The organism is Ignavibacteriales bacterium, from assembly GCA_016709765.1.
In the GTDB taxonomy this organism is placed as follows: Bacteria; Bacteroidota; Ignavibacteria; order Ignavibacteriales; family Ignavibacteriaceae; genus IGN3.
On record JADJMD010000008.1, the window covers coordinates 346,030 to 403,700 of the forward strand.

Genomic DNA, 57,671 nt, shown 5'->3' on the forward strand with positions numbered 1-57,671 from the left:
TTAACAAAGATTGATTGACCAATTTCTACGACTGCTGAAATTCTTTTAAGAAATAATTCAAAAAATATTTTAGCATCCGTATCCGGAACGCCAACATTCTTTGCAACTTTTTTTATTAATTCTGCTTTGGTCATTTTAATTTTTAATCAAATTTTATAAACGATAGTTAACACCGATAATTACATTTAATGGAACTTCTTTATAACCATTCCACAAATAATTTTTCTGATTGAGCAAATTATTTATGTCTAAAGTTAAATCCAGATTCGGCTGAAATGAATATATAAATGATAATCCTAAATCAAAATAATCACCAACAGAAATTTCATTTTTAATATCTGCAAACCTTTTAGATTGGTAATCCATTCGGGCAATTGAAGTTAATCCATTTTTAAACTTGTAACTATAAGACGCATTAAGATTAAATATCGGTTGATAAGGAATTTGTTTTCCATCCGTATCACGTATGTCAGATAATTCTACTGAACTATAAAATTCACCGTAAGGTCCAAGATAAAATAAAAAGTTTGCGTATGGACTAATATTTTTCATATCCGCATAATGCAAATCAAATTTTCCAGAATCCGAGGATGATGCAAAATATGGAAATGCATCAGATGTATAATATTTTAGCCCCCCGTCTATCTGAAAATACTTATCAAACTCATACTTAATTGAAGCTGTTAATGCATTACTTTTTTCCCAGTAGATACTTCCGATACTGTCTACATTAAAATAATTGTTTTTAACTACAAAATTTCCGGGACTTATAAATTCCGCAGTTGGAGCAAACTCACCGAATAATGTAATATTCTTATCAAGCTTTAATGCAACAGAAGCGTAAATTGCATTGTAAGTTTCTTCGGCGCCCCGAGAAAATGTCCAGCCAAAAGTTCCCTTAATTAATTTAGTAAAAAACAATCCGGCAGTAGGTCTGATTAAAAGAAAATCTTTTCCGGAATTGTCACCTAGAAGATTTCTGATTGAATGATTTCGATAATCAATAGCTGCGCCAACATTAACTACAGAGAGTTTCAGGAGAGCATCGGCCTTTAATCTTAAATAATTTTCTTTAAACTCTTCCTGAGAAATGTTAGTTACTTTGTCTGTTAAGTTTACCCTAAAAAGAAAATTTTTAATAAAATCATTTTTTACATCAACTGCAATCTTACCATAATTTATGCTTCTTCTTTCTTCAGGATTATTGGATGCAAAAAACTTAAAACTTGTGGTTCCATAGTCTCCGTTAACATTAAATTGTGTTCCCGGAAAAACTTCACCATCAATATCAGACCAGTACGTAAAGTTAAAACCAAGTCTTGTGCGATAACGATCACTGTTATCTTCATAAGCTCGAATGAAATCGCCGCTAAACATTCCCTCTAAAATCCCGTTTGTAAACGGGTACGCATAGTTAGCACTTAGCGTGGGGATGGTATATAATCCAACCCCGGCAGCAATGTTGCCTTTGTAGAAACTTACATCATTCAAAAAACTCATATCACTTTTTAATGGGTTGGAAAATTCCCCTATCTCAAGTTCTTCAGGTGAGTAATTTGGTTTAATAAAATCTTCGTTCACTGATGAAACAAAATCGGGTTTAATTTTATCTACTTTTTTGATGTTTAACTGACTTTTACCTGTAATAACAAAATCAGGCAGTTCAACATTTGGATTTTTAGATTTATCATCTTGAGCAACAATAACAGCAAATGAAAAAACAAATAATAAAAATAATTTTAATTTCATTGAACCTTCCTCAATTTTTGAAGTGCTTCATCACCAATTGGAGTTCCACTGTATTTAGTTACAACAGCACGATACATTTCTGCAGCATTCCTTTTATCATTTAACTTAACATAGCTATCACCCAGCAACAGGTAAGATCGCATTAACCATTCTTCATATCGCGAGTAAACAGTTCTAACCCTAACTAGTGAAGTTATCGCTTCCTTATATTTTCCCTGATCATACAAAGATTGACCAAGATAAAATTGTGATTTGGCACCTAATTCATCAGACCTATTTTCTGAAAGCGCAGTTAAATATTCATCAGCATTTGCAAATCTTTTTGCAGCAATATCAATTAATGCTAATTCAAATTTTGATTTATCACCAAACACTGTTCCTGGATAGTAAACTACCACGTCTTCAAAAATTGAATATGCTTCCTGAAAATTATTTTTTTCCAATAATGTCATTCCTTTGTTATACTGAAATTCAGGAACTTTTGGAGATTTTTTCAGTTCATTGATTCCACGATTAAAAGTATTAATTGCCGCGTCATAATTTTTTGCTGAACGATAAATTGTTCCCATTTCAAGTATCACCGCAGAAGCTAGGTCTGAATCCTTGTATCCATTTAACACTTTTTCATAGTTAAAAATTGCTTCATCATCTTGTTTAAGATTTTGTGCACACTTGCCTATCCAATAATATGAATCAGCAACCAGTTTGCTGTTTGGATATGCTGATGTAAAACTTTTGTATTCTGCTTTAGCTTTATCATACTGTCTTAGACTATAATAGATTTCACCTTTTTTAAACAACAACTGATCTGCATAACTTAAACCAGGATTTTTGGAAACAAACTCGCCAAGAAATGAAACTGCTCGTTCAGAATTTCCTCTTGCAACATAGCTGTACTGAATCCCAGTTACTGCATCAAAAACATATTCCGAATTAGGAAATTGTGCCAACACTTTTTCATAATTAACAATCGCGGAATCATATTTTTCCATGTTGAATTGCGCATCTCCAATGGAATAATAAATTATCGGCTCTAATTTTGTTTTTGGATATTTAGATATCACAATATTGTATTGTGCAATGGATTGTGCATATTCTTTTTTCTGAAAATATATCCAGCCAATTGTGTAAAGCGAAACCTCTGCGTATTCTGATGTTGGAAAATTTTGCTGGATTAAGGTGAATTCAGATATTGCATCATTTGTTTTACCTGATTTATAAAGTGCCTGAGCATACTGATATCTTGCATAAGGATCGGTGCTAAGTTTAACATCGGATGAAAAAAGCTCTTGATAAACTTTGCTAGCAGCCGAAAAGTTTTTGCTTCCGAAATAGCTGTCTGCCAATCTTAATTTTGCGTCACTAAGTCTTTTATTTGTGGGATACTTTTTAATATAGTCCGCAAACTTGTAAGCAGCATTTTCATAATCGCCGGTATTAAAATAACAGTATGCCAATCCGTAAAGGGCTTGTGAATTTATTTCCTGGTCAGAACCGGAAACACTTTGATAATTGTTGATGGCGGTTTTAAAGTTACCTGCGGTAAAATAATTTTCTGCTAAAAAGAAATTTAATTTTTGAGATTCAAAACCCGGATCAGCACTTTCTAACTCATTTAAATATTTGAGAGCCGATTTATTATCATTTAAATGAAATAATGAAATTCCCAAACCAAGCAAAGCTCTGTTATGAACATCTTTTTCAGCACCTTTATTTGCAAGGGCAATATCAAAATAATTTTTTGCAGACTTAAAATTGCCTTTGTTTAATTCAATCTCGCCAAGCATAGCAAAAGATTTACCTTTAATTACATCATCATCAGATGCATTGGCTGATATTAAATATCTTGTTGCAAGATCTGTATTGTTTATATTAAAATATACTACACCAAGCTGATATTGAACTTCCTGTACTAAAGGATCGTTGGGATACTGTTCTAAAAACTCCTTATAGATTGCACTGGCCTCATCATTTTTTCCGAGATAGCGTTTACATTCCCCTTTCCAGTATAATGATTTTACACCAAGCGAATCAGATTCGTTTGAAAGCTCATCAAAACTGATGAAGGCTTCATCATATTTTTTTTGTTGAAAGTACGTCCACGCCAACCCGTACTTAGCTTCACGAGTGTTCTTTACATCTGGAAATTTTTGAAGAACTTCTAAATAACTTTTTTCGGCATCGCCATATTCACCAACTCGATAGTATGATGTTGCAAGTAAATAGATACTTTCAGAATACATATCATCAGAAAGATTTGTAAGCCTTGGGCTTTTAAGCTCCACAATAGAAGATTGGTAATCTTTAAGTTTAAAGTAACAAATCCCGATTCTGATTTGAGATGATGTAGCAAGAGTTGAATTTTTATGATAAGTTAAAAGCTGATCATAGTATTTAACAGCATTGTTATAATCACCAACTTTTTCATAAGCATTTGCTAATGTATATAAAGTGTAATCAGCATACTTTTTGTTTCGCTTATCAGCAACAGCTTCTTCTAAAAATTGGATAGCTTCTTTGGGTTTATTTTCTGCTGAAAAAGATTCGCCAACCCAATAAAGGCAGTTTCCATAAAAATCGCTTTCCGGATAATCAGTTAATAAAAGTTTGAATCTTTTGCGGGCTAATTCGTATTTGCTGGAATTGTAATAAATCAAACCAAGATTGTATAGAGCTTTATCACGATAGTTTGACCAGTTGTAGGTTTTTGTTAGATATTCAAGTCCAATCGCAGCTTCATCTTTTCTGCCAAGTTTTAATAATGATTCTGCTGAATAATATTTTGCAGTAGCAAAAACTTCATCAACAATTTTATATTCATTAAAAAATTCTTCAAACAATCTATTTGATTGAGCATATTGCTGATTATGATATGCGACCATCGCATCATCAAATTTTTGAGATATTGTTTGAGAATATATCTGTGGAAAAAATGTAATTAGAATAACTAACGAAAAGAATTTTAGCATACACAATCCTCAACAAAGATTTGGGTGGAAACTTGTAATGATAACTTCCTGTTCAAAAATGCTTAGAATCTGTTATAAATCGCCTAATCTTAATAAACTTCAAAAATCTAAATCAAATATAATCTTCCAGATTTCATAAAGTCAAGCCACTTAACAAAATATAGCGATCTTCTAAAGAAAAGTATTAAAAAAAACTTTACAAATTTTAACTTTAATTAGGACAAAGGAGTATAAGGATTGTTCTTTTTTCAGGATTTTAAAGTAACGTTGGAATGAAACTATTGAGTTCGATTCTTTGCCAGTAGATATTTAGTTAAAACTGCTAACCCAAATTTGGCAGAGGATTTTGCAGATATTAATTCAAGGTTGGAAATCGTTTTCTTTATTAACTCAAAATCTGCTTTTACTCGAATAGCACCATTTATATGAGAATAAAGTTGATCTTTAAATTTTAATGCTGAAAGTATGGAAACAATACAAACCTCCCTTTCCATTAGTGATAACCCTTTTCTGCCCAAAACTTTGCCGTAACCTTCAACTATTAGCCATTCTGCCAATTCTGGAGAAAATGATTTTACGTTTGAAATAAGTTTATCATATTTATTTCCATAAATAGTTCTGCAATTCTTTTCACCGCGAGTTTGATATATTTTAATATCATATCGAACATATACCGAATTATTTGCAACATTTTTGTTGATTTTTTTTAGTGAAATAAGCGCACTTGGAAATCCTGCAAATAAATAAGTTTGTAAAATGGTTTCATAAATTTTTTTTTCTGAATAATTTTCACTCAACATTTTTTCCAGAATTATATCAAAACTCTTCTTTTTACGCAACACTGAAGCGGCACTCAAAAGAGCTAATAATTCAATTTCAGATAATTTATTTAACTTCAAAGTGATACCAATAGATAAAAAAAACCCCTCGAATTTACGAGGGTTTTTAAGAATTCTACAATTTTATTTTAATGAACTAAGTTCGTAATCAGCAGTTTTTTTATACGTTGGATCTGCAGAAGCTAATTTAAAATTTTCTTTAGCTTTTATGTTATCGCCTTTACCTTTATATGAAATACCAATGTAATAGTAAGGTCCACCTTTGGTAATTTTTGAACGATACTTTAAAGCATTTTGTGCTGCAGTAATCGCATCATCGTATTTACCTGTTTCAGTATAAACTTTTGCAAGAGATAAATATGCGGCATCATAGTTGTCGTTTTCGACAGATTTTTTTAGATATTCAATTCCTTTGTTAGAATCCCCACTCGATAAAGACTCATTACCAAGCTTTGCATAAGCAAGAGAAATATTCTTTTTTACTTTCGTCTTTACTGAACTGCTTGCATTTGAATTCAGGATTTTTTCAAAATTACTTATGGCAGCAGAATAATTTCCCATAGAAAAATAAACGCCTCCCAAAGCATTTAGTGCACCTTCATAACCACTATTAAGTTTTAAACATTCCTCAAAAGCAAGTCTAGATTCTTCCAAATTGCCAGCTTTTTTTAGAGCTACACCTTTTTGATAATAAATTCTGTAGTCTTTTTCAATTTGCAATGCAGCACTATATTTTTCAATCGCACCAGAAAAGTTACCACTCTTTAAAAATGCATTACCTTCGTTGTAGAGTTTTCCTGCTTCCGGTTTCATATCCTGAGCAATTCCAAAGATGGATACGCTTAAAAAGATCAAAGCAGTAAAAAATAAGCTGTTTCTCGTCATAGTGTTATTCCTATTTTGGTTAAATAAATGAATCACATTGTGCGGGAGGCGGGACTTGAACCCGCACGCCAATTAAGGCACTACCCCCTCAAGATAGCGTGTCTACCAATTTCACCACTTCCGCGAATTTGAGGTGTCAAATTATAGCTATCAGTTAAGAAAATCAACACTTTATGAGTACTCAGGAAAAATATTATAGGTAGAAATTAATGACGTTTCTTATCTAAAAGAACTTTTCTTATTTCATCTCTAAATTTCTTTTCGAAAACAACTAACTTAGCAATTTGTTTAGTTGTTAAAATATCATCAAGTGATTTGATAAACTGATTCCTCATTTGATCAGATAAATCTTTGGTTTTTAAAAATTCTGAGACTAATTGTTTTTGTTTCGCTTCAATATTCCTATCATTTGAGTTGAAAGTATCTTCAATTTCAACCAGTAAATCGTCAGCTTTATCTTCTAATGCTGCAATTTCGTTTCTGGATTCATTTCTACGGGAAAAGAATCTAACAGCAGCATCTTCACTTAAATCCAATGACTCTATCAATTTTACTTTTTCTAATTGCTCAAGTTTGTTTTTATTCTGCCTTATTTTTTCTTTCATTTTTTGCGGATATGTAAATGCTGCCAAAAATAAAATCATTAACAAGCTTATAACTATTTTTTTCATATTTATCTCCTATAAAATTTCTTTATCAATTAATTGAGCATAGATTTCATCAATATCATTATCAGAAAGATATTCATCTACATTACTGACATTATTAATATTTAGAATATCAGCCATTTTGTTTTTACTAATGGATTCGATTAATCCTGCCGAAAAATTAGCATTATAAATTGAATCCAAAACGTTAGCATCGTATTCAGTAATATTACTTTCTGAGTTTGATGAAAAATGATAATTATTACTAAATGAGTCCAATTCAGCTTCCGAATAATCAGAAACGAGAGATTGAATATTCTGGGGTGTTTCTTTATCAAAGGATGAAATTAAAAAGTATCCCACAACGGCAACGACCAAAGTTTCAAATGCATATTTGATTATTGGCGATTTTCTTTTTGTATTTTTTGAGTTAAGACTATTACGGAAGTTTGTGATTAAAGATTCTGTGTAATCATTATTTAACCTAACATCTTTTACTTCATCAATAAAGTTCTGCACATTTTTATACTTAATAAACTCAGCATTCAGATCGCTTGATTGATTTAAATCGTTTTCAAATCTAATTTTCTCATCGGGATTCATCTTCCCACTTAAATATGAATAAAATTTTTCTTCATTGTTAATCATACTTCACCAAATCCTTAATTTTATTTAAAGCGTGAAAGTAATTTGCTTTTAAAGTACCAACACTTTTATTTGTAATTTGAGAAATCTCCTCATAGCTAAGCTCATCAAAATTTCTCATAATAAATACTTCTCTTTGTTTAACAGGAAGTTTTTGCAACGCATTTTCAATTTTTTCAACCTTTTGCTTTGATTCCAAGTCATCAATTACATCTTTCTGATCAAATTTATTATTCGATATTTCGTCAAGACTAAAAAAACTTTTTAATTTTTTTTTCTTTAAATAATTTATGCTGCGTGAATTTGTAATGGTGTAAATCCAAGTATATAAAGAAGATTTAAATTCAAAAGTTTTCAATTTACTATAAAGAACTAGTAGCACCTCCTGTACAATCTCATCAGCATCAAGATGATTTCCTGTCATTCTTCGTGCATGCCAGTAAATTTTTTCCTGGTATTTAACTGCAAGCCGATTAAAAGCCGATTCATCGCCATCTGTAAAGTTTTTAATTAGTTCAAAATCGTTGTTTAATTCGTGCATACAGTTTTATTTAGTTGCCAGTTAGACAAAAAACACTTTGTAATGGTTTAATGATTTTTCTTTTAAACCAAAAGTAATTCTATGATGTCCAAAGATCAAAACCAAAAACATTTATAGAAAGGGAAAAAACATGAGAAACTTAATTCTTGGATTTGTAGTACTTTTTGCGATAACAATTTTTAATCCGCAGATATATTCTCAGAAAAGAGATCATCAGCGACAAAATAATTTCAAAATGGAACTTAAAAAGCAGTTAAATCTTACTGAAGAGCAGGAAAAAAAGATTGAATCATTAAGATTATCCTTTGAAGAAAAAGTTATAAAGTTCAAATCCGCACTTGAACTTAAAGAATTAGAAATGCGTAAACTCAAATCAAGTGAAAATTTATCACGTAATGATATGATAAATCTTACAAAAGAAATTAGCGCCATCAGAAATGATATGGCACTTGCACGAACGAATCATCAAATGGATGTGTATGAGTTACTCGATAACGCACAAAGAAAAGTCTGGATGGAAAAACAGGAAAATATTGGAAAGATGAAAAACAAAATGCGGGATCGCAAAAACTAATACACAAATTTAAAAGCCGGTTAGTGCCGGCTTTTTTATAAATCACCTTCAATCGGTCTTAAAACAAGTTCTTCAGTAACAAGATTTTCTTTTTGCAGAAATGCCCAAACTAAAACTCGAGCAATATCTTCACTTGTCATCATTCGGTTCTCAAATTGATTTCGCATTTCTTTTGACCAGATTGGTGTAGCGGTTGCGCCAGGAATAACATTAATAACTTTTATATTATACTTTCTTACTTCTTCTCTTAAAGCATTTGAATAACCAAGCAATCCCCATTTTGATGCCGAGTATATACTGCTTTTTGTAAACGTTTTTTTTGTTACAACAGAAAGGATGTTAATTATCGTTCCACTTTTGTTGGCAATCATTTGAGGAAGCACAGCTTTGATAGAGTAGATAGAACCTAAAAGATTTGTGTTAATGATATCATTAATTTCGTTGATAGAATTTTCTTCCGCCAACTTAAAGGAAGTTATACCCGCATTGTTAATTAAACAATTAATCTTATTATTCACTAAAATTTTTTTAACTGTTTGATCAACATTTGTTTGTGATGCTACATTGCAGGGAAAAACTTCAACATTTAATTTATTGCTGTCTAATTCTGTATTTATTCGTTCAAGTTCTGCTGATCGCCTTCCAGATGCAAAGACTTTTGCACCTGTTTTTGCAAATTCTATTGCTGCAGCCCTGCCAATACCGGAACTTGCGCCTGTTATCCATATTCCGGATTTTTCTTTACTCATAAGTTTTTGATTTTGATGAGATTTAAAAATTCTGATCTTGTACGTGCATCATCCTTAAAAATTCCGTGCATGGCGCTGGAAGTTGCAGATGAATTTTGTTTTTCTACTCCACGCATCATCATACACATATGATAAGATTCAGAAACAACAGCAACACCAATCGGCTGAAGATATTTTTCTAAAGTATCTGCAATTTGCTGAGTCATTCTTTCCTGAACCTGAAGCCTCCGTGCAAACACTTCAACAATTCTTGGAATCTTACTTAATCCAACAATCTTTCCATCTGGAATGTATGCAACATGAACTTTCCCAAAAAAAGGAAGCATGTGGTGTTCACACATACTATAAAAATCAATATTCTTAACTAATACCATCTCATCATATTTTTCTGTAAATATGGCATCATTAATAACTTCTTCAATATCCTGATTATAGCCTTTTGTTAAAAATTCATAAGCTTCAGCAACACGTTTTGGAGTGCTTAATAAACCTTCACGATTAGGATCTTCGCCAATTTCAATCAACAAATTTCTAATCAACTTTTGAGTTTTATTATTGTCCATATTATTCTCCTCGATATTCGAAGTAATTATTTTCTGTTTCGTATAGCTTTATGGAATAAAGTTTGCCTGCCGGAATTTTATCTTTCAATTGATTCCAGATTGCCACAACAATGTTTTCAGAAGTTGGAATTAATCCTTTCATAAATTCTGTATCAATATTAAGATTTTTATGATCAACTTTACTAATTACGTGCTGATGAATAATTTCTTTAAGTTTTTTAAGGTCAATTACAAAGCCGGTTGCCGGATCAACATTTCCGGCAACAATAACTTCTAAAGTATAATTATGTCCGTGCCAATTTGGATTGCTGCACTTTCCAAATAATTCAAGATTTTCATTATCACTTAATCCATCTTTAAATAATCTGTGTGCGGCGGCAAAAGTTTCTCTTCTTGTTAGATAAATCATTTTAATTTTTCAAAGCCTCTAATACTTCTTTATCGTGTCCATCAACTTTTACTTTGTTAAAAATGGTTTTAATTTTTCCTTTTTCATCGATAACAAAAGTCGTTCGCTCTACACCCATATATTTTCTACCGTACATACTTTTTTCTTTCCAAACGTCATATTTTTCAATAACCTTTTTATCTTCATCGGCAAGCAAATCTATTTTAAGTTTGTACTTTTCAGAAAACTTTTTGTGTGATTTAACTGAATCAGGACTAACACCAAGAATTACAGCATCAATCTTGGAAAATTTTGGCAAGTTTTCGCTAAAGCTGCAAGCTTCTTTTGTACACCCACTTGTATCATCTTTTGGATAAAAATAAAGAACAACTTTTTTTCCTGTAAAATCTTTTAAAGATATTTTTTTACCATCTTGATTTTCCAAAGAAAAATCAGGTGCTTTTTTACCAATTTCTAACATAAATGACTCTCCAATAAATTATTTTATGCAAGTGCTTTTTTAACTGCTTCAAAATTAGGTTGATCACCAGGGTTTGCAAGCACTTCAATGTGTTCTATGTTTCCAGCATCATCAACCACAAATGCAGCGCGCTTTGCTGTATTTAAGTAATCAAATTTACCCGGTACAAAAACATCCAGTACCACATCATAGGCCTTTATAGCTTTTTTATTGAAGTCACTTAACAATGGAAAGTTAAAATTATTTTTTTCATGAAACATTTTCAATGCAAAATGTGAATCGACACTAATTCCTAACACTTGTGCATTTAGATCTTCATAAACTTTTAATTCATCTCTAAATGTACACATCTCTTTTGTACAAGCGCCTGTGTTAGCTGCAGGAAAGAAAAGAACAACAACGTTTTTTCCTTTAAAGGAACTTAACGAAACTGGTTCCCCATCTTGATTAAATAACGTAAAATCTGGTGCTTTATCTCCAACTTTAAGTGCCATTATATACTCCTTGTTTATATTTTTATAGATTACGGAATGATTTTAGTTTTTCTATTTCAAGTTACCCAAAAGGCTTTGTACATTCAAGAATCATATTTGATTGTTGATGCAGATAACAAGAATAAATGATAATAGTTCAATTTAATTGATTAACCCAATTTTTTTTGTCCATTCCTTAAACCCCTGCTCAAGCTGTTCAAAAGATTCTATAGCAAATAAAATTGGCTGCAAGTGCCAAACATCATATTCCTGATTAATAATATTTTCAGGATCAAACTCTTTTACTTCAACCTTATTTGATAATGCGCTTTGCACTTCACCAAGAGATGAGACAATTCCAGCTCCATAAATTCTCATTCCCTCTGGTTTTCTGATCAGACCAAATTCAACTGTAAACCAGTGCAATGTTTCCAAGTATGTTCGATTTATACCTTCTGCTTTTAATGAAGCTTCACCAAACATCTGATAAAAGGAAGCAAAATTTTTGTTAGTTAACAATGGCATATGCCCAAAAATATCGTGGAATAAATCTGGAGCGGGTGTGTAATCAAGTTCATCTTTTGTTCGGATATAATCAGTGGAGGGAAAAATTTTATTACGGAGCAATTCAAAAAAGTTTTGTTCGTGGATTAATCCTGGAACGCGGGCAACTTTCCAGCCCGTTGAATCATAAAAAATGTGGCTTAAATCTTTTAAAGCTGGGATACGATCTTTTGAAAGATTTAATATATTTGCTCCTTCAATATATTCTTCACAAGCTCTTCCGTTTAACAATTCCATTTGACGATTATAAAGAATTCTCCAATTATCTTGTTCTGCTATGGTATAATCTGGATAAACGATTTCATCGTGTTGAGGAACCTTGCTTTCTAACCGCTGTGGGATACACCTTGGATCAATACCTTCTTGAGCTGCTTTTTCATATGCAGATACAATTTTTTCTTCAGGTTGTTTTTTGTTCATTTCAGATTCCTGTTATTCTTTGTATAGAAGTTAAAGATTGGTTTCTACATTTTCAATGAGAATTGCTTAACTAAACACATTACTATTTTATTGATATTTACATAGGACTATTTTCATATAGCTTAACAAATTTCTATTTTGCTTTAGAAATTTTTCTATCATCGATTTTAGATACTTTATCATAACATTATTAGATAATTGGCAGAAATAAATAAAACTGAATTCGAGTTTAATCAATCCTGTGTTATTCCTTATAGAATTAACAACGGTAGCATTGAACTGTTATTAATCACTTCGATAAAAAAGCAAAGATGGATATTCCCAAAAGGTTTTATAGAATTCAATCTTTCAGCTTTTGAATCTGCAAAAAAAGAAGCTTATGAAGAAGCAGGTGTTATAGGAGAAAATGAAACTGTTGAACTTGGTTCATTTGAACTAAAGAAGAAAACACGAACTTCTTATGTTAGAATATTTTCAATGGAAGTAACAAAGGAATTAAAAGATTATCCGGAAAAAAATCTACGTAAGCGTAAATGGTTTGCTGTTAGAGAGGCTTTGGATAATATTGAAAATGATGATATTAAAAACTTTGTTAATAAACTTGAAACAAAAATAAAACCAGCTAGTCCAAATCCTGCTTAATAATTTTGTTCACTGCTCCTGAAGCAACTTCATAATCAAAACCCCTTCCCAACAAAAACGAAATGATTTTTTGTTTAAGTTTTCGCAGATCACTTTCACGAGATTTTAAAGTTTCATACTTCTTTTTTGCTAACTCTGATGCAACTTCATTTTGATCTAAATCAGAATCAAACGATTGCAATACCTCCTCAATAATAGTTGCCGAAACTCCTTTATTAAAAAGTGCTGCACGAACTTTATTTTTCCCCCATCGTTTTTTATTGAGTTTTTCTTCTACAAAATGGTTGGTAAAAATCTGATCATCAATAAAAGATTTTTCTTTCAATTCTTTTAGAACAATTTTAATTAATCTTTCTTCATAAGACTTAGTTTTTAATTTAAGAAGTAATTCTCTTTCAGAATGGAATCTTCTTGCAAGAAATGATATCGCTCTTTGTTTTATGTAATAAAGAATATTCTGCTCTACAAAAAAAGAAAAGCGGTCTTCGGAAATTTCATCACCTTTCCTAAGACCGCTGCTGTAAAATGTATCTTCAGATAAAATTAATCGTTGTCCATCTTCAAAATAAACTGAAACATTTTTTTCATCTTTTCTAACAACTCTTTCAATTTTCATCTAAAATTATCTTAACTTTTTATCTATTTCTTTTTACCTTTAGGTTTTTCATCTGTTTTTTCTTCAGCAGGAGCATCAGATTTAAATCCCGGTAAACCAAGTTTAGTTTTTATTTCTATCTCTATTTTTTTATACATATCAGGAAATTCAATGAGTTTCTGTCTGAACTGTTCCCTACCCTGAATTCTGTCTTCCCCGTAAGTAAACCACGCTCCGCCTTTTTTAATAATTCCCAGTTCAGTGGCCATATCGATAACATCACCAGTTTTGCTGATTCCTTCATTGTACAAAATATCAAACTCTGTTTGCTTGAATGGAGGGGCAACTTTACTCTTAACAATTTTAACTTTTGTTCTGTTACCAATTACATTCTCACCATCTTTAATTGCAGCTATTCTCCTGATATCAATTCTAACTGAAGCATAAAATTTAAGTGCGTTACCGCCTGTAGTTGTTTCAGGATTACCAAACATAACTCCAATTTTACTTCTAAGCTGATTGATAAATACAACGGATGTTTTTGATTTGGAAATTGCTCCTGTTAATTTTCTTAAAGCCTGAGACATCAATCTTGCCTGAACCGCCATTGTTGCATCTCCCATTTCACCTTCAATTTCAGAACGCGGAACAAGAGCAGCTACTGAATCTATGACGATAATATCCAAAGCATTGCTGCGTACTAAAGTATCAACAATTTCTAAAGCTTGTTCACCAAAATCCGGTTGCGAGATAAGAAGATTTGCAGTATCAACCCCAAGACGTTTTGCATAATTAACGTCAAGCGCATGTTCTGCATCGATGAATGCTGCAAGTCCTCCCATCTTTTGTGCTTCTGCAATGATATGAAGACATAATGTTGTTTTGCCACTGGATTCCGGACCATAAATTTCGGTGACTCTTCCTCGCGGAATGCCACCAATTCCAAGTGCTATATCTAAAGACAAAGCACCTGTTGGAATTGCTTCAATGTCATTTACTATTCCATCCCCAAGTTTCATTATTGAACCTTTGCCGTACGTTTTTTCTATGCCGGCAATTGTATCATCAATAATTTTTAGTTTTTGTTCTCTTTCAGAAGCCATATTTACTCCAATTCTTTAAGTTTATAATTTTTGATTTCAATATACTCAGATCCCTCCCGATGCAGAATACTTTTATAAAGCGTAATTGAATTAGCATTAAAAAGTATTGGTTTAAAAGTAATTTTTTTGAACTTGTTAACAAAGTTAATTTCCAACTCATTTTTTATTCTTAGCAATGTAATATGCGGGTTGAATTTTCTGTTCTCAGTTGGGATATTAAATTTGTTCAAAGTCTCATTAATCTTATCAATTACTAGTTGTAATTGATCATCCACTACTAACTGTGCCATTAAAATATTTGGTTTGCGATCGCGATAAAAGAAACCAAATTTGATGCACGAACATTTAATCATCTCATATTCTTTAAAGAATATTAATTCGTCAGAGATTTTTCCCATCATCTCATTTGAAACATTGCCAATAAATTTTAAAGTTAGATGTAGTTTGTTAATTGGTTCCCATTTTACATTTTTATCAACACTAATAGTGTCACGCAAACTTATTATTTTTTCAACTACCCCATCCGGTAAGTTAAGTGAAATAAAAAGTCTATTCTTCAAATGCAATTCCTAATAAACTTCTTCTAACCATCTCAAGTGCGGCTTGAGTAGCTCTGCTTTTATTGAGCACACGATCTTCACCAAATTGAAATCTTATAGCAGTACACACTTTGTTATCACAGTATCCGATAAATACAGTACCAACTGGTTTATCTGCTACGCCGCCTGTTGGTCCCATTATTCCGGTTAATGAAATTCCAATATCAGTACCACTAGTTGATTTAATTCCTTCAGCCATTTGTAAAGCTACTTCAGCAGATACAGCACCTTTTTCCAGTATAACATCTTCATTCACTTTAAGTAGTTCCACTTTTGCGGCATTACTATATGTAACAATGCCTCGTTCAAAATAGCTGCTGCTTCCAGAAACATTAGTAAGACGATCGGCTAATCCTCCGCCCGTACAAGATTCTGCAACTGCGATTCTTAAGTCGCGTTCTTTCAATAATCTTCCAACAACTTCTTCTAAATTTTCATCACCTCTACCGTAAATAAATCTGCCAACTTTATTTCTAATTTTTTGCTCTATTTCCAAAAGCTGGTTATTTACTTGTTCTTCACTTTCAGATTTAGCTGTTACCCTTAATCTTACTCCAAATTGATTCGGCAAAAAAGCTAATTGTGCTCCTTTTAAAATAATTTCAATGTCTCCTAAACGCTCAGCTAAAGTGGATTCCGGCAATCCAGTAGTTTGAAGTGTAACTTTCTTTATAAATTCGGTAGGTTGTCCCATTTTTTCAATCAGTTTTGGAATGATATGATTGCTCATCATCGCCTTCATTTCGTAAGGCACGCCCGGCATTACAATAAATATTTTATTATCCTTCTCAATCCAATAGCCAGGAGCAGTCCCATTTTCATTTCTTATAACAGTAGCAACCTTAGGAACCATAGCTTGATCTTCGTGCGTTTTTTTTAGTTCTCTTCCCCGCCGCTTAAGCATACTTTTAATATCCTCAAGAGCGTCTAAATTCTGGACTAATTCTGTTTTAAAATATTGAACAAATGCACTTCTCGTAACATCATCGTGTGTTGGACCAAGTCCGCCAGTACAAATTATTAAATCAGCATTTGAAGCTGCCAATTCAAGTTCATCAAAAATTATTTTAATATCATCTCCAATAGCAGTCGATTTTATTATTGAGATATTATTATCCGCTATAAGATTGCCGATGAACGCAACATTTGTATTAATCGTTTGCCCAATTAATAATTCATCCCCAATTGATATTAAATAAGCTTTCATTTTTTAATAGACTCCGAATATGTAAACAATAAGTTGAACAATTATTAGAGAATAAAAAGCAGCGATTACATCGTCTATCATTATTCCTAATCCACCTTTTAAGGTTTCTGAAGTTCTTGCGGGAAAAGGCTTAACAATATCAAGCAATCGCCAAATTAGAAATGATGTTAAAATGATTAAAAATGTTTTTGGCAGCGCAATAAGTGCAATCCAAGTTCCAACCACTTCATCTACAGTGCATTGGGAAGGGTCTTTACCATAAACTTTTTCAAATTTTGATGAAACAAATAATCCATAAACAAAAACAACAATTATTGTTGGAATAATAACGTAAAGATTTTCAAACTCCGGGATGAGGTAAATTAGAATTGCTGCTAAACTTCCAAAAGTACCTGAAGCAATTGGAATATAGCCCGTATAAAAGCCAGAGCCAATTAATTTTTCAAACCAGTTTATTTGTTTCATTAAATAATTTTTTTATAAGATGTTTATTTTTTAAAAGATATGTTATACCTGAATGCACCGTAATTATTGTAATCACTAACATAATAATATAGATTAAATTTTTGCTGGATAGCTGATTGAATAACTGCTCATTCCCATTATAGACTTCAATTGTGTTAAGCCCGCCATAAAGTAGGAGTAAATAATACAAAAACACCATTTGAAGAACAGTCTTCCACTTTGCGTAATAACTTGTAACAAAATTATACCCCCTGCTTTCAGCATATATTCTTAATAGTGTAACTATCAGATCACGAAGTATGATAAGTACAACCATCCATAACTGAAGTAGCCCAACCAAAACAAATCCAAGAAATGCAGTTGAAGTTAAAATTTTATCCGCGAGCGGATCCCAAAATTTTCCCCAATCTGTTATGTAATTAAATTTTCTTGCAAGCCAACCATCATACCAATCAGTTAATGCAGCAATTAAAAAAACGCCGAGTGAGATTTGAATTAGCAAAGGATCATTGGATAAAAATAGATATAGGAAAATCGGAGTTAAAATTATTCTGAGAATTGTTAGTTGATTTGGGAGTGTCATTTTTAGTTTGTTATTTACTCAGAAAATTTTTCCAGAAATTTATATTCATAAATTCCAGTATTATGTCCATCATTCCAAGCTATCTGAACTGCGTAATTGCCAACTTGATCAATTGATTTTACAGTTAACTGATTTTCAGCAAATAGCGGAATATACTTTTTACCTTGTTTATCTCGTTCCGCTAAACAAGTCGCACAAGGACAACGTTTTCTTAATTCTTTTAATTCAAGTTCACTTTTAGTTCCATCATCCCAGATGATCAACAGATTTTTCTTTTCAACAAGCTTAATCCTAATTGGACTCATTTAAGTAATAGTCTTTCCAGTAAGTTTCTCCAGTGCCTCTAAATATTTTTCACTTGTTCTTTGGATAATATCTTCCGGTAATGGTGGCGGAGGTGGCTGTTTGTTAAACTTAATTGAGACTAAATAATCACGGACAAATTGTTTATCAAAACTTTCCTGAGATTTTCCTTTTTCATATTTATCAAATGGCCAAAATCTGGATGAGTCCGGGGTTAATAATTCATCAACAAGAATTATTTCATTGCCAATTTTTCCAAATTCCATTTTAGTATCTGCAATAATGATTCCTTTGCCCAAAGCAAACTCAACTGAATTCTTATAAATCTCTATAGTTTTATTTTTCATAAAATCAATTGTTTCTGCTCCTGCAATTTGTTTTGCAATATCCTCAGAGATATTCTCATCGTGTAATCCAATTTCTGCTTTTGTGGCAGGAGTAAAAAGTGGTTCGGGAAATTTTTCAGATTCAGCTAATCCAGAAGGAAGCTTTATTCCACAAACTTCACCAGTTTTTTTATAGTCAACCCAGCCCGAACCTGTAATATAACCGCGAACAACACTTTCGATCTGTACAACATCTGCCTTTTGAACAAGCATGCTTCTGCCTTCCAAATCTTCTGCATACTCCAAACACTCTTTTGGGAAATTATTCACATCAGTGGTAATAAGATGATTTTTGATGATGTCTTTAGAGTAATCGAACCAAAACTCTGAAATCTTTGTTAAAACTTTTCCTTTGTAAGGAATTCCTTGTCCCATAATAACATCAAAGGCAGATAATCTGTCTGTAGAGATTATTAAAAAATACTCGCCAAGATCATAAATATCTCTAACTTTGCCGCTCTTTACAAAATTTAATTTTGGAAAATTTGTCTTAAGGATAACTTTTTCTTGCATACTAAACCTATTTTGTTATGACTCAAATATATGCAGGGTTATTGCAGAATTCAATAAAACTATCAGTAAATCTTGATTTCAGTTTATGAATTTGTTTTAAAAAAAAGAGGCATTCGGTAATGCCTCTAAAGGGATGTGGGCAGGGACGGAATTGAACCGCCGACACAAGGATTTTCAGTCCTTTGCTCTACCGACTGAGCTACCTGCCCTTCAAAATTTGAAGTGTAAAAATATGTAATTTCTGCAAAATCACAAACACAATGCAAAATTAAATTTTTCTATTCAACAGTAACACTTTTAGCCAAGTTTCTTGGCTGATCAACATTTAGTCCTTTTTTAACTGCAATGTGGTATGCTAATAATTGTAAAGGAATAACAGTTAGAATAGGCATTAACATTCTAATCGTTTGAGGAATTTTTATAGAATAATCAACCAGCTGATCTATTTCAGTATCATCTTCACTTGCAATAGCGATTGTTCTGCCACCTCTAGCTTTTACTTCCTGTATATTACTAACTATCTTTTCATAAGTGGAATCTTTGGGAGCTATAAAAACAACTGGCATATCTTCATCAATCAATGCAATCGGTCCGTGTTTCATCTCAGCAGCCGGATAACCTTCTGCATGTATATATGAAATTTCTTTTAGCTTTAATGCCCCTTCCAGGGCAACTGGAAAATTATATCCTCGACCCAAGTATAAAAAGTTAGTTGAGTCCTTAAACTCCTCTGCTATAACTTCAATTTGCTTGTTTAATTTTAATATTCTTTCCACTTTTTCAGGTAATGTCCTTAATTCATCGGATATTTGTTTTCCATCAACTCGACTTAAATTTTTTCTTCTTGCTATCAGAAGTGTAATTAATGCCATTACAGTTAGCTGAGAAGTGAAAGCTTTTGTTGAAGCTACACCAATTTCGGGTCCTGCATGAGTATAAACTCCGGCATTAGTTTCACGAGCTATTGAACTTCCAACAGCATTACAAATACCAAGTACAAGTGCACCCTTCAATTTAGCCTCACGCATTGCAGCTAATGTGTCCGCAGTTTCACCACTTTGTGATATAAAAAATATTGCATCATCCTTTTCAATTATTGGGTTTCTATATCTAAATTCAGAAGCATACTCAACTTCTGTTGGAATTCTGCAAAACTGTTCAAACATATACTCGCCAACCAACCCTGCATGCCATGATGTTCCACAGGCAGTGATTATAATTCTTTTTGAATTAACTATTTTATTAACCACGTCAGTTAATCCGCCAAGCACAGAACTACCTTCTTCATCTATAATTCTTCCCCGGATAGAATTTCTTAAAGATTCCGGTTGTTCCATAATTTCTTTTAGCATAAAGTGTGCATATCCACCACGATCTATTTCTTCAAGAGTAATAGTTATTTCGTGAATTTCTTTTTCAATTTCATCATCATGAATTGTTTTAGCACTAAAACTATCTTTCTTGATAACAGCAATCTCACCATCCTCAAGATAGATTACTTGCTTTGTGTGTGATAAAATAGCAGATACATCAGAAGCAATAAAATTTTCACCTTCACCGATTCCAACAACTAAAGGAGACCCTCTTCGAGCGGCTATAATTTTGTCGGGTTCTTTGGTATAAACAATGGCCAATCCGTAAGTGCCTTCAACTTCGTGAAGCGCAAGTTGTACTGATTTGGTTAGATCATATCCCTTTTTGATGAAATTATCAATTAGATGAACAAGAACTTCTGAGTCTGTATCACTTTTAAAAGTATAGCCGAAATTTATTAATCCTTTTTTTAAAACCTGAAAATTTTCAATAATACCGTTATGGATAAGAAATATTGAATTGTCTGTGTTTGAATGAGGATGAGCATTTAATTCATTTGGGATTCCGTGTGTGGCCCAGCGAGTGTGTCCAATTCCTAATGAAGCCGATAGATTTAGTTCTTCAATCTTATCTTCTAAAAGCGAGACCTTCCCTTTATTTTTTACAACAATTGAATTATTATGGTTTATAATTCCAATACCAGCCGAATCATAACCTCTGTACTCTAATCGCTTTAAACCATTAATGAGTATTGGCACACAATTTTTTTCCCCTATATAACCAACAATTCCACACATTAAACAAACTCCAGATATATGATTATTTAAAATTCTTTGAGTACGATGAAGTTACTTAACCTTAGCTAATTTTTGAGTAACTGTTTTAACTTCACCATTATGCTTAGATATTATTTTGTAAAAATACAATCCATTAGCAATCTCATCACCATCCTCGTCTTTACCATCCCAATAGATTTTGTTAAACCCAATTTGCAATGGTGATGATGGAATTAGTTCTCTAATCAATCTTCCTGCCACAGTAAATATCTTTATTTTGAATTCTTCTGGCGGAATAACGCCCCTTAATTCAAATGTAAAGTAAGTATTGTCTGAAAATGGATTAGGATAATTAAACACCTGTAACAAATCGGGATTATTATAAACATTAAAAACTGAGCGAGAAGATGTTGAATCAAAAAAATTTCCAGATGCATCTTTGGCCAAAACTTCTAAAACATGTCTGCCATCTTCAAGTATAGGTTTCCAAGTTATTTCTGCCCGTGAGTTCGGGTACGGAGTATAATTGTATGTTACATCTGGACCAGGCACAGTTAATACTTTTGGAATATTGTTATATGTGTGAACCAAGGTAAAAAAGGTACTATCTAACGGTAATGGACTATTATCTTGGAGAGTTATTACAACCTCTGGTTCAGAGGAAATTATATCTCCATTAATAATTTCTCTTCCGTCAAACGTAATGTTAAAAAGTGGATTTGCTGAATCTCTAACGACATTAAAATTTCCGTTACTTGCATTATTAAATGTATAATATTCTTTTATTGGGGAAGTTGCCACTACGTTAACATTAATTGGAGAAACCGGAGCTGAGTAAAGTAGATCGCTTGTATTTATAGATTTGTTCACCGTAACGAAAGAATCTCCAGGAACATTTACAAATGTTGTATAAAAAGCTGTATCAAGTAAGTTATGGTAAAAGTCTAATCTAAGACTATCCGCTTGAGTATATCCTATATTATCAACTTTTAGACTCATCTCAACAGGAAAACCTTGTAATAGAGTATCGGAAGAAAACATAATCCTTTCTGGGAAAAGATTGAGTTCCGGAAAATAGTCATAATTCACTTGCACTGATTTTAATTTTAGACTTCCAGAGGTACTAAAAGTAGAATCAACAAGATCAAATTTAAGTTTCAGATAAGGGTAATCGACTGGGTTAATATTTTCTATATTAAAACTAGATGAGACATTCGTTGCTAACGTGTCCCATATTTGATTTGCACTATTTTTTCCGAACAAGTTACACAAATAACTTCCAGAGGATCCTAAGTTGTCCATATTATAATGGAGACTTGTCCAATTTCTTGCTGGACCAATTTCTTTTGAAGTAATAGATCCATAGGCTTGTTTATAATTCCCAGCAAATCTATAAAAGCCAAACTTATAATTTTGTACACTCGGTCTATAAAGTCCAGCATATAAATAATTGTTAAAAAAGTCGAAAGTCCAAGAATAAATTTCCAGAGAATAAATAAAAGGAAGGTACTCTTCCTCAAAGAAACCATCAGATAATCTATATTTCCTGATGTAACCGCTATTCCAGCTTTCATACGTTTGTATAAAACCATTTGTTATAAAAAATCCTGTAAATCCATATTGAGAAATTCCGAAAAGTACCATATCAGCTTTTGCAAGTTGCCAATTATTCGATGGATCAAAAGTTCTTAATACATACTTATTTCTATAATTACCATGCCCAGGAGTAATATTATACACGAATTGTCCATCTGAGGTGAGATAGAAACCACTATTACTTAAGAGTCCATCTTCTGTTGGCAATAATTTGCTAGGTAGATAAATTCTCAAAGTGTCGCCTGTATCAATAGTTACTCTAAGTAAGGTAGAATCATCTCCAGTGGCAACATATAAATATCCATCACTGTGATAGAATATTTGGTTTGTGATAGTAACCTCTATATTTGGAATACTCCCATAATTAAAACCTTCTATAGAACCATTTAAGCCAGTGCCTACTTTATATATTTTTGAAGGTCTTCCATCTCGATAATAGCTAACATTTCCATAATAAAGATATGTTCCATCAGTAGTACAGCTTGTAATTTCAGTTGTATCAGAAGTAATTGAAATTATAATTGAGTCCAGAATTGTTTCTGGAGAAGGTCTAGGAGGAAGTAATTTAGTATTTAGGACTAGGGCATCGATTGAGTCAAAATAGCTAATGTTACTAAGTTCAAAATCCAAAAGCTGTTTAGACTCAGCTAGGAATCCAGTACCACTACTCTGGGTAATGGAAAAAGATTCTAATTCCGTGCTATTTGTATCTTGATTTGAAATTATTAGAACTCGCCAAAAATATTTACCTTCAGAAAGTTCGGGTGTTGACCATTTTACTACTCCATCAGTTGGAGTAAGTCCAGAAATATCAATTAAAAAGTTCGAATCAAAATATCTAGATGTATCAATTTTAATATCATATTTAAAACTTTGCTGTACATAATTTCCTGCATCTACAATAATAAAATCAACTTTATTTTTATTTGTGAAAAAGTTTGAAACTGGTTTAACAATTTTAGGTTTATCGAAACTGAACACTGAAAAAGTTGACGAAGCAATATTATCTGAATGATCTTCCTCATCAATAACATCTACTTCATTTACAACACAGATGAGATTCACTTGACCATCTTCCTGAGGAATCCAAGTAAACACCACTGAATCTTTTTCTCCAAAACTTGGTAATTTTACAGATGCAATCAAGCTTGAATCAGAAATATAGTTTTGAAATAATTGAACAGTTACAGAGTCTGAAACAAATGTTCTACCTAAATTTTTAATTTTGACAAGGACTTCAACTGTATCCTTAAAAATAGGATAATTTGGATTTATTGAAATATCCGCAGGCTTAACAACAAAATCTGGGTCAAAAGGAATTGCAAGTTCAATTGCTGGATCTCCTAAAAGTGTTAGAAGTGCCAGCATCGTACCATATGCTTGATTAGATTTTGCAACTAGAATGGCATCCCCAATTACATGGTTTTTTCTCGTATAAAACTCTCTAAACAGTTCTTCATTAAAAAATGCACCAGTGGGCCAAAACGTTACTCCTGAGCTACCTAGAAAAGCAATACTTCCCCTAGAGGGAACTGAATTAAAAATTTCTCCAAATATTTCCTGATTGTCGAAATGTGCAGTATAACAAGTAACACTAATTACAAATGGAAGTCGATTTTCATTATTTAGTGCCAAAATGTCATCATCAGTAAAAACCAAATCCCATTGATAGCCGCCACCATGGCCATAGTAGTTTACAACAGAAGCCCCTTTGTTTATCTCCCTTCTTATTTCAGGGCCATCTCCTTGAAAAGGAATGTATTCAGGTTTATTTGGATATCTGAAAACTTTTCCAGAAGTCATTCCATTTGGAGCAAGAAACATAGTCTCAAGTCTTATATTTCTATCGTTAAATTTAAAATTATTTTCATCAGCAGCTGAGAGACCTGATGAAAATAAAGCAGCATTTTGTTTCCACTCTTTAGTCTGATCAGCTGGATAATTAATAATTTTATCAACAAGCAGATTAGCTTCTTCTAAAGTTTCACAAGAGATTCTACCAATGGCTAATTCAGGAGTAAGATCATTTCCGGCAACAGTCACTATATTATTATCACTAGGAGCCTGCCCGTATAGAGTCGCTTGATATGGAATAGATGGTATAAAATTAGGTCTGCTGTCTGTTAGGATGCTGCGATAATCGTGACTCATATCCCCCATCAGTACAATATAATTTGGGGCAGGAGATTGCCAATTTTCAAATGCATATTTAACAAACATATTAAGGGCAAAGGGGTCAACTAAACCGTATGAAAACTCAGTATATATTTCATTGACTTCAACAACTTTCACCCGTGGGTTTTCAATTCCCGCGATATTTTGAGAGCGATAGTTAGCTAAACGATTTGAAGCCGCTCTAAAATCTGAATGTGTAATTATTATATAATCAGCACCATTTTGATTATTTCTTAAATCTGAAGTACTCGAATAGTGAGAGATGGAATCAATATCCAAGTATGTGTCATTTGAAACAATGAAATATTCTGTTCTTTGAGAAATTGTATCAGCAAAGTATACTCCATTGTCCGAATCGTTAGTAATGCGTGGATTTTCTATCATCTCCGATCTTTGAGGAATATATACCTTCATATTATCTGCTTGCCACTTCCACAAATAATAATTGTTACTTCCCATTTGGTTAGGAGGACTTTTAAAAATATAACTTTTACCATTAATGCGATTCCATCGCCAATAGTCAAATTCAAACCAATTAATTCTAATGTAATCATCTTTGGTGGCCGAACAAACATTGCCATTTACACCTATGCGTACAAAATTATTCTCCCATAGTATTCTTATACTATCTGGCGAAACATCATAAAAACCCCACAAGAAAGATTTCTCAAACGTGTGCGCGATTTGTCTGGTTCCCGAGAAAGTAAAAGTATCAATAACTTGATCATTCATCTCCACAAATACATTATGCCCAGGAGAACATGAAATTAAGTTTATTCCATGAACATTTACTCTTATTTTAGCTTGTGGTAACTCCTCATTCATATTATAATCGAAACGAAGAAAATCGTGTCTAAATATCTGTGCGGCTTGGCCATCTCTGGCTTCTGATTTTCCCCAAAACCAAAAATCCCTGTCTCCGTTATCAGCATATCCAAGTTGTTCATACATCAAATCTTTTTCATACCTAACAGTATTTTGATTGCTAAGTATTTTAGGCCAAGTTGAGGTCGGATAACCATTAATAGATTTAAATTGGTTCACCGTATCTGCCTGATATGAGAACCAGTAAACATTTGTATTATTATAAATATTCATACCCGCGGATGGAGAGGGAGTAACTTCATTACCAATAAATTGCAAATAATCACCAGAGTTAAAAATACCGTCTAATTGTGAATCAACTACATCAATTGGTAATGAAACACCATTATTAAAAATTTCTAGTTTACTATCCTGTATTCCACTTGCGGGAGAAATACCTGAATTAATTAGTTGCTCATAAGTTATTCGATATACACCTTTTTGATTTAAGAATAATTTATAATAATCCTTATTAGGATCATACCAATAATTCTCTTGAGGTAAATCTGATAGCGATTGAATTTTACCCAGAAACCCTAAAGCCTTATCCGAATTAATAACAGTTGCTTTTATCATATTTTCACTTACCCGGTCTGAAATGGGTGTAATTAAATCTTTAAAATTTAGGTCTTCTTTATATTCTATTTTTAGGATGATCTTCTTATTTAGAATAAGAGTTCTTTCAACCGGATTGAACTGAAATGGGGATATAGAAAGTGAAGCCGTCTTGATAAATCTAAAAATTGCCTGGGAGTTTATTTCAGTAGCCATAACAGGAAACAAAGATTTTGTACCATAGATTTCTTGATTATAATTTAGTTTATCAAGTGGTTGATTTGAAGAATCAGGCGTTGAAATAATAAATTTATCAGTATATACTTCATGCTCAATTTCTTGTATACTCACGACTGCATCTGAATTCAAAGGAATGCCAACTTGATAGAACCTGATTGGTAAAAAAGGTTCGCCTGGGTGTCGAAGTGGATATTGATCATCAATAATATTTGTAAATTTTATTCCATCAAGAACAAAATCTTTAATCTCAAATTTATTGCTGAAGTCAAATTCAAGTATCAATTGAGTATTGTCTGACTTAATGATTTTGTAATCTTGCGAAAACGATGTGCTTAGAAATGTAAATGATATTAATATTAATGAAAAACATTAATAAGATAATTTTTCATATAGTAGTGTCCAGCTATTTTTTAGGTTAAAATTGTATATGAAGTTAATTTTTTATGGTAAGCTGTGCAAGGGTAAAAATTAAAGGTATTAATCACTCTTATTATTAATAAAAATACTTTTATCAGAGATTACCTTCATTGCTTAGAACTACTGAAAAAGTTTTGAAAACAATGATTAGATCACTCCAAAATGTCTCGTTTTTGTAGTAATTTATTTCCATCTCAGTGCGCTGCTCAGGAGTTAGCATCTGTCTACCATTAATCTGAGAATACCCTGTTATTCCAGGAAGAAACTTAAACACTTCCTTATGATCAATAGAGTAATTTGATGTGATACTTAAAATTTCTGGTCGTGGGCCAACAATACTCATTTCACCTTTTAAAACATTAATCAATTGTGGAAGTTCATCTATGCTTGTTCTTCTTAAAAATTTACCAACCTTTGTTATTCTAGGATCATTTTGTTGAGTCAATTCTGGGCCAAATTGAAGTGCATTATCAATCATACCCCTAAATTTTATCATTTTAAATGCTTCACCCTCTAAACCTGCTCGAGGGTGTATAAAAAATACAGGGCCTTTTGATTCGAGCTTTATTGCGATGCTGACTATGATAAATAAGGAAATGTAAACAATAAAAAAATAAGACTTAAAATAATATCGGAAAATCGTTTGATGAAGCTGCCCTGTTTACCCATAAAAAGAATAACTATCTACGATATTGGTTCAAAATATCTCTAAGTTCTGTGATAACTTTTTCAACGCTCACATCGGTCATTCCAGGATAAATTGGGAGGGACATTAATCTTGGGAAAGTAGAAGAAGCAACAGGATAATTTTTATCATCAAGTTTAAATGTTTCACTATAGTATAAATGCTGATGAACAGGCATAAAGTGAACTCCGACTTTTTTTTTCGCCATTCCCACATCGCATCAACTTTTTTCAACTGTGGCAATCCAAGTGAAGCTTGAAGATCAGTAAAATTATATTTGTAACCCGGTGCAACAACTTCATAATACCAGGAACCCGCTTCACTATATCTTTTCCAGGCATCTCTATTAATCCCGTGTAAACGCATAATAGCACAACGTTCAGCAATCTCCTGGTCATTCGTGCAAATCATTCCACCTTCACCAGTTGATAGTGTTTTAGTTGCATAGAAACTGAAACAAGTAACATCTGATATTGTTCCAATTTTTTTACCCTTGTAAGTTGCGGGTAGTGAATGTGCTGCATCCTCTAATACCTTAAGTTTGTGAGTTTTTGCTATTGCATTAATCTCATCCAAATCACAAGGTTGACCACCATAATGAACAGGAATGATAGCTTTAGTTTTAGGTGTAATGGCTTTTTCAATTTCTTCAAGCGAGATATTAAGCGTGTCCTTATCAACATCAACAATAATAGGCTTTGCACCAAAGTAACAAACTATCTCAGCAGTGGCAGGAAAAGTCATAGTTGGTACAATTACTTCATCGTCTTTTTCAATACCAAAAGCTTCTAATGTAAGGTGTCCTGCAGCTGTCCAGGAACTTACTGCAACAGATTTTTTCGCACCAATATATTTGTTGAACTCTTCTTCAAACCTGATAGTTTTAGGCCCCATACTTAACCAACCAGAGCGTAAAGTATCGACCATTTCATCTATCTCCTCTTCGGAGATGAAAGGCTTGTGAAAGAGTAAATAGTCTTTATTCATATTCAGTTTTTTATTGATGCTTTTAAGATTCTAATTTACAAATAAGAAGTATTAAGTAAAAATTACTTATTAAAAATGGCAAAGAAATACTAAAAATAAAATCAAAAATAATAATATATTTAATTTTTCAAAATTTAACTTGTTTACCATTAAAATAAAACTTTTACTACTCAACCATTTCAAGATTATCTTCAAGAAATTTTAGGACAGTTTTATTATCACTGATATCAGTAGGTAAATTTATTATTTTTTTTGACAATGAATCTGCTATAAGAAAACTCTTTCGATCAAGATTCCATCTTTCTAAATCTTTTTCGACAGGATGCAATGGTGAAAGGAACCAATCACCAAGAATTATCTTAGATTTAGCAGCTAATTCAAGAAACCTATCCCGATCTTTAACCAATAATGGATACTTAAGAAACAAATGATTATCAAACAATGATTCATCAACATGATTTTTGTTTCTTGACACTAACAACTTTGTGTAATCCTTTGCGTTCTTTTTTCGCAATTGATTAATCTCATTAATTGAATTTAACACTTTTAATCCTCTTTTAACCTGAACATCAGAAATGTCCTTAAAATAATCTGTTGGAATTAAAGCAGATTTTAATTCTATACCTTTGTTTGAACCTAATATAAGGTTGTGCTTACTTAAATATCTATAAAGTGATACAAGTTTTGAGTAAGTATGATTATTAATCACAATCTTTCTAAGTCTTAATAATAAACTTAAACTTAGTTTTTCAGATATAGTAGGTTTTACTTTTTTAACTTCAAACCGTTTTATTTCATCTAAGTTTTTTTCATTGTTTACAACTAAGAATCCACCAATCCCGGTTGAGAATGGTTTGTTCCATTGGCTTGAATAAAAAGCAGCATCACAAAAAGATCCATTTGGTTTTCCATTGTAGGTACCGCCGAATCCATGTGTACAATCTTCAATAGTAAAAAGATTATACTTTTTAGCAATTACAATTATCTCATCAATATTTGATGAAAGTCCAAATGTATTTTGACATAATATAACTTTTGTTTTTTTTGTAATCGCCTTTTCGACAAGTGAGATATCCATATTATAAGTTTGAGCTCTGATATCAACATAAACGGGTTTTAATCCTGCATACAAAATTGCATTTGGAACAACAACACACGTAAACGCAGGTACAATAACTTCATCGGACTCACTAAGATTTAAAGATTTTAATATAGCATATAATGCCACTCTGCCCTTCCAATAAAGGAAAATATTGTGCTCCGAACACTTTAAAACAGAGGCTAATGCCCTTCTATATTTTATATATTGCATTACCTCAGTCATTCCAAAGGTAATTTATTTTAAATAATCCGGTGATGGAACCCAAAGCATAAGAAAAGTGTAATGTAAAAAATGCAAATAATACATGGAAGAATGAGGTGGTCTTATCATTAATTTTAAGGCTAACTAAAGTTATCAAACACAGATAACTAAATAAACTCAATACAGGAATCGCCCGAAGAATCGGAAACCAAAATGATAGTAGTAACGGTAAAGTTAATGACAAAATGAATAATAAAGGTATAAAATGACGAAGGCTTAAAGATTTAATCTTTTTCGTGACATAAACAGTTAGAATATTCCATAAACCATTGTTGTAATTATTTTGAGCCAATGCTAAATAAGTCTCTCTAGCAAAATATATGCTAAAAATATTTGGGATTAAAAATATTCTTCCACCATTACTACTAATTCTTTTATTCAACTCTATATCCTGATTTCTATTCAGCTTTTCGTTAAAGAAACCGTATGTTGCAAAAACTTCACTTTTGTAACATCCAAATGGGACATGATCTACTTCCATTATCTCATTGACACCTATTCTAAAGAAAGAATTACCTACACCAAACCTGTTACTTAAAACCTTTTTTATCGCATTTGATTTTGGATTATTATTCTTTACATCTGTGATACAAATTGTTCCAATATTATCTGTGTTTAATTCCTTAGCCCACCTAATCAATTCAGAAAAATAATTATTTGGGATTTGACTGTGTGCATCGAGTCTTATAATATATTTTCCAGTTGATGCTCTGATACCCATATTCAACGCAAAAGGAACAGTCCGGCTTTCATTTATAAGAAGTTTTATAAAATCAAATTTGTTTTCATAATCCTTAACAATAATTTGAGTATTATCAGTGCTTCTGCCATCGATAAGAAAAATCTCCATATCCTCTTTCGGATAATCATTAGATAATATTGATCCAATGAAATCCAAAATATATTTCCCTTCGTTTCTGCAAGGTACTATGACACTAATTCTATCCATTCTTCAAATTATTTGTATTATCAATGGGCATAAAAATACGCAAATTAAATTATTGCTTTCCTTATGTATTGGAATAAATTATATTATCAATCAAAAAAATATAAATAATTGATATCATTTTAAGATATAAAAGTAAACATTATTTATCTAATTCTGGAGATAATTTGACAGTTGATTCACAACGGCCATATAATGAGAGGCTCTTCTCGAAAGGATTGAGAAGTAAAATTCATTATTCCAGGTTCTACTGGTTAAAATCTAAAATGGAACAGCTTAATTGTTTTCCAGAAAGTGTCCTGGAACTTGGCTGCTTCGATGCTAAAACTATTCATTTTCTGCCTAAATCTCTAAAAAGATATGTTGGATTAGATGCAAATTTTGAAGGTGGTCTTACTCAGGCCAGGAATAACTGGAAAATTGAGGGTTATGATTTTTATGATTGCAAGACACCTCAAGATATTAATTTATCTGAAGAGTTTCATATTTCTATTTGTATGGAAACTTTTGAGTTAATAGACAATCAATATTTAGAAGATTATATAATCAAACTTGCCTCTCTTACTAAACAATTTATTTTTGTTACAACATCTAACCAAGTAGGAATTGGATTTGCAATAAAACATATTATTAAAAAATTGCTTGGTTATGGGGTACCGCATTACTCAATTACAGAATTTTTCTATGCATCAATAGGCAGGGTTGATAAGATTGAAAGATCGTTTCGCAAAGGGTGGCATCATAAATCAGTGTTAAAAATTCTCCAAAAACATTTTGATATAATTGAAGTTTCGCGCTATCCATATAATTTTTTACCTGGATTTGGTGTGTGTATTATTGGGAAAAGGCAACAAAAAGGATAAGATTTACTTTTTAAAATCGTGGTATATAGAAATCATTTTTATAACCGAATCAATCCAATTGTATTCATTTACAACTTTATTTCTCCCATTATTTCCAATTTCCATTCTTAAATGTTCATTCTCAATTAGCCGAATTATAACATTGGCTATTGCTTCTGGATTTTGTTTTTCAACTACAAAACCCGTTTTACCGTCCTCTACAACTTCAGGAAGTCCTCCTACATTTGACACAATAACCGGTTTTCCACAGGCACTCGATTCTAAAACTGAAACTCCAAAACTTTCACTATCTTCGATCGATGCAAATACACTTATATCTAACATATTATGATAATCTTGTATCATATCATGATTAATATAACCAGTAAAAATAGTGTCATCCGTTAATTCAAGGTTATCAACTAAACTTTTTAGATATAAATCCTGACTACCTTTTCCAACTATTAATAATTTCATGGACTTAGACTTTAATTTTGATCTAACAATTTTGAAGGCTTTGATTAAATATTCGATTCCATATTTTTTTTCTAAAGTCTTTACAGTTCCTATTATTAAAGCATTTTCATTTAATTTATTCTTAATCTTTTGTGGATAAAATTTATCAATATCTATCCCAAATGGCGTAACGATAATTTCTTTATTTGTGTACTTACTAGTTTCCAATTTCATCACTTCACTAGTGGAAAGAATTTTATCTGCCTGAGATAAATTGTACTTTATTAAAGCACGGTGTAAGAATGAATGATTTGGAAAATTATAAACATCTGAACCCCATACTGATATGATAAACGGATGAAACCTTGCAAGGGCTCCTAAAAGGCCATAACTGCTTGCGTAATGGGCATGTAAGATATCGGGTTTAAAACTCTCAATTACGGAATTTAATAATGATATCGATTTAAGATATTTTAATTTAGCAAGTGTGCCCTCTCCTTTAAATTGTAAATCTTTAGGCAAATAAAGACTAAATAAAGAAATTTCCGGACAATCAGAGTATAGACTAATATCAGGTTTGTGAATTGAAAAGACTCCTAGAGTTATACCCTTTCTTTGAATTGCTTTAGCCCAACGTATTGTGTGGGGGGAATCTGAATCTGAAAGTAAAAGAACACGCATATTGTTTTTCAAAAACTTACTTTATTGTATTAAAAATAATTATTTTAGCATATATAAGTATAGTAAAACTTACTAATATGCTTCAATCAGTTTTCGTTAAGAAATAAAATAAGAGCTTATTTAAATCTAAAATGATATTTAAGATGTCAGAAAATAATGTTGTTTCTTATATAATAATATTGTCACTTATATGTGTTCAAACAATCAGCTCACAAGTTATCTATGAACCATTAAATAAAGATGTATATAATTACTTAAGCAGAGTTAGTCAAAAGGGGTTAATCGATTATAATGATCTAATTAGACCATTAGCAAGAACATATATTGCTCAAAAACTAGCGGATCTAGATTCACTAAAAAACAAACTCTCCTCTCTAGAACAAGACGAATTGTTATTTTTTCAAAAAGATTTTTATCAAGAAATAGCCGTTCTAAGGAATGACAGTTTAAAATCATTTGTGCATATTTTTGACAATGATCCGGCTGATAGATGGAGATTTTTTTCTTTACAAAATGATAACTTTGATATTAATGCTAGCATGATTTTAGGAGTAAATTATGGTTCATATGATGGCTCAAATCTATATCATATTTGGAATGGGGTTTACACTTATGGCAATATTGCTAATAAAATTGGTTTCAGTTTTGATTTTAGAGATAATACTGAGGTAGGCAAGAAAATTGACAAAAATAAATTTTTTACTCCTACTACTGGGGTTATTGCAAAATCTAATCTGAATAATATTTCATACCCAGCTGATAAAATGGAATATAGTGAAGCTAAAATGACACTATCCACAAATTGGAGTTGGGGAAATTTTACATTTGGTAAAGATTTTATGGAGTGGGGTTACGGAGAAAATGGTCTAATAGTTTTAGACCAAAAAGCACCCTCTTTTCCGTTTATAAGATTAGATTTAACACCAACAGATTGGATAAGCTTTAACTACTTTCATGGCTGGCTTTCATCCGACGTTATAGATTCAACTGACATTTATTACAGTAATAATCGAGAACGATTTTTATACAGAAAAAAATTTATTGCTTCACATACCTTAACTTTAAAGCCATTTAAAGGACTAGATATTGCATTAGGGGAATCCATTATTTATTCAGATAATGTAGAAATTCTCTATTTAATTCCCATAACATTCTTTAAATCTGCAGATCATTATTTAAGTAATCAGTATAATGGAGCCGGTGGTAATTCACAGATGTTTGCCTCTATAAGTTCAAGAGGCCATATAAAAAATACTCATTTATACGCTAATCTTCTTATAGATGAATTAACAACTGCAGGACTTTTTAATTCAGCTGATCAACGAAATCAAATTGCTTTCACTCTTGGTGGTTCAATAACTGATTTACCTATTGAGAACTTGATGCTTAAAATTGAATACACAAAAATATATCCTTATGTCTATCAGCATTTCATTTCAACCACTACTTACGAAAGCTCTGGATATGTTCTTGGACATTGGATGAATAACAATGCTGACCAATTTTACTCATCCATCAAATACCGTTTTATAAGGGGTCTCGAAGCAAATGCTTGGATTCGATACATTAGACATGGTGAAAAAGCAGATATAAACAGTCAATTTGTTCAACCTCAACCTCCTTTTTTGGCCGGTTTAAGGTCTGACTACACATATTCAGGTTTCGATCTCCGTTATGAATTTTACCATGAACTTATTGCAAAAGTTAGATATGAATTCTCTAAGTCTTCACATCAATTAGAAGATTTTAGATTTGTCAATAAGAATACTAACGATTTTCAATTTTCGGTTTATTATGGTTTATGATTATAGATCTAATTTTTATTGATGATCTATTTAAATAAAAAAGAAAATGTAGTAAATGAATTCTAGGGGATAATATAAAACTATTCTGGATTTATAGTGATCGGGTTATAAATAATAATATCATATCATTAAATTTTTTGAGTTTGAAAAAGTGAATAAAAGCATATTAAATGAAACATTATTCGATTTATTAAAAAACTACCTTCCTAATGATCATAGTAGGCAAGTAACTGGAGACTATTTTATCCAAAAAATAAAAGATATGGATGATCCAATTATTTTAGATCTTGGTTGTGGGCTAGGTAAATCATTTGAATTATTTAAACAAGTAAATAAATCTGTTCATTGGACGGGGATCGATTTAGTTTATTCACCTGAAGTGAATCAACGAAATAGAAACGATTATAATTTTGTTAGTTTTAATGGAGAGAAAATTCCCATTAAAGATTCTACTCACGATTTAGTGTTTTCAAAACAGGTGTTTGAGCATGTTTTTAGACCCGAAAAACTATTGTTGGAAATTAATAGGGTTCTAAAAGTAAACGGATTGTTTATCGGATCTGTATCATATCTCGAACCTTATCATTCTTTAAGCGTAACGAACTTTACTCCTTATGGATTAATTAAATTGCTAAATGAAACTGGCTTTAAGTTGGTTGAATTAAGGCCTGGAATAGATGGAATTACCTTGATAATTAGGAGCATTATTAAGGGCAGATTTGGTTCTGATTTTTTTTTAACTCACGAATCTCCATTTAATATTCTTATCAGTTTAATTTACAAATTGATGAACAAAAGCAATTTAAATACAAATTTTGCAAAGCTAGCTTATGCAGGACATATAGTATTTTTAGCAAAAAAACAGTAAGGTTATTATTAAAAATTTTGCACAAAACCCATTTAAGAAATTATTAAATAAGTACAATGAGTAATGATTTTTAAAGATATTAGATTTTTATATTGTTAATTGTTTACTGGGGTCTTTAATTTAGTTTTTCCTGACTCTTGAAATATATAAATCAGAATTATTATTAGGATCCAGAACGGCAAATCTCTGGTAATAAAGCCGTAAGTTATTAAACCAGTAATTTCAAACATACTTCTAACTAATAGTCCAGCTGTAATACTAAAAATAGAAATTACAATCGGGTACAAATTCTCCTCAACATGCATTTTTTTACTAATCAAAGTAAAAATAAGCTTGAACAATACACCGAAAAATAAAAACACAGCAATGAAACCAAGAATTCCATTCTCAGCCCAATAATAAATAAAAATATTATGCGGATTCGGTTTCCCAACCTTCCAAGCTCCTAGATCGTAAAATTCCATAACTGATGAGGGTGAATAGGAATAAAAAACTTTACTGAATGTATCTGACCCTATTCCCCACAAAGGGTGATCGGAAATAATCTCAATCCCTGATTGCCAGAAAAGTTCTCTAGTCCCTGCCCTATCAAGTCTTAAATATAATTCAACGATTTCGAGAGTGTTTGTGAAAAGAATTAAAAATAATAAAACACTCATAACACTTATAAAAAAAACAAGTTTGATTTTTTTAGAACTATAATAAATTATTAATATTGAACTTATGAATACGGCCAAAATACTTGCTCTGGAATCTGCAAGAATAAGCAAGATGATTTGAAAAAAAAGGAAGAATACTGAAAATAATCTAGTAGAGATATTAAACCTCGTTCCCAATAATAAAACAGAAAGAGTCACTGGAATGGTGATTGAGATTAATAGTCCTACATAATTAGGATTCTCATATAAACCAGCTAATCTTAATATTGTTCCTTCATTTATAAAAAAAGATGAGCCTTTTTGAACAAATTCTATTAACATACTAACCCCAAGAAATACTACACAAATGGCAAGAGCACTTAAATAATAATATACAGTTAATTTATTCTTGATTTGCGAAAACAATAAATAACAAATTAAAAAGAAAATTAAAAACCTTAAAAAGGCCATTATGCTAACAAATAAATCAGTTGAATTAAATATCGATAAAAACACTGTAAACAATAAAAATAATATCAATCTAATTATTAAATGAGGTACCTTTGGATAATTTTTGATATCCAACCCAAACTCTGAGATAAAGAAATATAAAAGAATCGATAATGAGATTATTGTAATGATTGGTCTGTAATCTAAAAGAGTTTCGCCTGTTGCAATTATCAAACTGACTATTATCAAAGCTAAAACTACATTTCTACCGAAATAAAAAATCAAAAACATTGCAAGCACCAAGATAAAAAGGTAATTAAAATTAAATTCAAAGATTGAGACTATGATAGATAATATAATTGATGCTAGTAAGATTGCTTTATTTGTCATTTACAATTTTAGTATTTACAGAATTCTTCATTATGGTTAATTGTTTATGGTAATATCTACTAATATTTCTCTTGCTTTATTAAAAATTTCATCTGTTGAAAGTAGGACTAAACAATCATAGTGTGGACAGTATCTACCTCCAAATGTAAAACAATATTTTGTATCAATTGGCGTACATTTAATTTTTTTTCGAACAAATCTATGTAAGCTACCTATAGGCATATGAAATTTGGGATTTGTTGGTCCATAGATACTAAGGGTAGGGACACCATATAACGCGGCAATTTGCAACGGTCCTGAATCATTAGAGATAAATAACTTACATCTATCAAGCAAATTAATAAAGTGTGAAATACTTTCTGTCTCTATTACCCGAATCTCATCATCAATCATCTGTTTGTACACGTCTGACTTAATCGAGGATTTTGGAACAATGAAAGCACATTCGTTTTCAACATTTAACCTTTTATATAATTCCAAAAACTTAATAAAACTCCATTCCTTTGCTGGCCAACCTGCAAAAGGTTGAATAAAAATATCTCCATTCCTTTTATTTCTAATTGGATAGCTATCATAATTTCTATCTGTTGTTAAACAGAAATTATAAATGGCATCTAGATAAATATCAGTTAGGTGAGGGCTTTTACGAATAGCATGGTAGTCATCATAAATTGCTTTATAGTAAGGTTCATTAATTCCCAAAATATGATTTGCATTTGAATTAAAGACAAGACTCGCTGAAACTATAGTTCCTGTCAAATCCACAATTGTAGATGGATTTATGGATTTTAATAACCTTCTAGATTCTTTGGAAGCAAATCTGCCATCAAATAAAAAATTTGATTTGTCGAGGATTACATATTTTACACCTGTAATGACTTTTTCATATATGTTTTGAGTGTCTCTGTAACAGAATATGTATATTCTTTTATTGGAATGTTCTTCAATGATTTTTTTTAAAGCGGGTAAAACAAAAACTGAATCACCTAATTTATGAAACACTATTATTGCGATGGTTTCTAAATTATTATTGCTTCGCTTTTTAATAATTCTAATTAACTTAAATAATAGATACAAAAAACTACTTAGCAACAAATTCAATAATCTATTTTTTTCTATTTTTTCTTTTAAGGTCATATATAGATTTGCTATTAGAAACTATTGGGAAATTCAATAAAATTAAATAAGTATTTGATAAATAAAATAATCTTTAGAATTTGCATTGAATTCAATTATGATTTCGCAGAGAAGCCATCGTATTTTTTATTATCATATAGTCATTACTCTCAATTAAAATTGAACTCAATAAATAAAATAAAATGAACAATAATAAGTTAGTTAAAAATTTTAGCAAGACTGGTAAAACAATTAAATCGCTTACTATGTATATGAAAATTAAAGCCAAGATAGATTTAGATATTGTAAATATAAATTGTTTAAAGTAATATAAAGTTTTATCCATTTTAAACAGATTAAAACTAAAATAATAACTTGAAAACAAAAGAAAAATGTAAACCAATGAAGTTGAAAGGGCTAAGCCATTCTGCTTAAGACTATCAACAAGAATATGATTAAGAAACATTTTCAAGAAAAACGCAATTGTTGATAAGTATAGAATTATAGAATATTTTGAAACACTGTAAAACAATTTTACTAGGACCAAATAAGTTGCATAAAAAACTAAACTTATTGAATAATATAAAAGAGCAACATGAGTAATGACTGTATCAGAGGAGGTAAATTTACCACGTTCGTAAAATATTTTAATAAAATCTCCGCCCATAAATACAAATATTATGGAGATGGGTATCATCAAATAGATATTAATATTGATTCCATTCTTTAAGTTCGAGCTAAGATTTTCAAGTGAAGAATTAGCAGACTCAGCAAATTTTGGAAATAGAACGGTAATAATAGAAATGGACACTATAGAGATTGGTAAAACATATAATGTCATCGCATAGTTTAATGCAGAAATACCCCCCTGATCTAAATTTTCAAAATAATATCTATCAAGCAAAGTGTAAGAAAGAGATAACACTTCAATTACTAAAAGCGAGATTAAGTTTTTAACTTGTTTTGATGAGACTTTTAATTTAAAGAAATAATTAAAATTAAATTTTATTTCTTTTCTTGTTTTATAAATAAGAATTAGAAACCCAATAATATATGAGAATAGAAAACTAAAAGGCAAAATTAATATTTTGTAAATGTCACTTAAAAAGGAAACCAATGCAACTATTATTATATTCATTATAAGTTGTACTAAGGACGGAAAATGAAAATTAAAATTACTTTGTAAGTAAGCACTAGTTATGGAAATACCGGAATTAAAAGGAATGGAGAAAAGAAAAATAACAAAAACGGTTCTTGTTAGTTCGAATGATCTTTGATTTTGCTCTGAAATAAAAACTTGAACTATTTGAGATGAGAAAAGAAATAAAATTAGAGAAAGTAAGAATCCACCCATTATAAAAAGAGTAAATGAAGAACTGAAAAATAATTTCCCCTCTTCAAATGATATTTTCTTTTTAAGATGATACTCTGGAATAAAGTAATGTTGGGCTAAATAGTAAACCGCAGTATTTATAGATATTAGGACCACAGACCCGACTAAAAAAAGATCAAACTCTAAACTTAGTCCGAAATTTGAAGCATATACAATTTCTCGAATAAGTCCGAAACCTTTTCCAAATATCGTTATTATTGCTAGTAAACTTGACGCGCCTGCAATACTTGAACTAAACCAAAATTTCTGTTTATGGGTCATTAATTATAATACTCTAAAAAAGTCCAAATCAGTGAATCAAATATTTTATATATATATCTCCATCCTTTATTCCAGATTTAGATATAGTTTTGAACTTTTTAATAAAACTATCTGGGTCTAACCATTCAGAAAAATTTAATATTAAGGTCTCACCATTTGAAAAGTTACATTTGATATTACCTAGTTTCTCTAAATGCCTTATACAATTGATAGCTCTTTCAGTAAACTCAGGAATCGTAAATTCAAAAGAGATTAATGGAATTGGTTGCGAAAGTCCTTTAATAACTTCAAGTTCAAAGCCTTCAACATCTATTTTGCAAAAGTCTGGTTTGCCATAATCGATTATAAGTTTATCTAAAGTTGTAACTTCAACCTCTTCTTGTTCGTCCCAATCAGAATTATTAAATCTATTATTTTTTTTAACTTCTTTAATCCATTCAGATGACAAACTTGATAAGACCGAATGAGGACTGATAAACATTATCCTTTTTTCAACTTTAGCTCCAACTGCTTTCTGTACCAACTGTATTTTGTTACCAAATTTCTTTTTCAAAAAATTTGAAATCTTTTTTTGTGGTTCCACAGCAACTACTGAAGCACCAACTTTTAGAAAAGCTTCCGTCCTATATCCATAACTAGCACCGATATCAAAACATTTATTTCCTTGATTTAATAACCCCGAATAGAACTCAAACAATTTTGTATCAAATTTTTTTTGTTGTTTATTTCTAAAATAACTATCCTTAATTAATCGCAGAAAATCTAATAAATCCATTTTGTGGAGCAATTTAATAAGAGCTATTTTCATTTCGGTATAATATTGTAATGATTGCAATAGTAGGTGGAATAATTCAATTTTAACTGACTTCAGTTAATTGTTATTTAGTTTTTATTTTTTTATTAAAAGTAACTATGTACAGACAGGCTATTAAAAATATTAAAAGACTTCCAAATAAAGTAGATAGAATTGTTTTGGGCGTTGACGCCTTTTTGGGTGGAGTTGCGGTATCCAAAACCTGAACTATAGACACATCCCTATTCTCCTGAATTTTTTCCTTATAGTATTGCTGTTGTAATAATAAATAGACCTCATTTTGAATCTTCACTTCTCTAAGTAAGTTTGCAAATTCTCTCCCAAGTTCCGGAATATCTTTAAATGCAAGCATATAATCTTCATTGCCGATTTCAAAATTAGAATACTGTTCTCTTAATGCGCTTAACTTTCTCTGTAATGAGATGTATGATTTGCTTTCTTCAGAAAAATTAGATTTTAATAAATTCAACTCAATTTCTGCTTTTAGAATTTCAGTTTTAAGTTGTGCAGTACTTTTTATAACGGCTTCAACCTGATCTGGTAGTGACACCGCTTTATTTTTCTTTTGGAATTCCATCAGGGATACTTCTACTGAATCAAGTTTTTGCTTTGTAAGTAATAACTGTGATTCAATATAAATGCGAGCATTTTTAGCTTTGCTTGATATTTTTTCCCTATTGATATTATCTAAAGCCTCGACATATGAGTTAGAAATTTTTGCCGCTAAAATTTTAAGACTCTTAGAGTCATCAAAAATAAGTGGAACAAATGTAGACTGAACATCCACACTTAATTCAATAATACCTTCTTTACTTATATCGACATTTAATTTTTTAGACAATTTTTCTGCGGCTTCAATTTCATCATCAGCATTGTAAAATTTAATTAAATTTAACTTTCTAACAACATATTGTGAAGCTGAACGACTCTTTAAAATTTCACCATATAATTGGGCACTAGCACTTGAAATACCGCCGGACATCAACCCATTAAAATCCCCTCCTCCTATTAATGAACCTAAACCGGATAATTGACTATTTTTTTCTGGAGGCAAAATAGAGACAGTGGATTTGAAAGTTCTTGGATAAACAAATAATAAAATTAAAAATATAAATAGCGTTGAAAGAACAGTAATCTTTAAAATTGATTTAATATTAAACAATATAATATTTAGAATTTCATGCCAAGTCATTTTCTACCTTGTTGCTATTATTACTGCGACTGATGCTGCAATTATAGCTGCAACTTGCCCAAGTACTGTTAATGATGTTGTAAAAATATCCCAGAATTTTGGTCCTGGAGGATCTTCTAAAACCCAGATTGTATCGCCTGGTTCTAATTCTTCGATATCATCTTCTTCTACCCACTCGCCTGTATTTGTCTTAATTACCCTAACATCACCTTCTAACGCTCGCCAGCTAAACCCGCCAGCCAACTGAATATAATCATTGACAGTAAGTTTTTTATCAAAAACAATGCTACCTGGGCTAACAACCTGTCCTATTATAGTTATATAATCTTTCTTTTCTGGAACTGAAATTTTATCAAATCTTTTTAGAAAAATATCTTCACTAAGTTGTTTCTTTTTAAAAAGTGCTTCAAAATCTACTACTACTCTACCTATGCGCTGCCTGGATTTTGCTTTAAAATAATCGTACTCATCATCTGTCATATCCGCACGAGGAATAAGTTTTATTCTTTCAAACTCTGAATCATATGTTGTATCCGTTATACTTCTATAAAGTGAAGCATCTACAAGTGATGCATCATTTAAAAATCCACCTGCCTCATTAATGATTTCAGATAGCGTTGTCTTATCTTTTACAATTCTATAAATACCCGGAAATTTTACTTCGCCGTTTATTGTAACCCATTGTTCATCATAATATGTTGTTAATTCACGAACAATTACTAGGTCACTAAATTTTAAGTCTATCTGGTTATTCTGTATATAATCATAAGAAAAATACTTACTGAATTGTTTAATCCCATCCTCAGAAAATCGGATTAGTTCAATCGTATCTTTTCTTGCTTTGTAAGCTAATCCTCCGGCCAAATCGATTAGTTCTTTTAAAGTTTCACCTTCTTTAAATTCATATGTTGCTGGATATTTGATTTGACCTAATATTGAAACAATTTTATCAACTTTTTCTATAACCACTATATCCCCGTCTCTTAAATAAGGATTTTGTTTCAAATTACCTTCCCTAAAAAAGGAAAGTAAATCATAAGTAGCTGTTGTTCCAACCTTAGAAATAATTTTAATGTTCCTGATATCAGAGGTAGTCCGGATGCCGCCTGAATTTTTTAATATATCCTGTAATCTTGAATTAGAATTTAATACAATTGAAGATTGATTAATTACATTGCCGACTAAGGATACTTTTATTTTTCTAACTTCACCAAGAGCAATGTAAATATCAACATTCCTAAAGTTTTTTCTAAACTTGATCTGATCAGTAACTTAGCTTCTTCAAGGGACTTATTTCTTAAGTCGACCGCACCAATCCTTGGGATGTATAAAAAACCTTCGTGGTTGATTAGTAGATTAAAATCGCGCTCTTCAATTCCACTAATAGCAATAAAAATATTATCTCCAGGTCCAACTTTATATTCATCCGGATCAATTACTCCTTCAGATGCCTGCATGTATTTTGAAAAGGTGCTATCTGAAAATGAGTTGAACGATCTTTCTGAATAGGTTGGTAATATTTGAGCTACACTTATTGAGTGGAGTAAAATTACAAATGGAATAAAAATTATCTTATTGTTAGCCAAACTTTAACCAGTATTGTTGGAAAAATTATTAATATTTAATGAGATTAAATTTTGTTTACTGAAATATATATGAAATCAAATCTTAAGTGAAATTTTCCTTAAAGAAAGTATTGTTACCAAAATTCCTACAATGGGTCCTAATGCAAGAAGCAAAACTATAAACTCGATTTTATTTGGGATAATATTATCAATGCTTCCTAAAAATCCTTTAAGATAAAAGTATAAAATCCAAATTATACCAAGTGCAATTAAGCCGGATAACAATCCTGTTAGTGCACTATTAATAATTATCGGCATTTTGATTGTTGAAAGCTTAGCTCCAACAAATTTCATCGTTTCCATTTCTGAGTATTTGGAATTCAAAATTAATCTAACTGTACTATAAACGAGATAGAGTGATACTAAGAAAATCAATCCCGTTAATGCAAAGACATAGACTTTTGCTTGATCAATATATGATAAAATTTTTTGATAAAAATCCTGTCTAAAAATAACCTCATCAGCCCACTCAAAACCGGCAAGATTTTTTATCGCCTTTTTAATGGAATCTCTATTAGCATATTCACTCTTTAGTTTAAGATTGAATGATGCTGGAAGTGGATTGTAATCCAATATTTTTCTAAAATCCTCACCAGTTTCTTTAATAAATATTTCCGCAGCTTTGTCTTTATCAATAAATTCCGATGAATTTAGATATTTAAGTTTGGATAATTCTGTTTTTATTTGATCAATTTCTTCGTTTGTTGGACTATCCTTTACAAAAACGCTGATAATAATATTGCTTTTTAATTTATTCTCAAATCTATTTGAGAATAAAATAATAAAAACAGAAGCTGTAATTAAAATTACTGATAATGTTATTGAAGTAAGTGCAAGTAAAAATGAAAACTTTGATCTTGCGATAAGTTTTAGTGCTTCTTTAAACCAAAAATAAATCATATAAAATCTTTTAAATAAGTTTTTTAGAAATTTGATTCATCAATCCATTGCTTGATCTGCCAGACTTCTGTTTCACTATCTTTCTTTAAAGCTAAATTAACCCTTCCATCCACTCTAACAACATCGGTAGGATTGAATGTGATTGTTAAATTAAAACTCCTAATAATTGTAGCTGTAGCTGTTAACGAGTCCTGAGTAATTAATACAATGTTATTCCAAATTAGATCTAAAAGTTGAGCGTTTTGAAATAAACCGTAAGTAGTTCTCATCTCTTCATCCCTTCCCCAGGTAACATCAAATCCCTGATCATAATCACGATAAGTAAATGTAAAATCGTTTGATAGTAAACCGCCATATATAGTAGTGTCCTTAAATGTATAAGCGTACTTAAAATTTTGGAAAACACCAGCGATCTCTTTTTGGTCAGAGATAGGCAATGCACCACCATTAAGATTTTCATCAAGCTTAGGTGCAAAAGGATTTGTACAGCTAATAAAACTTAATAAAAATAATATTACAATTATAATTTTAATAAGAGCTTCCTTTTAATTCACTCCAGCTAGGTGAAGATCCGCTTTTAATATCCTTCCAAAAGTAGATTACATATTCGCCTCGCGAATCACGAAGCATATTAAATTGTAAACTGCCTTCGTAAGTTTGTGGAAATGGATCACCAACCGGCACAGGTACATTAATAATGTATGAAGCCGAATAAATGGAAGAATCACCGCTAAAATTACTTATGTTTTCATCTGAAAAACCAAGTGAAATTGGAAAATCAACCGATACTTTATTTACTATGCTGCTGAAATATCTTTTTTCTTCACTCAACCCCCAGCCTTGCAAAAAATCTGATAGAGAGACAATGCTTCGCTGGATGCCGAAAAGTTAAAACTTCGTTCAGCAAAAATTGTATCCACAAAACAAGAAATGTAGTTCTGAACGTTTTTATCGAAAAAGGAATTTTTCAAGTTTTCTATAACAATTGATGGCTCAACAGCAGGCTGAAAGTTTGATCTTGTTTGATCCGGATTTTCTGCATCGCGTGTGGTAAATAGATCACAGGAGGTAAAAGATATAGAAACAATTAAAATTAAAATTACTTTATTCATTTTTTGCAAATCATTATCAATCGTGGTGAACTAAATTGCTCAAATTCGTTACCAAGAAAATCACCAAATGTTTTGTAAATATCAAATCCAATTTTTTGGATAGCATCGACTAGCTCATCTTTGGTAAACATCCTTACAGATTCTTCAAATTGAGTTAGATTACCATTTTTTGTTATAACTATCTTTTTTGTTATACGTTTATCTTTAATTTTTCTGAACTGATGTATTTCAGTATTATTAAAATTCTCTTCTGAAAATTCAATGAGATTTTGTTTCAAAAATAGTGAATTAAAAAAATCTAACACAAAGTATCCACCAATTTCTAAGAGATCATAGGCTTTTTTAAGAACTGAAAAATTTTCTTCATCAGTTTCAAAATATCCGAAACTTGTAAAAAGGTTTAATACCAAATTGAACTTTTCAAAGGTCTCAAATTTTCGAATATCAGATTGAATAAAATTTATTTTCAGGTTTTTGTTTTGTGCGGATTGTTTTGCAATTGATAATAAATTTCCACTCAGATCAACAGCAGTTACATCAAAATCTTTTCTGGCAAGAATTATATATGTCTTCCGGCACCGCAAGCCATATCAATTATTTTTGCAGCTGATGGTATTTCAATATTATTTAGGATAAGCTTTAAATGTTCTTCCGCATCTCTTTCGTTTCTATGTTGATATACATTTACATATTCTGGAGTGTTAAACCAATCTTTAAACCATTCTGATTTCATAAATCAAGTCTATTTAACATTGCTCTTCCGATTGTGGCTTCATCGGCAAATTCTAAATCACCACCGATAGGAATACCCCGTGCGATGCGTGTAACTTTTATGTTTAATGGCTTTATCAATCTTGCAAGATAAAGTGAAGTTGTTTCGCCTTCAGTATCAGGATTTATTGCAAGAATTATTTCAGTAATATTTTCATTTTCAAATCTTGATAGTAACTCTTTTATTTTTAAATCGTGTGCAGAAACTCCTGCAAGTGGAGAAAGCACTCCGCCCAAAACGTGATAAAGTCCGTTATATTCATTTGTCTTTTCAATGGCTATAACATCACTCGCTTCTTCAACAACACAAATTTTTGTTGTATCTCGCTTTACACTTTTACAAATTTCGCAAAGATCTTCTTCTGTGATATTAAAACACCTTTTACAGAAAAATAATTTTGTCTTCAAATCCGCAATAGCCTTTAAAAATTTATTAACAGCATCCTGATCATTCTTTAAAATGTGCAATGCTAACCTTTGAGCTGTTTTTCTTCCGATTCCCGGAAGTTTACTCAATTCTTCAATTGCAATTAAAAGTGGTTCTGCTATCTGCAACTTAAAATCCTGGAATATTTAAGCCGGGAGGAATCATACCTTTTGTAACTTTAGCCATTTCTTCTTCTGCCATTTTATTTGCTGATTGTAAAGCTTTGTTAACCGCTGCAACTACCAAATCTTCTAAAATCTCTTTTTCTTCAGAAACAATAACTTGAGGATCAATCTCGATCGAAATCAACTCTTTCATTCCATTAGCTTTTGCTTTAATCATTCCACCACCAGCTTCTTCGGTTACTGTCATATTTCCTAGTTGTCCTTGCACACGCTGCATCTCATCCTGCATTTTTTGCACTTGTTTCAACATTCCTTGCATTCCACCCTTCATAAAACACTCCTATAAAATTGAATTTTTCTGTTTATTAAGAAGTCAAATATAATATAAACGATTGACTTTATGTATTTAATATGCCTAATTTCTGCCCTGAATTTTAGTAACTAAAAATTGCCAACAGAGGATAAATGATTGAGACCATAAAACGAAATGATATTCCTTTTGATGAGGGAAATTATCAGTTGATTGAATATCAAGACAATTACTTTATTGCTGATAAAAAGAAGGTAAAGGTGAAAGATATTGGTAAAAAGTTGCATTAGCCAATGCCTTTTTCTTCGATTACCTTAAAGAATACCATATCCCAACTTCATTTTTAAGAATTGATGGTGAAAATGCTTTAAAATTTTCAGTTAGTACTGAATTTCCTTTCCGAATAAAAATTCTTAACACTGCAGATAAAAGAAATGCAAAAATCTTTGGGATGAAAGAGGGTTCGGAATTAAATCTTCCCGTTTTTGAATTTCATTATGGATGTGGAAAAGAAAGTGTAATTAGTGAAAGCCATTTAATCGCTTTCGATTTATGCACACCTGAAGATATGAAATTGATCGCAAGAATTTGTTCAAAAATTAATGCAGTTCTAAAATCCTTTTTTGAAAGAAGAAACGAAATACTTGCTGAAGTTTGCTGCCATTTTGGAAAATTTGAAGATAAAATTTTCTTGATCGGAGATTTTACACCAGCAAGTATCAAAATTTTTCCCAAAGACGAAAGTGTTAAATGGACAAATCCATACAAACTTTCAACAGGAAATGAAGTTAAAAAATATACCGATCATCTTTTAATATTGCGAGCGTTAAATAATGTTTACAAAATACGGCTATAGTACAATGGGAGCTGTTTTACAGTTGCATTTCTGTTGATTCTACTTAGCATATATTTAGAAAATAATTTTATCCGGATTCCGCTTTTATTGCTTTCTGCATTTCTGATAATTTTTACACTCAATTTTTTTCGTGATCCTGATCGTATAGTTCCAAATAAATCTAACATAGTTGTCTCTCCAGCGGATGGAAGAGTGTTATTTGTAAAAGACGTATTAGATGATAAATTCCTGAACAGCAAAGCAAAATTAGTTTCGATCTTTATGTCCCCACTTAATGTTCACGTAAACAGAATTCCAATTACCGGCAAAGTTGATTACGTTAATTATATTAAAGGTGAATACATTGCAGCATTTGAAGATAAGGCTTCTGAAAGAAATGAAAGAAATGAAATTGGAATTACAAGTCCTGCAGGGAATGTATTGTTTACTCAAATAGCCGGATTTGTTGCAAGAAGAATTATAAGTGATCTGAAAGTTGGAGACTTTGTAAATATTGGAAATCGATTCGGTATGATTAAATTTGGAAGTCGTGTTGATATTATTGTTCCTGAGCAGTGGCAAGTAAAAGTAAAAAAAGACGACAAAGTTACTGCAGGCGAAACAATTCTTTTTGAATATTAATGGATGAATCGATTTAGAATTACACCTTCTGTAATACCGAATTTATTTACCGCTATGAACATGTTCAGCGGTTTTTTTTCGATAATCAGCGCAAGCCAGGGAAATTTTATTTATGCGGGATGGTTAATAATTATCGCCGCAATCTTTGATACGCTTGATGGTTTTATGGCGCGTTTAACAAAATCCAGCAGCGAACTAGGCGTTGAATTAGACTCACTTGCTGATGTTGTAAGTTTTGGTGCGGCCCCGTCATTTCTGCTTTATGCAACTTATTTTTTTCAGTTTGATACTTTTGGAATACTAATCAGTTCACTACCATTAATTGCAGGCGGATTTCGTTTAGCTAGATTTAATGTACAGCTTGTAGGATTTAATAAATCTTATTTTACCGGTTTACCAATTCCTTCTTCAGCACTAACAATTGTTTGCTTCATCTTATCATTTTATAATAACGGTTTTGGTGAGACCGAAAAACAATTTATAATTCCAATGGTTCTAATTGTATCTTTCTTGATGGTTAGTAATATTAAGTATGATACTATTCCTAAGTTTACCATGGATGCTATTAAAAAAAATCCTTTGATTTACATTACATATTTGATCGCACTAATAGTGCTTATACTTTTTACGGTTAAAGGATTGTTTTTCATTTTTGTTTTCATGATCGGATTTGGTATTTTTCGGCAAATTTTTAGGTATTTCTCAACTAAAAAATCTGAGTGAAACGTGTTTAAAGCTAAAGTTTTAATAAAACGCAGACCATCTATTCTTGACCCGCAAGGTGTTGCAGTAGAAAAAGGTGCAAAACATCTTGGTATTTCAAATATCACAAGCACTCGCATCGGAAAACTAATTGAGTTTGATGTAAATCTATCCGATCGAAATGCTGCAGAAAAAGAAGTGAATGAATATTGTTCTAAACTGCTTTCTAATCCAATTATGGAAGATTTTGAATTTACTTTGGATGAAGTAAAATGAATTTAAAGTTTGGTGTAGTAGTTTTTCCCGGCTCCAATTGCGATCACGATGCATATTATTCTTTACGCAAAGTACTAAACTATGATGTTGAATTTCTCTGGCATAAAGACACAGATTTAAAACACAGCAGCGTTATTCTCTTGCCAGGGGGATTTTCTTACGGCGATTATCTTCGCACAGGTTCTATCGCAAGATTTTCTCCAATTATGAATTCAGTTATAAGCTTTGCAAATAAAGGCGGAATTGTAATTGGAATTTGCAATGGTTTTCAAATCTTACTGGAAGCTGGTTTGTTGCCCGGAGTTATGATACGCAATAATTCCCTTAAGTTTGCTTGTAAAGATGTTTATCTTAAAACTGAAAATAGAGAAACGATCTTTTCAAGTGAAATTGGTGAAGAAACTTCAGCAATAAAAATTCCTATCGCACATGGCGAAGGAAATTATTTTGCCGATGCACTAGTGTTACAGGAGCTTGAAACAAATAAACAAATACTTTTTAGATATGCGGATGCAAATGGAAAAGTAAATGATGAAAGTAATCCAAATGGTTCTCAACTTAACATAGCAGGAATTGTAAACAAAAATGGTAACGTAATGGGAATGATGCCCCATCCGGAAAGAGCTTGCGATCCGACTCTTGGCAGAACTGATGGGCAGTTAATTTTTAAATCGATAGCTAATTATATATTAAACTAAAGGAACGATATGTTTGGAAATTTAGGTGCAGGCGAAATAATAATAATTGTTCTCGTAATTCTATTGTTATTTGGGGCAAAGAAAATTCCGGAACTAGCTCAAGGTTTAGGGAAAGGTATGAAGGAATTTAAAAAATCTTTAAAAGATGTTGAAGAAGAGATCAAAAAAACTGATGATGATGTAAAAAAATCTGATAAGTCTTAAGTTTTAATGATGTATTTTCCGGGGTGTAGCGCAGCCCGGTAGCGCGCTTCGTTCGGGACGAAGAGGCCGTAGGTTCGAATCCTATCACCCCGACTTTTGGTATTTTATTTTTCATTTTTTAAAGAGGTCGTAGGTTCTCCCATTGGGATTCCTTCGGAAGAATCCTATCACCCCGACTTTTAGTATTTTATTTTTCATTTTTAAAAAGGTCGTAGGTTCTCCCAGAGGGATTTCTTCGGAAGAATCCTATCACCCCGATTAACTTTTTTAGGTATTATTATGGCACAAAATCATTCTTTTGATATTGTTTCTGAAATTGATTTTCAGGAAGCTGATAATGCTGTTAATCAAGCATTAAAAGAAATTCATCAGCGTTATGATCTTAAGGATTCTAACACCCAACTTGAACTTAATAAAAAAGATAAACTGATTACAATTAACACCAAAGATGATTACTCCCGAAAATCTTCCGTTGATATTTTAGAAACAAAATTTATTCGTAGAAGTATATCCATTAAAGCTCTAAAGTTTAATGAGCCTGAAGCCGCCTCTGGTGGAAGACTAAAACAAGTAATAAATCTTCAAAGCGGAATCTCAAAAGAAAACGCCAAGATTATTACAAAGCTTATTAAAGAATCCAAACTAAAGGTCAGCGCACAGATTCAGGATGAACAAGTTAGAGTTACCGGTGCAAAAATTGATGATCTTCAAGCGGTTATAACAATGGTTAAAGAAGCTGAACTTGACTTCCCTACTCAGTTTGTGAATATGAAATAAAAATATTCTTTAGAATTTCAACCAGCACAAAATTTCATTGTTCCCTTTAAAATTATATTTCCCCTTTAGATTGAATTATCAATTTTCTTTTGAATTACCCCAATCAATTATTCAGGAATTGAATCAATTATGTTATTTTTAGCAATAAAATCTTTAATAATAAATTCTTGATGACATTTTATAAAAACCACAAAGAAAAATTAGGGCTTATAAAATCAGGCAAGTTAAGCCTTGAAGAAAATGTAAAGCACTTCCTTAAGAATATTGAGGACCAAAAAGATCTTAATGCATTTAACTTTGTTTTTGAAGATGAAGCAATTGAATCAACAAAACTTGTTGAGCAAAAATAATTAATAATTCTGCAGGCAGATTAGCGGGAATGGTTATAGCAATAAAAGATGTGCTTGCCTATCAAGATCATCCACTTACCTGCTCATCAAATATCTTAAAAAATTTTACTTCGCTTTATACTGCTACTGCTGTGCAAAATTTGATAGATCAAGATGCAATCATTATAGGTAAAACTAATTGCGATGAATTTGCGATGGGATCATCAAATGAAAACTCTGCATTTGGTAATGTTATAAATCCTGTGGATAAAACTCGAGTTCCTGGTGGTTCAAGCGGCGGATCAGCAGTTGCTGTTGCGGCAAATCTTTGTGATGTTTCTCTCGGCACAGATACGGGTGGATCCATTCGACAGCCTGCAGCATTTTGCGGAGTTTATGGATTGAAACCAACTTACGGAAGGGTTTCTCGCTTTGGATTAACAGCATTTGCTTCATCATTTGATACTATTGGACCATTTTCAAAAAATGTTGAAGATGCGGCATTGGTTATGGAAGTTATTTCAGGAAAAGATTTAAATGATTCTACATTAATTGAAAAAGTAATTCCGGATTTTTCTACATCATTATCAAAGGACAAAAAACTTAAAATTGGTATTCCAAAAGAATATTTTGCGGATGGGCTTAATGATGAAATTAAAACCGCAATATTAAATGTTGTAGATGAATTAATACTTGAGGGTTATGAGATAAAAGAAGTTTCACTTTCAAAAACTGAATACACAATTGCTACTTATTACATTTTAACAACAGCAGAAGCTTCATCCAACCTTGCGAGATTTGATGGTGCACGTTATGGATATAGAGCGAGTGATTATTCCAATCTTAAAGAAATGTATTTAAATTCACGCACACAAGGATTCGGTAAAGAAGTAAAAAGAAGAATAATGCTTGGCACTTATGTGCTTTCTTCAGGATATTACGAAGCTTATTATCGCAAAGCACAAAAAGTTAGAAGACTAATTAAAGAAGATTTTGATAATGTATTTAAGCAAGTTGATTTGCTGATAACTCCAACAACTCCAACCGTTGCATTTAAGATTGGTGAAAAATCTGATGATCCATTGCAAATGTATTTAAGCGACATCTATACAACATCTGCAAACCTTGCCGGCTTACCAGGAATGAATATACCAATTGGAAAAAACTCCGATAATCTGCCAATTGGGTTACAAATTTTATCACAACAGTTTGAAGAAGAAAAGATTTTCAAGTTAGCAAAACACATTCAAGATGAAATCTCAAGCTGAAATATCCTTTCGCAATTGGACTAAAGAAGACTTTAACATAGTAAAAAACATTTTACTTACAACCTGGAAAGATGCTTATTCTTTTATTCCAGAAGCAGATATTCTTTTCCACTTTGATAATTTTTATAATCACGACAGACTAATTGAAATGATAAATGATCCCTTCACAAAGGGAATTATTGCAGATGTTAATGCTATTCCCGCAGGTTGGATGAAAGTTTTTGAAAACACTATTGATAAAAAAATTTTCGTTTCATCTCTTTATGTTTTACCAAAATATCAAGGGTTTGGACTTGGTAAAAAGTTATTAAACGAGGCTTATAGAATCGCAAAAGAAAAGCATTTTAATAAAGTCTGGCTTGGAGTAATGGAACAAAATATAAAATCACTTGATTGGTATAGAAATCTTGGGTTTGTTTTTGATGAAGAAGAGCCTTTTCAAATGGGTTCTACAGAAGTTATGCACTTGATTGGGTATAAAATCATCTAATTCCGACATTTATCATTATCCTAGAATTTCCTTATTTTTGTTTATAAAATTTTAATTAGCAAAGGATTATTTATGGCTATCATTATTGATAAAAATACTCGCCTCGTTGTCCAAGGGATTACCGGTGGTGAAGGATCTTTCCATACAACTCAAATGCTTGAATACGGGACCAAAGTTGTTGCCGGCGTTACACCCGGTAAAGGCGGAACAGATTTTCAAGGAGTTCCTGTTTTTAATACTGTCTCAGAAGCAGTTAAAGTTCAAAAAGCAAATTCATCCGTAATTTTTGTTCCCCCGGCATTTGCAGCAGATGCTATTTTAGAAGCTGCTAATGCAGGAATAAAATTTATCATCTGTATCACAGAAGGTATCCCAACCAACGATATGCTAAAAGTATATAACTCAATTAAAGGCAAAGATATTGTTTTAGTTGGACCTAATTGTCCCGGAGTTATCTCTCCAGGAATCGCAAAAGTTGGAATTATGCCCGGTTTCATTCATCAAAAAGGAAAAATTGGAGTTGTATCCCGCTCTGGTACTTTAACTTACGAAGCTGTAAAACAATTATCAGATGTAAAACTTGGGCAATCAACTTGTGTTGGCATTGGCGGTGATCCAATTATTGGTTCAAGATTTATCGATATCATAAAAATGTTTAATGATGATAAAGACACTGATGGAATTGTAATGATTGGTGAAATTGGTGGAAGTGCTGAAGAAGAAGCTGCTGAATTCATCATGAAAAATGTTAAGAAACCTGTTGTTGGATTTATTGCAGGAAGAACTGCACCTCCCGGAAGACGAATGGGACATGCTGGTGCAATAATTTCAGGTGGAAAAGGAACAGCAGCAGAAAAAATGGCAGCGATGAAAAAAGCAGGAATTTTGGTTGTTGAGAGTCCTGCCGAAATTGGTGTAACTATGCTAAGAGCTATTGAAAAGTTGAAAGTTAAAAAACCAATTATTAGAAAAACTACAACGGTGAAAAAAGTAACTAGATCTATCAAACCAGTTAAGGTTATAAAAACCAAAACAAAGAAAAAAGTCGAAAAGAAAAAAGAAGAGAAACCAAAGAAACACGATAAAAAATCACACAAGAAAAAGAATAAAAAGAAATAGGAGTTCTACTTGGGTAACAAAACATTAGCAATAATTAAACCTGATGCTGTAAAAGATAATCACGTTGGTGAAATAATTTCTTTAATCAGCAAAGCGGGATTTAAAATTAAAGCACTTAAAATGGTTAAGCTTTCTGAATCAGCCGCAAAAGCATTCTATGAGATTCACAAAGAAAAACCATTCTATGGGGAACTTGTTGAATATATGACGTCAGGACCTTGTGTACCAATTGCACTTGAAAAAGAAAACGCTGTTGAAGATTACAGAAAACTGATCGGAGCAACAGATCCAGAAAAAGCTGCTGAAGGTACTGTTAGAAAACTTTTTGCAAGAAGTGTACAGTTCAACGCGGTTCACGGATCAGATTCAAATGAAAATGCTTTGAAAGAAATTGCATTTTTCTTTGAGAGTAAAGAGTTAATTGAGAATTATCCGGTATAAGTAATAGATTTCTCTTTGTCACACTGAGCCTGTCGAAGTGTGAAAAGATTATTTTTAATGTCAGTCTTCGACAAGCTCAGACTGACATTTGTTTTTTTTGGAAATAGTGAAAGGAACTAAAATGAAATCACGTTACAGCCTTATTATGATGGCAATTGTTTTATCTTTTCTTTTCTCAATTCCTAATAATGCCCAAATAATTAATGGAGCAGATTTATTATTTTCGGAAAAATTAGATTTAGTGTCCGGCAAAAGTATTGGAGTGGTTTGTAATCATACTGCACTGTTGTCTAACGGAACTCACTTAGTTGATGTGCTGCTTGAACAACAAAATGTAAAAGTAAGTGCAATCTTTACTCCTGAACATGGTTTTAAGGGTTTTGCAGAAGCTGGTGAAAAGATTGATTATAAGAACAATCTTTACAAAGAAGTTCCTATTGTTTCCCTTTACGGAAAAGATAAGAAGCCATCCAAAGAGATTTTAAAAATATTGATGTTTTAATTTTTGATATTCAAGATGTTGGCGCAAGGTTTTATACTTATATCTCAACAATGTTTTATGTTTTGGAAGCTGCGGGTGAAAATAAAGTTCCGGTAATAATCTTAGATCGTCCGAATCCAATTGGCGGAGATTATGTTGATGGACCGGTGCTTGATCCAAAATTGAAATCATTTGTAGGCATTGCTCAAATCCCAATAACCCACGGAATGACGATCGGTGAATTGGCAACTTATTTTGTTGGGGAAAAAATAGTATCAAGCTGGAAGGATATTAAACTAGAAGTTATTCAGTGTAAGAACTGGAAACGTGAAATACCAAATGAGTTTTACTCAAAATGGAATTCACCATCTCCGAATATAAATTCATTAGAAACAGCATTAGTTTATCCGGGAATTTGTCTATTAGAAGGGACAAATATCTCTGAAGGACGTGGAACCAGATTTCCATTCTTACAATTTGGAGCTCCATTTATAAAGGCTGACGATGTAATTGATAAATTAAATCTATTAAAATTTGAAGGAGCGGAACTTCAACCTGTTGCTTTTATTCCAGAAGACCTTAAGGGAATGGCAACAAATCCAAAATTTAAAAATGAAACCTGTTACGGAATAAAAATAAAAATTACAGACCCAAATAAATTTGAGTCTGTTAAATTTGGCACAAAAACATTACTGGTTCTTGTTAAATTGTATGGCAATAAAATTAAGTTTAATAATCCGTCATTTGATAGACTTGGTGGAACTGATCAATTGCGAAAAGATTTACAGAAAAAAATTGCTCCTGATAAAATCATTGCATCGTGGCAAAAAGAATTAGTTAAGTTCGAGAAAAAACGAAAAAAATATCTACTTTATTAAGAGGAAAAAATGTTAAAATACTTATTAGTGCTCATCACATTTAGTTTAATTGTAATTGGTTGTAATGAGAAAAAGAATGAACCAGAAAATAAAACATCAGATAAAGATAAATATTCTTTTGATTCAACTGATTTAAAAACAGATGGAGTTGATAATTCAGGTAAACCATTTTTAATGAAATATAAATTTACTAAAGGTGACAAAGTTCTTTATCGTCTTACTACTATCGCGAATAACACTCAGACAATCACGATGGATACATCAATGTCAACAAGTGTAAATCAAAAAATTGTTTATATAATTAATTTAGATGTTAAAGATGTTGATGAAGAAGGATCAACTGAAGCTGACATAAAAATTAATTTTTTAAAACTTGAAGCATCTGCAAATGGAGAATTTTTCAATTTTGAAGCGGGTAAAGATGTGGATTCTGTTAAGATACATCAATTTGCTGAGTACCAATCACTATATAATAATCCATTTAGTGTTCGCTTTAATACCAAAGGTGAGATATTAGAAGTTTATAAGGCTGATAAAATTTCTAACAAATATCTTGAACTAAAAGGAGCTGGCGATACTATCTCTATTAATGATAGAAATTCGATCCGACAGGAAATTATTAACGGCGTCCTTACACCGCTGTTAACTCAAATAGTTAGGAAACTTTCCGATAAAGAAGTTTACACAGATTCATCCTGGCAGATACAGCAAGCACCTGTTCCATTGATGGTTTATCAAATTAATTACACGAATACATATAAACTTGAGAATGTTGAAAAATTAGATGGCAATCGTGTTGCTGTTATTGATGCTGGAATTGATTTTAAATACTCAGGCCAATCAAAAGTAAACCAGGGTGGAATTTCTTATTCATTTCAAAAACCAATTTCCATTGCGGAAGGGAAATTTTATTTCAATGTTGATAAAGGAATTCAGATTAAATCACGCACAAAAACTCGTTTAGAAATATCTTATTCTATGGAAGCCAATACACCCCAAGGCAAACAAAAAGGTACCCGTCGTGACGTTATAAGCAATACAAATATTTTAGAGTTACTTTAATAATTTCTAAAACCAAAAAGCCGGTATAAGCCGGCTTTTTTTGAACTAGTATAAAAATGATTTTAACTAATATTTCCCTTTACCGCAGTAACAACAACTTTAATTCCTTCAACTCGTAAGACTTTAATCTTTACATCTTTATCTATGTATTCAGAATCAGCAACGACATCAATTCTTCTTCCATTTATTTCTGCTGTGCCGCCTGGTCTTAGAGTTGTAAATGCGATCCCAGTTTTACCAATCAAATCTTTTTCAGATTGATATGAAACAAATCCGTGTTCAGCCTTTTCAGATTCTGATAATACAAGTTTATTAAATGCTCTTGATTTTGGCAAAAACCTAACAAGAAAAAACATTCCAAGTAATGCAAAAAGCATAGAACCGGATAATTGAATAATTGCTAGCGATACAGCATTCATATCAATAAATGGTTCAGTTCCAAGCAACGATAAGAATATTGAAGCAAAAATTAGAACGATTCCCGAAATGCCT

Annotated in this window: 61 protein-coding genes, 3 tRNA genes and 3 pseudogenes (2 of these 67 only partly in view); 20 read left to right on the top strand and 47 right to left on the bottom strand. The window is 31.6% G+C overall.

The annotated features are described in order from the left end of the window. From IPJ23_02940 to IPJ23_02980, 9 genes are all read right to left on the bottom strand, one after another. Positions 1 to 134, bottom strand: partial view of an SPOR domain-containing protein gene (locus tag IPJ23_02940; protein ID MBK7629670.1) — the 5' portion only. Its footprint begins 1,930 nt before the window's first position; only the first 134 of its 2,064 coding nucleotides appear in the window; it begins with the start codon at positions 132 to 134; its stop codon lies off the left edge, out of view. A gap of 19 nt (positions 135 to 153) precedes the next feature. Then, positions 154 to 1,749: a TonB-dependent receptor gene (locus IPJ23_02945; protein ID MBK7629671.1), complete on the bottom strand. Its 1,596-nt coding sequence runs from the start codon at positions 1,747 to 1,749 to the stop codon at positions 154 to 156. After that, positions 1,746 to 4,718, bottom strand: coding sequence for a tetratricopeptide repeat protein (locus IPJ23_02950; protein MBK7629672.1), 2,973 nt, complete (start codon positions 4,716 to 4,718; stop codon positions 1,746 to 1,748). Before IPJ23_02950 ends, IPJ23_02945 begins: the two co-directional genes overlap by 4 nt. Before the next feature lie 278 nt (positions 4,719 to 4,996). Further along, entirely contained in the window at positions 4,997 to 5,617 is a 621-nt protein-coding gene (locus tag IPJ23_02955; GenBank protein MBK7629673.1) for a hypothetical protein, read from the bottom strand. 63 nt (positions 5,618 to 5,680) lie between these two features. Next, positions 5,681 to 6,442 carry a tetratricopeptide repeat protein gene (locus tag IPJ23_02960; GenBank protein MBK7629674.1) on the bottom strand — a complete coding sequence of 254 codons (762 nt, stop codon included), beginning with the start codon at positions 6,440 to 6,442 and terminating at the stop codon, positions 5,681 to 5,683. Positions 6,443 to 6,482: 40 nt separating this feature from the next. Then, positions 6,483 to 6,566 (bottom strand) — tRNA-Leu (locus tag IPJ23_02965). An 82-nt stretch (positions 6,567 to 6,648) separates the two neighbouring features. Beyond that, positions 6,649 to 7,113, bottom strand: a complete 465-nt coding sequence (locus IPJ23_02970; GenBank protein ID MBK7629675.1) for a hypothetical protein — start codon at positions 7,111 to 7,113, stop codon at positions 6,649 to 6,651. 9 nt (positions 7,114 to 7,122) lie between these two features. Next, complete coding sequence (locus tag IPJ23_02975) at positions 7,123 to 7,737, bottom strand: hypothetical protein (GenBank protein MBK7629676.1); 615 nt, start codon at positions 7,735 to 7,737, stop codon at positions 7,123 to 7,125. Next, on the bottom strand, positions 7,730 to 8,275 hold the full coding sequence (locus IPJ23_02980; protein MBK7629677.1) for an RNA polymerase sigma factor: 546 nt from the start codon (positions 8,273 to 8,275) through the stop codon (positions 7,730 to 7,732). Before IPJ23_02980 ends, IPJ23_02975 begins: the two co-directional genes overlap by 8 nt. Before the next feature lie 130 nt (positions 8,276 to 8,405). Here IPJ23_02980 and IPJ23_02985 point away from each other — a divergent pair, with 130 nt between their 5' ends. Next, complete coding sequence (locus tag IPJ23_02985; protein ID MBK7629678.1) at positions 8,406 to 8,849, top strand: Spy/CpxP family protein refolding chaperone; 444 nt, start codon at positions 8,406 to 8,408, stop codon at positions 8,847 to 8,849. Between the two features lie 35 nt (positions 8,850 to 8,884). Here the strand turns inward: IPJ23_02985 and IPJ23_02990 are convergent, their stop codons facing one another. From IPJ23_02990 to IPJ23_03015, 6 genes are all read right to left on the bottom strand, one after another. Further along, positions 8,885 to 9,598: an SDR family oxidoreductase gene (locus tag IPJ23_02990; protein MBK7629679.1), complete on the bottom strand. Its 714-nt coding sequence runs from the start codon at positions 9,596 to 9,598 to the stop codon at positions 8,885 to 8,887. Next, positions 9,595 to 10,161, bottom strand: a complete 567-nt coding sequence (folE, locus tag IPJ23_02995) for a GTP cyclohydrolase I FolE (GenBank protein MBK7629680.1) — start codon at positions 10,159 to 10,161, stop codon at positions 9,595 to 9,597. The genes IPJ23_02990 and folE overlap by 4 nt, the downstream gene beginning before the upstream one ends. A 1-nt stretch (position 10,162) precedes the next feature. After that, entirely contained in the window at positions 10,163 to 10,570 is a 408-nt protein-coding gene (locus IPJ23_03000) for a 6-carboxytetrahydropterin synthase (GenBank protein MBK7629681.1), read from the bottom strand. Position 10,571: 1 nt separating this feature from the next. Then, positions 10,572 to 11,030: a thioredoxin-dependent thiol peroxidase gene (gene bcp, locus IPJ23_03005; GenBank protein MBK7629682.1), complete on the bottom strand. Its 459-nt coding sequence runs from the start codon at positions 11,028 to 11,030 to the stop codon at positions 10,572 to 10,574. 23 nt (positions 11,031 to 11,053) lie between these two features. Then, positions 11,054 to 11,524: a peroxiredoxin gene (locus IPJ23_03010; protein MBK7629683.1), complete on the bottom strand. Its 471-nt coding sequence runs from the start codon at positions 11,522 to 11,524 to the stop codon at positions 11,054 to 11,056. A gap of 141 nt (positions 11,525 to 11,665) precedes the next feature. Continuing rightward, positions 11,666 to 12,487: a phenylalanine 4-monooxygenase gene (locus IPJ23_03015; protein ID MBK7629684.1), complete on the bottom strand. Its 822-nt coding sequence runs from the start codon at positions 12,485 to 12,487 to the stop codon at positions 11,666 to 11,668. 198 nt (positions 12,488 to 12,685) lie between these two features. On the opposite strand from IPJ23_03015, the gene IPJ23_03020 reads away from it, so the two are divergent. Then, positions 12,686 to 13,129: an NUDIX hydrolase gene (locus tag IPJ23_03020; protein MBK7629685.1), complete on the top strand. Its 444-nt coding sequence runs from the start codon at positions 12,686 to 12,688 to the stop codon at positions 13,127 to 13,129. Here IPJ23_03020 and IPJ23_03025 read toward each other — a convergent pair. The 15 genes and pseudogenes from IPJ23_03025 to IPJ23_03095 all read right to left on the bottom strand — a co-directional run bounded on the left by IPJ23_03025 (position 13,110) and on the right by IPJ23_03095 (position 30,804). Further along, entirely contained in the window at positions 13,110 to 13,745 is a 636-nt protein-coding gene (locus IPJ23_03025) for a regulatory protein RecX (GenBank protein MBK7629686.1), read from the bottom strand. The two genes, IPJ23_03020 and IPJ23_03025, sit on opposite strands and share 20 nt — an antisense overlap. Positions 13,746 to 13,768: 23 nt before the next feature. After that, on the bottom strand, positions 13,769 to 14,827 hold the full coding sequence (recA, locus tag IPJ23_03030) for a recombinase RecA (protein ID MBK7629687.1): 1,059 nt from the start codon (positions 14,825 to 14,827) through the stop codon (positions 13,769 to 13,771). 2 nt (positions 14,828 to 14,829) lie between these two features. Then, complete coding sequence (thpR, locus tag IPJ23_03035; protein MBK7629688.1) at positions 14,830 to 15,387, bottom strand: RNA 2',3'-cyclic phosphodiesterase; 558 nt, start codon at positions 15,385 to 15,387, stop codon at positions 14,830 to 14,832. After that, positions 15,377 to 16,633, bottom strand: coding sequence for a competence/damage-inducible protein A (locus IPJ23_03040; GenBank protein MBK7629689.1), 1,257 nt, complete (start codon positions 16,631 to 16,633; stop codon positions 15,377 to 15,379). The genes thpR and IPJ23_03040 overlap by 11 nt, the downstream gene beginning before the upstream one ends. A gap of 3 nt (positions 16,634 to 16,636) precedes the next feature. Next, positions 16,637 to 17,098: a phosphatidylglycerophosphatase A gene (locus IPJ23_03045; GenBank protein MBK7629690.1), complete on the bottom strand. Its 462-nt coding sequence runs from the start codon at positions 17,096 to 17,098 to the stop codon at positions 16,637 to 16,639. Then, positions 17,076 to 17,681 (bottom strand): CDP-diacylglycerol--glycerol-3-phosphate 3-phosphatidyltransferase, encoded by a 606-nt coding sequence (pgsA, locus tag IPJ23_03050; protein ID MBK7629691.1) that lies wholly within the window; start codon positions 17,679 to 17,681, stop codon positions 17,076 to 17,078. The genes IPJ23_03045 and pgsA overlap by 23 nt, the downstream gene beginning before the upstream one ends. A gap of 14 nt (positions 17,682 to 17,695) precedes the next feature. After that, positions 17,696 to 17,986 carry a DUF971 domain-containing protein gene (locus tag IPJ23_03055; GenBank protein MBK7629692.1) on the bottom strand — a complete coding sequence of 97 codons (291 nt, stop codon included), beginning with the start codon at positions 17,984 to 17,986 and terminating at the stop codon, positions 17,696 to 17,698. Next, on the bottom strand, positions 17,987 to 18,883 hold the full coding sequence (locus tag IPJ23_03060; GenBank protein ID MBK7629693.1) for a phosphoribosylaminoimidazolesuccinocarboxamide synthase: 897 nt from the start codon (positions 18,881 to 18,883) through the stop codon (positions 17,987 to 17,989). A gap of 136 nt (positions 18,884 to 19,019) precedes the next feature. Continuing rightward, positions 19,020 to 19,092 (bottom strand) — tRNA-Phe (locus IPJ23_03065). A gap of 69 nt (positions 19,093 to 19,161) precedes the next feature. After that, on the bottom strand, positions 19,162 to 20,994 hold the full coding sequence (gene glmS, locus IPJ23_03070; GenBank protein ID MBK7629694.1) for a glutamine--fructose-6-phosphate transaminase (isomerizing): 1,833 nt from the start codon (positions 20,992 to 20,994) through the stop codon (positions 19,162 to 19,164). Positions 20,995 to 21,045: 51 nt separating this feature from the next. Further along, positions 21,046 to 26,685: a hypothetical protein gene (locus tag IPJ23_03075; GenBank protein MBK7629695.1), complete on the bottom strand. Its 5,640-nt coding sequence runs from the start codon at positions 26,683 to 26,685 to the stop codon at positions 21,046 to 21,048. Between the two features lie 229 nt (positions 26,686 to 26,914). Then, positions 26,915 to 27,460, bottom strand: a complete 546-nt coding sequence (locus IPJ23_03080; GenBank protein MBK7629696.1) for a sugar transferase — start codon at positions 27,458 to 27,460, stop codon at positions 26,915 to 26,917. Between the two features lie 40 nt (positions 27,461 to 27,500). Continuing rightward, positions 27,501 to 28,492 (bottom strand): annotated as a pseudogene (locus tag IPJ23_03085) (DegT/DnrJ/EryC1/StrS aminotransferase family protein). A 166-nt stretch (positions 28,493 to 28,658) separates the two neighbouring features. Beyond that, the gene (locus IPJ23_03090; GenBank protein ID MBK7629697.1) at positions 28,659 to 29,720 is read right to left on the bottom strand and encodes a DegT/DnrJ/EryC1/StrS family aminotransferase; all 1,062 of its coding nucleotides are present in this window, start codon (positions 29,718 to 29,720) and stop codon (positions 28,659 to 28,661) included. 88 nt (positions 29,721 to 29,808) lie between these two features. Continuing rightward, the gene (locus tag IPJ23_03095; GenBank protein MBK7629698.1) at positions 29,809 to 30,804 is read right to left on the bottom strand and encodes a glycosyltransferase family 2 protein; all 996 of its coding nucleotides are present in this window, start codon (positions 30,802 to 30,804) and stop codon (positions 29,809 to 29,811) included. 164 nt (positions 30,805 to 30,968) lie between these two features. On the opposite strand from IPJ23_03095, the gene IPJ23_03100 reads away from it, so the two are divergent. Further along, positions 30,969 to 31,664 (top strand): hypothetical protein, encoded by a 696-nt coding sequence (locus IPJ23_03100; protein MBK7629699.1) that lies wholly within the window; start codon positions 30,969 to 30,971, stop codon positions 31,662 to 31,664. A 3-nt stretch (positions 31,665 to 31,667) separates the two neighbouring features. Here the strand turns inward: IPJ23_03100 and IPJ23_03105 are convergent, their stop codons facing one another. Further along, positions 31,668 to 32,780, bottom strand: a complete 1,113-nt coding sequence (locus tag IPJ23_03105; GenBank protein ID MBK7629700.1) for a glycosyltransferase — start codon at positions 32,778 to 32,780, stop codon at positions 31,668 to 31,670. A 143-nt stretch (positions 32,781 to 32,923) separates the two neighbouring features. Here IPJ23_03105 and IPJ23_03110 point away from each other — a divergent pair, with 143 nt between their 5' ends. Together IPJ23_03110 and IPJ23_03115 are read left to right on the top strand one after the other, a co-directional pair. Beyond that, positions 32,924 to 34,585 carry a hypothetical protein gene (locus IPJ23_03110; GenBank protein ID MBK7629701.1) on the top strand — a complete coding sequence of 554 codons (1,662 nt, stop codon included), beginning with the start codon at positions 32,924 to 32,926 and terminating at the stop codon, positions 34,583 to 34,585. A 151-nt stretch (positions 34,586 to 34,736) separates the two neighbouring features. Further along, positions 34,737 to 35,453 (top strand): class I SAM-dependent methyltransferase, encoded by a 717-nt coding sequence (locus IPJ23_03115; protein ID MBK7629702.1) that lies wholly within the window; start codon positions 34,737 to 34,739, stop codon positions 35,451 to 35,453. 95 nt (positions 35,454 to 35,548) lie between these two features. Here the strand turns inward: IPJ23_03115 and IPJ23_03120 are convergent, their stop codons facing one another. The 15 genes from IPJ23_03120 to IPJ23_03190 form a co-directional block, all read right to left on the bottom strand. Then, entirely contained in the window at positions 35,549 to 36,832 is a 1,284-nt protein-coding gene (locus tag IPJ23_03120; protein MBK7629703.1) for an O-antigen ligase family protein, read from the bottom strand. Positions 36,833 to 36,967: 135 nt separating this feature from the next. Further along, positions 36,968 to 38,068, bottom strand: coding sequence for a glycosyltransferase family 9 protein (locus IPJ23_03125; GenBank protein ID MBK7629704.1), 1,101 nt, complete (start codon positions 38,066 to 38,068; stop codon positions 36,968 to 36,970). Between the two features lie 91 nt (positions 38,069 to 38,159). Beyond that, a complete protein-coding gene (locus IPJ23_03130) occupies positions 38,160 to 39,701 on the bottom strand; it encodes a hypothetical protein (GenBank protein ID MBK7629705.1) in 1,542 nt (513 codons plus the stop codon). Between the two features lie 28 nt (positions 39,702 to 39,729). Continuing rightward, positions 39,730 to 40,509, bottom strand: a complete 780-nt coding sequence (locus IPJ23_03135; protein MBK7629706.1) for an FkbM family methyltransferase — start codon at positions 40,507 to 40,509, stop codon at positions 39,730 to 39,732. 70 nt (positions 40,510 to 40,579) lie between these two features. After that, entirely contained in the window at positions 40,580 to 41,707 is a 1,128-nt protein-coding gene (locus tag IPJ23_03140; GenBank protein ID MBK7629707.1) for a hypothetical protein, read from the bottom strand. A 3-nt stretch (positions 41,708 to 41,710) separates the two neighbouring features. Next, positions 41,711 to 42,712, bottom strand: coding sequence for an SLBB domain-containing protein (locus tag IPJ23_03145; GenBank protein MBK7629708.1), 1,002 nt, complete (start codon positions 42,710 to 42,712; stop codon positions 41,711 to 41,713). 188 nt (positions 42,713 to 42,900) lie between these two features. Further along, the gene (locus IPJ23_03150) at positions 42,901 to 43,293 is read right to left on the bottom strand and encodes a polysaccharide biosynthesis/export family protein (GenBank protein ID MBK7629709.1); all 393 of its coding nucleotides are present in this window, start codon (positions 43,291 to 43,293) and stop codon (positions 42,901 to 42,903) included. Between the two features lie 75 nt (positions 43,294 to 43,368). Beyond that, positions 43,369 to 44,232, bottom strand: coding sequence for a hypothetical protein (locus IPJ23_03155; GenBank protein MBK7629710.1), 864 nt, complete (start codon positions 44,230 to 44,232; stop codon positions 43,369 to 43,371). Positions 44,233 to 44,255: 23 nt separating this feature from the next. Beyond that, positions 44,256 to 44,747, bottom strand: coding sequence for a hypothetical protein (locus IPJ23_03160; protein MBK7629711.1), 492 nt, complete (start codon positions 44,745 to 44,747; stop codon positions 44,256 to 44,258). Between the two features lie 13 nt (positions 44,748 to 44,760). Continuing rightward, positions 44,761 to 45,063 (bottom strand): hypothetical protein, encoded by a 303-nt coding sequence (locus tag IPJ23_03165; GenBank protein MBK7629712.1) that lies wholly within the window; start codon positions 45,061 to 45,063, stop codon positions 44,761 to 44,763. Continuing rightward, on the bottom strand, positions 45,060 to 45,344 hold the full coding sequence (locus IPJ23_03170) for a hypothetical protein (protein ID MBK7629713.1): 285 nt from the start codon (positions 45,342 to 45,344) through the stop codon (positions 45,060 to 45,062). The genes IPJ23_03165 and IPJ23_03170 overlap by 4 nt, the downstream gene beginning before the upstream one ends. Continuing rightward, positions 45,341 to 45,928, bottom strand: coding sequence for a class I SAM-dependent methyltransferase (locus IPJ23_03175; protein MBK7629714.1), 588 nt, complete (start codon positions 45,926 to 45,928; stop codon positions 45,341 to 45,343). The genes IPJ23_03170 and IPJ23_03175 overlap by 4 nt, the downstream gene beginning before the upstream one ends. Further along, on the bottom strand, positions 45,904 to 46,077 hold the full coding sequence (locus tag IPJ23_03180; protein ID MBK7629715.1) for a hypothetical protein: 174 nt from the start codon (positions 46,075 to 46,077) through the stop codon (positions 45,904 to 45,906). The genes IPJ23_03175 and IPJ23_03180 overlap by 25 nt, the downstream gene beginning before the upstream one ends. Further along, entirely contained in the window at positions 46,074 to 46,670 is a 597-nt protein-coding gene (gene recR, locus IPJ23_03185) for a recombination protein RecR (protein MBK7629716.1), read from the bottom strand. The genes IPJ23_03180 and recR overlap by 4 nt, the downstream gene beginning before the upstream one ends. Before the next feature lies 1 nt (position 46,671). Then, positions 46,672 to 46,998 carry a YbaB/EbfC family nucleoid-associated protein gene (locus tag IPJ23_03190; protein MBK7629717.1) on the bottom strand — a complete coding sequence of 109 codons (327 nt, stop codon included), beginning with the start codon at positions 46,996 to 46,998 and terminating at the stop codon, positions 46,672 to 46,674. A 430-nt stretch (positions 46,999 to 47,428) separates the two neighbouring features. On the opposite strand from IPJ23_03190, the gene IPJ23_03195 reads away from it, so the two are divergent. The 15 genes and pseudogenes from IPJ23_03195 to IPJ23_03265 all read left to right on the top strand — a co-directional run bounded on the left by IPJ23_03195 (position 47,429) and on the right by IPJ23_03265 (position 57,179). Beyond that, the gene (locus IPJ23_03195) at positions 47,429 to 47,833 is read left to right on the top strand and encodes a hypothetical protein (protein ID MBK7629718.1); all 405 of its coding nucleotides are present in this window, start codon (positions 47,429 to 47,431) and stop codon (positions 47,831 to 47,833) included. Beyond that, positions 47,811 to 48,454 (top strand): annotated as a pseudogene (locus IPJ23_03200) (phosphatidylserine decarboxylase family protein). Before IPJ23_03195 ends, IPJ23_03200 begins: the two are co-directional and overlap by 23 nt. Before the next feature lie 3 nt (positions 48,455 to 48,457). Then, entirely contained in the window at positions 48,458 to 49,177 is a 720-nt protein-coding gene (gene pssA, locus IPJ23_03205; GenBank protein MBK7629719.1) for a CDP-diacylglycerol--serine O-phosphatidyltransferase, read from the top strand. A 3-nt stretch (positions 49,178 to 49,180) separates the two neighbouring features. Next, positions 49,181 to 49,432, top strand: coding sequence for a phosphoribosylformylglycinamidine synthase subunit PurS (gene purS, locus IPJ23_03210; protein MBK7629720.1), 252 nt, complete (start codon positions 49,181 to 49,183; stop codon positions 49,430 to 49,432). Beyond that, a complete protein-coding gene (purQ, locus tag IPJ23_03215; protein MBK7629721.1) occupies positions 49,429 to 50,130 on the top strand; it encodes a phosphoribosylformylglycinamidine synthase subunit PurQ in 702 nt (233 codons plus the stop codon). Before purS ends, purQ begins: the two co-directional genes overlap by 4 nt. Positions 50,131 to 50,139: 9 nt before the next feature. Next, entirely contained in the window at positions 50,140 to 50,334 is a 195-nt protein-coding gene (gene tatA / locus IPJ23_03220; protein ID MBK7629722.1) for a twin-arginine translocase TatA/TatE family subunit, read from the top strand. Between the two features lie 19 nt (positions 50,335 to 50,353). Then, positions 50,354 to 50,427 (top strand) — tRNA-Pro (locus IPJ23_03225). Between the two features lie 186 nt (positions 50,428 to 50,613). Beyond that, positions 50,614 to 51,111: a YajQ family cyclic di-GMP-binding protein gene (locus IPJ23_03230; GenBank protein ID MBK7629723.1), complete on the top strand. Its 498-nt coding sequence runs from the start codon at positions 50,614 to 50,616 to the stop codon at positions 51,109 to 51,111. 170 nt (positions 51,112 to 51,281) lie between these two features. Next, positions 51,282 to 52,708, top strand: a pseudogene (gatA, locus tag IPJ23_03235) (Asp-tRNA(Asn)/Glu-tRNA(Gln) amidotransferase subunit GatA). Next, on the top strand, positions 52,692 to 53,198 hold the full coding sequence (locus IPJ23_03240) for a GNAT family N-acetyltransferase (GenBank protein MBK7629724.1): 507 nt from the start codon (positions 52,692 to 52,694) through the stop codon (positions 53,196 to 53,198). Before gatA ends, IPJ23_03240 begins: the two are co-directional and overlap by 17 nt. 72 nt (positions 53,199 to 53,270) lie before the next feature. Continuing rightward, positions 53,271 to 54,317, top strand: coding sequence for a succinate--CoA ligase subunit alpha (sucD, locus tag IPJ23_03245; protein ID MBK7629725.1), 1,047 nt, complete (start codon positions 53,271 to 53,273; stop codon positions 54,315 to 54,317). A 30-nt stretch (positions 54,318 to 54,347) separates the two neighbouring features. After that, positions 54,348 to 54,758, top strand: a complete 411-nt coding sequence (gene ndk / locus IPJ23_03250; GenBank protein ID MBK7629726.1) for a nucleoside-diphosphate kinase — start codon at positions 54,348 to 54,350, stop codon at positions 54,756 to 54,758. Between the two features lie 121 nt (positions 54,759 to 54,879). Then, the gene (locus IPJ23_03255) at positions 54,880 to 55,260 is read left to right on the top strand and encodes a DUF1343 domain-containing protein (protein ID MBK7629727.1); all 381 of its coding nucleotides are present in this window, start codon (positions 54,880 to 54,882) and stop codon (positions 55,258 to 55,260) included. After that, positions 55,227 to 56,117, top strand: coding sequence for a DUF1343 domain-containing protein (locus tag IPJ23_03260; protein MBK7629728.1), 891 nt, complete (start codon positions 55,227 to 55,229; stop codon positions 56,115 to 56,117). The genes IPJ23_03255 and IPJ23_03260 overlap by 34 nt, the downstream gene beginning before the upstream one ends. A gap of 9 nt (positions 56,118 to 56,126) precedes the next feature. Beyond that, positions 56,127 to 57,179: a hypothetical protein gene (locus tag IPJ23_03265; protein ID MBK7629729.1), complete on the top strand. Its 1,053-nt coding sequence runs from the start codon at positions 56,127 to 56,129 to the stop codon at positions 57,177 to 57,179. A 62-nt stretch (positions 57,180 to 57,241) separates the two neighbouring features. On the opposite strand, the gene IPJ23_03270 is transcribed toward IPJ23_03265, so the two are convergent. Then, positions 57,242 to 57,671, bottom strand: partial view of a nodulation protein NfeD gene (locus tag IPJ23_03270; protein MBK7629730.1) — the 3' end only. It continues 887 nt past the right edge of the window; 430 of the gene's 1,317 nt are visible here — the last part of the coding sequence; its start codon lies beyond the right edge, outside the window; it ends in the stop codon at positions 57,242 to 57,244.

Bases quoted from the DNA above. Each gene is read 5' to 3' on its own strand.
- IPJ23_03125 (MBK7629704.1), bottom strand. From the start codon at position 38,068: ATGACCTTAAAAGAAAAAATAGAAAAAAATAGATTATTGAATTTGTTG.
- IPJ23_03015 (MBK7629684.1), bottom strand. From the start codon at position 12,487: ATGAACAAAAAACAACCTGAAGAAAAAATTGTATCTGCATATGAAAAA.
- IPJ23_03095 (MBK7629698.1), bottom strand. From the start codon at position 30,804: ATGGATAGAATTAGTGTCATAGTACCTTGCAGAAACGAAGGGAAATAT.
- IPJ23_03240 (MBK7629724.1), top strand. From the start codon at position 52,692: ATGAAATCTCAAGCTGAAATATCCTTTCGCAATTGGACTAAAGAAGAC.
- IPJ23_03265 (MBK7629729.1), top strand. From the start codon at position 56,127: ATGTTAAAATACTTATTAGTGCTCATCACATTTAGTTTAATTGTAATT.
- tatA (MBK7629722.1), top strand. From the start codon at position 50,140: ATGTTTGGAAATTTAGGTGCAGGCGAAATAATAATAATTGTTCTCGTA.
- IPJ23_03120 (MBK7629703.1), bottom strand. From the start codon at position 36,832: ATGTTTTTGATTTTTTATTTCGGTAGAAATGTAGTTTTAGCTTTGATA.
- IPJ23_02960 (MBK7629674.1), bottom strand. From the start codon at position 6,442: ATGACGAGAAACAGCTTATTTTTTACTGCTTTGATCTTTTTAAGCGTA.
- IPJ23_03135 (MBK7629706.1), bottom strand. From the start codon at position 40,509: ATGAAAATAGCTCTTATTAAATTGCTCCACAAAATGGATTTATTAGAT.
- IPJ23_03230 (MBK7629723.1), top strand. From the start codon at position 50,614: ATGGCACAAAATCATTCTTTTGATATTGTTTCTGAAATTGATTTTCAG.
- IPJ23_02980 (MBK7629677.1), bottom strand. From the start codon at position 8,275: ATGCACGAATTAAACAACGATTTTGAACTAATTAAAAACTTTACAGAT.
- IPJ23_03255 (MBK7629727.1), top strand. From the start codon at position 54,880: ATGAAATCACGTTACAGCCTTATTATGATGGCAATTGTTTTATCTTTT.
- IPJ23_02970 (MBK7629675.1), bottom strand. From the start codon at position 7,113: ATGAAAAAAATAGTTATAAGCTTGTTAATGATTTTATTTTTGGCAGCA.
- folE (MBK7629680.1), bottom strand. From the start codon at position 10,161: ATGGACAATAATAAAACTCAAAAGTTGATTAGAAATTTGTTGATTGAA.
- sucD (MBK7629725.1), top strand. From the start codon at position 53,271: ATGGCTATCATTATTGATAAAAATACTCGCCTCGTTGTCCAAGGGATT.
- pgsA (MBK7629691.1), bottom strand. From the start codon at position 17,681: ATGACACTCCCAAATCAACTAACAATTCTCAGAATAATTTTAACTCCG.
- purQ (MBK7629721.1), top strand. From the start codon at position 49,429: ATGAATTTAAAGTTTGGTGTAGTAGTTTTTCCCGGCTCCAATTGCGAT.
- IPJ23_03170 (MBK7629713.1), bottom strand. From the start codon at position 45,344: ATGAATAAAGTAATTTTAATTTTAATTGTTTCTATATCTTTTACCTCC.
- IPJ23_03010 (MBK7629683.1), bottom strand. From the start codon at position 11,524: ATGGCACTTAAAGTTGGAGATAAAGCACCAGATTTTACGTTATTTAAT.
- IPJ23_03195 (MBK7629718.1), top strand. From the start codon at position 47,429: ATGAAAGAGGGTTCGGAATTAAATCTTCCCGTTTTTGAATTTCATTAT.
- IPJ23_02945 (MBK7629671.1), bottom strand. From the start codon at position 1,749: ATGAAATTAAAATTATTTTTATTATTTGTTTTTTCATTTGCTGTTATT.
- IPJ23_03045 (MBK7629690.1), bottom strand. From the start codon at position 17,098: ATGAAACAAATAAACTGGTTTGAAAAATTAATTGGCTCTGGCTTTTAT.
- IPJ23_02975 (MBK7629676.1), bottom strand. From the start codon at position 7,737: ATGATTAACAATGAAGAAAAATTTTATTCATATTTAAGTGGGAAGATG.
- IPJ23_03180 (MBK7629715.1), bottom strand. From the start codon at position 46,077: ATGAAATCAGAATGGTTTAAAGATTGGTTTAACACTCCAGAATATGTA.
- IPJ23_03130 (MBK7629705.1), bottom strand. From the start codon at position 39,701: ATGACCCATAAACAGAAATTTTGGTTTAGTTCAAGTATTGCAGGCGCG.
- recA (MBK7629687.1), bottom strand. From the start codon at position 14,827: ATGGCTTCTGAAAGAGAACAAAAACTAAAAATTATTGATGATACAATT.
- IPJ23_02950 (MBK7629672.1), bottom strand. From the start codon at position 4,718: ATGCTAAAATTCTTTTCGTTAGTTATTCTAATTACATTTTTTCCACAG.
- IPJ23_03155 (MBK7629710.1), bottom strand. From the start codon at position 44,232: ATGATTTATTTTTGGTTTAAAGAAGCACTAAAACTTATCGCAAGATCA.
- IPJ23_03060 (MBK7629693.1), bottom strand. From the start codon at position 18,883: ATGCAAGAAAAAGTTATCCTTAAGACAAATTTTCCAAAATTAAATTTT.
- IPJ23_02985 (MBK7629678.1), top strand. From the start codon at position 8,406: ATGAGAAACTTAATTCTTGGATTTGTAGTACTTTTTGCGATAACAATT.
- IPJ23_03190 (MBK7629717.1), bottom strand. From the start codon at position 46,998: ATGAAGGGTGGAATGCAAGGAATGTTGAAACAAGTGCAAAAAATGCAG.
- bcp (MBK7629682.1), bottom strand. From the start codon at position 11,030: ATGTTAGAAATTGGTAAAAAAGCACCTGATTTTTCTTTGGAAAATCAA.
- IPJ23_03040 (MBK7629689.1), bottom strand. From the start codon at position 16,633: ATGAAAGCTTATTTAATATCAATTGGGGATGAATTATTAATTGGGCAA.
- IPJ23_03000 (MBK7629681.1), bottom strand. From the start codon at position 10,570: ATGATTTATCTAACAAGAAGAGAAACTTTTGCCGCCGCACACAGATTA.
- glmS (MBK7629694.1), bottom strand. From the start codon at position 20,994: ATGTGTGGAATTGTTGGTTATATAGGGGAAAAAAATTGTGTGCCAATA.
- IPJ23_02990 (MBK7629679.1), bottom strand. From the start codon at position 9,598: ATGAGTAAAGAAAAATCCGGAATATGGATAACAGGCGCAAGTTCCGGT.
- IPJ23_03140 (MBK7629707.1), bottom strand. From the start codon at position 41,707: ATGACTTGGCATGAAATTCTAAATATTATATTGTTTAATATTAAATCA.
- IPJ23_03105 (MBK7629700.1), bottom strand. From the start codon at position 32,780: ATGCGTGTTCTTTTACTTTCAGATTCAGATTCCCCCCACACAATACGT.
- pssA (MBK7629719.1), top strand. From the start codon at position 48,458: ATGAATCGATTTAGAATTACACCTTCTGTAATACCGAATTTATTTACC.
- IPJ23_03110 (MBK7629701.1), top strand. From the start codon at position 32,924: ATGTCAGAAAATAATGTTGTTTCTTATATAATAATATTGTCACTTATA.
- IPJ23_03055 (MBK7629692.1), bottom strand. From the start codon at position 17,986: ATGAGTCCAATTAGGATTAAGCTTGTTGAAAAGAAAAATCTGTTGATC.
- IPJ23_03025 (MBK7629686.1), bottom strand. From the start codon at position 13,745: ATGAAAATTGAAAGAGTTGTTAGAAAAGATGAAAAAAATGTTTCAGTT.